The sequence below is a fragment of the Sediminibacterium soli genome (assembly GCF_009939225.1).
Lineage (GTDB): Bacteria > Bacteroidota > Bacteroidia > Chitinophagales > Chitinophagaceae > Sediminibacterium > Sediminibacterium soli.
The window spans coordinates 634,385-677,857 of the sequence record NZ_JAACJR010000003.1; the positions used below are offsets into that span (position 1 = coordinate 634,385).

Here is a 43,473-nt window from a genome sequence, read left to right on the forward strand (position 1 = left end):
AAATAGTATTATCGGCCACGTACCGGCAGGATTCAAAACTGAACAGCGAATCGCTCGCAAAAGATCCTTTCAATAAATTATATGCAAGAGGGGCAAGGGTACGGTTGTCGGCAGAACAGCTGCGCGACCAGTCGCTGGTGGTGAGCGGACTGTTCAATGAAAAAATGTTTGGTCCCGGTGTGTTCCCCTACCAGCCCGATGGTATCTGGTTGTCGCCCTGGAATGGCGCCACCTGGAAACAGAGTGCAAACGGCGATCAGTACCGCCGCGCCCTGTATACCTACTGGAAAAGAACCGCGCCCTATCCTTCCATGATCACTTTTGACGGCACCGCCCGTGAAGTTTGTTCTGCAAGAAGGATACGTACGAATACGCCTTTACAGTCGCTGACAACACTCAACGATTCTGCCTATACGGAGGCTGCGCAGCATTTTGCTTACCGCATGCAGCAATCGGGCGGCAAGGATGTGCGGTCACAGATCAAAAATGGCTACCGGCAGGCATTGTACCAGTCTATCAGCGATGAGAAGCTGGCTGTTTTTGAAAGACTGTATACTAACGCGTTTCGCAGGTATGCCGCGTCACCGAAAGATATGAAGCTGATGGCAGGCACCGATCCTGCAAAACAGACACCGCAAACAGCCGCATTGGTGGTGGTGGCGGGGGCAATGATGAACATGGATGAATTCATCACAAAAAATTAAGCATGGGCCGCAGCAGTAAAAAAATACAGGAAGAAGCCGTACACGCCAGCCTTTCACTGGTTACGCGCAGGCTTTTCTTCAAAGACTGTTTCCTGGGAATGGGTGGCATGGCATTGGGCTCTTTGCTGGGTGGCTGTAACTGGTCGGGTGCAGGCATGGCCGGCGCCTTCAATGCTGCCAATCCGCTTGCACCACATGCACCGCATTTTCCGGCCAGGGCAAAATCGGTGATCTATCTCCATATGGCCGGCGCACCGTCGCAGCTGGAGCTGTTCGATTTCAAACCCGATCTGGCCAAACTGGATGGCCTCGATTGCCCGCAGTCCTTGCTGGAAGGAAAAAAATTTGCTTTCATACGGGGCGTTCCCAAAATGATGGGGCCGCAGGCGCATTTTCAGCAGAGAGGCGAAAGCGGCGCCTGGGTTTCTGATCACCTGCCGCATTTTGCAACCGTTGCTGACGAAGTGAGTTTTCTCAAAGCCGTACAGACCGATCAGTTCAATCATGGTCCCGCCCAACTGCTGATGCATACAGGCGTACCCCGACTGGGAAGGCCGAGCATCGGTGCCTGGGCTACTTACGGACTGGGTTCCGAGAACAGCAATCTACCCGGTTTTGTGGTGCTTACATCGGGCGGAAAATTTCCGGATGCAGGCAAAAGCGTCTGGGGCAGCGGTTTTCTTCCCTCTGTTTACCAGGGAGTGCAATGCAGGAGCGAGGGCGACCCGGTTCTGTTCATCAAAGACCCCGCAGGCATGGACCGCGATCTGCGCAAAGCCAGCATCGACGCCATCAATGAAGCGAACAGACTGAGTTACGATGAATTCAAAGACCCCGAGATATTATCGCGTATCTCGCAATACGAAATGGCATACCGGATGCAGATATCCGTGCCCGAGGTAATGAACATTAACGACGAACCTGCCTATATACACGATATGTACGGCACGCAGCCCGGCAAAGCATGTTTTGCGAATAATGTACTGCTGGCGCGTAAGCTGGTGGAGAAAGGCGTTCGTTTTGTGCAGTTGTTCGACTGGGGCTGGGACAGTCATGGCACCGATGAGAACCTGGCGATCGATTATGGTTTTGTGAACAAATGCAGAAGCATCGACAAACCGGTTACCGCTTTGCTGCTCGACCTGAAACAGCGCGGCCTGCTTGATGAAACGCTGGTGGTATGGGGCGGCGAATTCGGTCGCACACCCATGCAGGAGAACCGCGATGGCAAACAGAACCCGTTTAAAGGAAGGGATCACCACACCGAAGCCTTCACCATCTGGATGGCAGGCGGCGGTGTTAAACGCGGAACCAGTTTTGGTGAAACAGATGAGATCGGTTATGCTGCGATCAGCGGAAAAACAAGTGCATTCGATATACAGGCAACGATCCTGAACCAGCTGGGATTTGATCATGAGAAACTTACCTATCAATTCCAGGGCAGACCGTTCCGTCTGACGGATGTAAATGGACGCGTGATCGACGAGATCATTGCCTGAGACCCCACTAAAACCAAAACGATCATTACCGCATGCGTATCGACAGAAGGGATTTTTTATCGCTTACATCCGGAGTGGCTGCCCTGGCTTTATCGCCTTTTGAGCAAATTGCGGCGCAGCAGCCGCCAACGCTGCCTGCCGCATTTTCCTTACAGGTAATGGCCACCAACTGGGGTTTTCCCGGTTCGATGGATGCTTTTTGTGAAAAGGCAAAACGTGCAGGCTACGATGGCATCGAAGTGTGGTGGCCGGCCGACAGCAAAGTTCAGCAGGAGCTGTTTGATGCATTGAAAAAACACGATCTGCAGGTGGGTTTTCTTGCAGGCGGATCGGATAAAGACACCGGCAGGCATTTTGACCAGTTCAGGCAAATGCTGGATGGAGCGGCATACCAGAAAATAAAAAGACCGTTGTATATTAACTGCCATTCGGGCCGCGATTATTTTTCTGCAACGGAGAACAGCAGGTTTATCGATTATACAGATAAAGTTTCGGCCGAAACCGGTATCGGTATCTATCATGAAACACATCGCGGCCGAATGCTGTTCGCCGCGCATGTGACCAGACAATTTTTACAGAAACACAGTTCGCTGCGACTTACCCTGGATATTTCTCATTGGTGTAATGTGCACGAGTCTTTGCTGCACGACCAGGAGGAAACAGTGCAGCTGGCATTGGCAAGGGTGGATCATATTCATACCCGGGTGGGGCATCCGGAAGGCCCGCAGGTAAATGATCCGCGCGCACCGGAATGGGAGAATGCGGTGAAAAGACATCTTTCGTGGTGGGATGCTGTGGTCAAACATAAAGCAGACAACGGTTCAAACCGGCTTACCATCCTCACAGAGTTCGGTCCGCCGGATTATATGCCAACCCTGCCCTATACCCGTCAGCCGCTTGGCGATCAATGGGCCATCAACGAGTACATGATGCAGTTTCTGCGTAAACGTTACCAGTCCGTATGAATACGCTGATCGGATCATTCGGGCCATTTCACCCGCTGCTGGTGCATTTGCCCATCGGGTTTCTTTTGCTGGCGATCATTTTCCAGTGGCTTGCGGCTATACAGAAATATGCGGCACTTGCACCAGCTATCCGCGTCTCGTACCTGCTGGGCGCAGTCAGTGCGGTGTTGTCCTGTATCAGCGGCTGGCTGTTGTCTTCCGGCGGAGAATACGATCCGCAGACAGTTTTCTTTCACCAGTGGTTTGGCATATCGCTGGCGGTAATTGCTTTTCTCGCCTATTTTCTCACGGCAAAAGCCAACGGGCTGCTGCAGCGGGTTGTTTCGCTGGTACTGCTGGTGCTGATGATCATCACGGGACATCTTGGCGGAACGCTGACGCATGGGGAAGGATTTTTAACCAAGTCGGTCCTGTCTGAATCGGGCGATACGGCGAGGAAAAGAAAAGCCATCGCCGATATCAACCAGGCTATTGTGTTCACGGATATTATACAGCCCATATTCGACGAAAAATGCGGCAGCTGTCACAGCGCAACCAAACAAAAAGGGGCTTTGCGACTGGATGCAGCCGACTGGATACTGAAAGGAGGAAAGCATGGAGCCGTATATACAGAGGGAAATGCCGACAGCAGCGAGCTATACAAACGCATGGTGCTGGATCGGCTGGAAGAAAAACATATGCCGCCCAAAGGCAAACCGCAGCTGACCGAACAGGAACTGCAGGTGATACACTGGTGGCTCAGCAGCCGGGCGGGTTTCAGCAAAAAAGTGAATGAAGTTCCCAGGGAAACAGCCATAGCTGCCGTATTGCATAAGTTTGAGGGAGCGCCGGACAAAACGGTTCATAAAAGCGATGTTCCCCCGGCAGAAGTGGAGCAAGCAGATCCGGCGGCCATCGATTCGTTAACGGCCAATGGCATTTCCGTTACGCCCGTTGCCATGAACAGTCATTACCTGCAGGTAAGTTTTGTCAGCCTCAGCAAGCCAGACGACAGACATATGCGTCTGCTCAAAAAGATCAGTAAACAAACCGTGTGGCTGAAACTGCCCGGCGCCCGGTTTACCCCGGAAGTATGGAAACTGCTGTCGGATTTTCGCTCGCTGACAAGACTCAGCGCAGAATATTCTTCCCTGAATGATGAAAGCATCACATCGCTTGCTCCGCTGCGGCTGCTGCATTACCTGAACCTGGTAGGTACGGATGTATCTGTAAAAGGATTGTCGCTGTTGAAAGATATGCCCGATCTTGACCATCTCTATCTCGGAAAAACAGCTGTCCAAACCGGGCAGCTGGCAGCACTGAAACAATGGTTCCCGCATGCCGTCATCGATTCCGGAAATTATACCCTGCCGTTCCTGGCAGCGGATACGCAATTGCTGAAAGCACCGGTGAAGAAAAAATAACACCGCTCAGTACACTTCCGCAAACCAATGGAAGTATCTCATGGCACCGGCATTCCCGTCAATCGGATCATTTATAAAATCTCCAGGAAGACTCGAAATCCTTTGGCAGTTTCTGGTTAGTGAGGATGGCACGGAGCATTTCAACCGGCATCGCGTTTTCTCTCAGGATCGCGTCGTGGTACTGGCGGTAGCTCATCTTGCCGCTGTCTACCAGTTCTTTCTTCAGGGCCCAGAACTGGAAGGCGCCGATCATATAGCCGATCTGGTATAACGGCGGATACTGTCCCGTAAAAGAGCGCCGCACTTCGCCCTCGGCAGTGGATCTCTCATGGCCTACCCGGTCAACAAGAAAGTCGATACATTGCTGCGGGGTCCATTCTCCCAGATGGTATTTCAGCGAGAAAATGATCCTTGCACAGCGGTGCATGCGCCAGAACAGCATACCGATCCTGTCTTCCGGTCCGCGGGGAAATTGCTGGTCCCAAAGTACAAACTCCCAGTAACAGGCATTGCCCTCTGTCCAGAAAGGTGTGGGAAAGTTGCGGTAGGTTTTATTCCGGTTGTTCATGTACCATTGAAGATGGTGCCCCGCCAGCAGTTCGTGATGCACCACCGCTCTTGAGAAATGCGGGTTGTTGCCGCGCATGCTCATCAGTTTTTCGTCTTCTTTCATGGTATTGGTGGGGTAGGCGATCAGCAATCCGCTGCCGCCAAGAAAAAACGGCGCAAACAGCTGCCGCTCCGGTGTCATCATATTCATGGTCCAGTCTTCGTCTGCCAAAGACGGCAGCGTTACCAGGTCTTTTTTTCTGATAAAATCAACCGACTGGTTATACAGCTCTATGATCATCTGCGGCTGCCGTCCTGCAGGAACAAATGTGTTCTTCACTTTTTCCTGTGCGGCTTTCCAGTTGTCGCCGAATCCCATTTCACGGCTGGCTTTCAGCAGTTCCTGGTCGCACCAGGCAAATTCCTTGTTGGCTATCTCAATCAGTTCCTCCGGTGTATAAGGGATCATTTCGAAACGCAGTTGCTGTATCAGTTCTTCCCTGCCGATGGGGTTGCCGATGATGCCGCTGCCATCGTCTTTCTGCGTGCCCGGTGACTTTCCTTTTGCCCGAAGTGCGTTGGCATATAGGTTCAGCGAGCTGTCGGCGCTTCTGTATGGGGTTGCCATCCACCAGGTAAACAACGGATCGTAGCCGTTGTAGAAATCGTACACGCTTTTGAGAGCGGTCTGCAGGCCTTTTATGGCATTGTAAGCGCGTTCTCCCAAAGCAGGCGTAAGCGTTTCCTGTTTTATCCGGGGTGTCAGCATGTTCACCTGCCGCTGTATGGAATTGAATTGTTCGGCCAGCAGGGGCGCATTCATTGCTGCGCCGCGGCGGCGCAGTTTTTCCACCGCATACAGACTGTCGGCAAAGGGTATCCATTTGCTGATCTGGCTGTATTCATTTTCCTCGAGATCCAGCAGGCGTAATTCGTTTGTCAGGTTGCGTTTAAAAAGGATATAATCCACCCGGCTGCCAACGGGTAATTTGTCGTAATCCATTTTGGCTAGCTGCGAGAGGTAATCCTCATGCATTTTTTTCAGCTTCATTCTCCGTTCAGGCGATTGCCCGATAAGGTAAAAACGGGTGATGCTGGTATTGTCTGCATTGTAATGCACCATCAGGTTATTTACCTCGCTGGTCTGGTCGTATAGCGAGGATTCCGTTTTCTGTGCAGCGGCAGACAGTGCCGCGAATGCGAGAAGGACAAGGATATACTTTCTCATAGAGCGTATGCAGTTGGTGGCGGTAATAAAGATAACGGAATTACAGGTTTGGATTCCGGGTGTAGTAAAATAGAAATTGCCACAGATTGCACAGATTTTCACAGTTTTTTCTGTGGTAATCTGTGCAATCTGTGGCAATATAATTTATTGATTAGCCCTTCAGCTCCCCAACCATATCACCCGGAATCACCCACTGGTCAAATTCTTCGGGTGTAAGGTATCCAAGCTCCACGGCCATTTCCTTCAGTGTACAGCCTTTTTTATGCGCTTTCTGTGCAATTTCCGCGGCTTTATAGTAGCCGATTTTCGTGTTCAGTGCAGTCACCAGCATCAGGCTGTTGTCCACATGCTTTTTGATATTGGCTTCGATGGGTGCGATACCCACGGCACATTTATCGTTGAAGCTGACACATCCGTCGCCGATCAGTCTTGCGCTGTGCAGGAAATTGTAGATCATCACCGGTTTGAACACATTCAGCTCAAAATGCCCGGTGGCGCCGCCGATATTGATGGCAACATCGTTACCCATCACCTGCGCGGCAATCATGGTCAGCGCCTCGCATTGCGTGGGGTTCACTTTGCCGGGCATTATAGACGAACCCGGCTCGTTATCCGGTATAAACAGTTCTCCGATGCCGCTTCTTGGTCCCGATGAAAGCATGCGTATATCGTTGGCGATTTTCATCAGGCTTACGGCAACCGTTTTCAGTGCGCCATGCGCTTCCACGATGGCATCATGCGCCGCCAGTGCTTCAAACTTATTTTCCGCCGTCACGAAGGGTAGCCCGGTGAGGTTGGCGATATGTTTGGCAACATTCACATCGTATCCTTTCGGCGTATTGATGCCGGTGCCCACTGCCGTTCCGCCCAAAGCAAGCTCGGTAAGATGGGAGAGGGTATGGTTGATGGCTTTCAGTCCATGGTCAAGCTGCGATACATAACCGCTGATCTCCTGTCCCAGGGTTAGCGGCGTTGCATCCATAAAATGCGTACGGCCGATCTTCACCACTTTCATGAACTCCCTGCTTTTCTGTGCAAGCGTATCCCTGAGTTTTTTGATGCCGGGTATGGTCACTTCCACCAGTATCCTGTAGGCCGCAATATGCATGGCTGTGGGGAAGGTGTCGTTGGATGACTGCGACTTGTTCACATCATCGTTGGGATGAAGGAATTTTTCCTTATCGGTAAGCGCGCCGCCTTTGATCACATGACCGCGGTAGGCCACCACTTCGTTCACATTCATATTGCTCTGGGTGCCCGAACCGGTTTGCCAAACCACAAGCGGAAACTGTCCCTCGAGTTTGCCGGCTAATATTTCGTCGCATACCTGCCCGATCAGTTCCGCTTTTTCCTTTGGCAGCACGCCTGCATCCTGGTTGGTGAGCGCCGCGGCTTTCTTCAGATAGGCAAAAGCCTGTATGATCTCTTTGGGCATTTTGTTGATGTCCTGCGCAATGCGGAAATTATCGATGCTGCGTTGTGTCTGTGCGCCCCAGTAAACATCTGAAGGAACCTGCACTTCACCCATGGTGTCTTTTTCAATACGGTATTCCATGATCCGGTATTAGTTGGTTGTTGAATAGATTTCGCCCGCAAAGGTACGGGCTGCGGCTCAAAGCGGGTATCGCAGAAAGGAAGAATTCGCCGCTCATCAGGACTATCCGGCTTTCAAAAGGAAAACTTCGTATTTTAACACACCCTCCTGTGCTCCTGTCATATTTTAATTACCTTAACCGCTCTAAAAAACGACTATGAAACTGATGAGATTCCTGTTCATCGCGCTCTTTGCCATGAGCGTGATTTGTGCCGATGCACAAAAAAAGTATGAATGGAAACAGGCCAGTTCGGCCGGGTACACATACAAATATGTGTCGAACGACCCTACCAGCGCCCGTTTCTATACGCTGAAGAACGGTCTGACCGTTATCCTTTCCCCTAATAAAAAAGAACCCCGCATAGCGGTACGCATACCGGTAAGGGCGGGCAGCAATACCGATCCGGCGGATCATACCGGCCTGGCGCATTACCTGGAGCACCTGCTGTTCAAGGGTACCGATAAATTCGGTACGCAGGACTTTGCAAAGGAGAAACCGCTGCTGGATAAGATCGATGCGCTGTATGAACAGTACAACTCAACCAAAGACGAAGCCAAACGGAAGGAAATATATAAGGAGATCGACAAAACATCGGGCGAAGCATCCAAATTCTCGATCGCCAACGAATACGATAACCTGATGGCGGCCATGGGTTCTCAGGGCACCAATGCGCATACCTGGGTGGAGGAAACGGTATATGAAGAAGATATTCCGTCCAATGCTGTCGACAAATTCCTTGCCGTTCAGGCAGAGCGTTTCCGCAACCCCATCTTCCGCATATTCCATACGGAACTGGAAGCGGTGTACGAAGAAAAGAACCGTACGCTGGATGAAGACAACTGGAAATTGCAGGAAGCTTCGCATTATTACCTGTTCCCCACCAGCAACTACGGACAGCAGAGTACGATAGGAACCATCGAACACCTGAAAAACCCTTCACTGAAAGCGATCAGGGATTACTATTACAAATATTATGTGCCCAACAATATGGCCATCGTTATGTCGGGTGATTTTGATCCTGATATGCTGATCAAAAAGATCGACGCCAGTTTCGCGTACATGAAATCCAAAACGGTGCAGGAATATAATCCTGCGGCAGAAAAGCCAATAGTCAGCCCCATTGTAAAAGATATCTACGGCCCCAGCGCGGAAAGACTGCAGTTATGCTACCGGGTGGGTGCGGCGGATTCTAAAGAGGCGCTGCTGGTAACGCTGGTATCCAGCATTCTCTCTAACGGCAAAGCGGGTTTGCTTGATCTGAATCTGAACAAGCAACAGAAAGTGCTGAGCGCGGGCGCCGGAAAAAGACAGTACAAAGACTACGGCGTGTTTGTCATCAACGCATCACCCAAACAGGGTCAAACGCTCGAAGAGGCAAAAGACCTGCTGATGGGACAGATCGCCATCCTGAAAAGCGGCAATTTTGATGAATCGCTGATTAAGGCGATCGTTGCCAATTACAAACTGTCTGAAATGCAGGCGCTGGAAAACAGCGGTACCAGGGTGGATGCCATCACCGACAGTTATATCAAAAACAAAGGCACCAAATGGAACGACGATGTGGCCGAGCTGGATGAGATGAGCAGGATCACCAAGCAGGAAGTGGTTGCCTTCGCCAATAAATTCTTTGGCGACAATTATGTGCTATTGTATAAAAGAAAAGGCGAAGACAAGAACATCGTAAAAGTGGACAAACCGTCCATTACGCCTGTGGAAACCAACGCAGGCAAACAATCGGTGTTCCTGAAATCGGTCAATGATATGCCGCTGACGCCGATGAAACCGGTTTGGCTGGATTACAGCAAAGATTTTCAGCGGGCAAAATCCGGCAATGCCGAAGTGATGTATGTACAGAACATACAGAATGCGCTGTTCCGTCTGTATTATAATTACGATATGGGTTCTTACAACAACAAATACCTGCCGCTTGCCTTGCAGTACCTGCAGTTCCTCGGAACCGATAAATATTCTGCGGAAGATATCACCAAGCAGTTCTATGGTCTTGCCTGCAGTTTCAGCGCCAATGCGGGAACCGAAACCATGAACCTTACCGTCAGCGGCCTGCAGGAGAATTTTACCAAAGCGGTTTCCCTTTTCGAAGACCTGCTGCGCAATTGCAAGACCGATGAAACCGCATTGGAAGGATTGAAAAACCGTCTTGCCCGTTCACGCGCCAATAACAAGCTGAACAAGAACGCGATCATGAGCGCGCTGAGAACCTATGGCACCTACGGCGCCAAAAATCCGTTTAACTACACACTTAGCGACGAAGAGCTGAAGAACCTGAAAGCAGAAGACCTGGTAGGTATACTGCATTCGCTGCCATCTTACCAGCATCGGGTTATTTATTACGGACCCACATCGCTGACTACATTCACCACTTCTCTGCAGGCATTGCACAAACAGCCGGCATCCTGGACGGCCACGCCTGCCGCTGTTAAATTTGATCGTACCGTACAAACCGCCAACCAGGTATTGTTTGCTGATTATAAAATGGTGCAGTCCGAGATATACTGGGTAAGAAACCTGGATCAGTACAACCCGGGCAAAGAAGCGGTAGTGTCTTTGTTCAACAACTATTTCGGAGCGGGCTCTATGGGCTCGGTTGTGTTTCAGACCATCCGTGAATCCAAGGCGCTGGCCTATTCCACTTTTGCGATATTGCAGACGCCCGCCAAGAAAGAGGATAACTTCGGGTTCATTGGTTATGTAGGCTGCCAGGCGGACAAGTTTCACCAGGCAATACCGGCGATGAATGAGTTACTCACCGATCTGCCCGAGGCGGAAAAAACATTCGACAACGCCAAGAAAAGTCTGTTGAAAGATTATGAAACAGAGCGTATCACCAAAGACGATATCGTATTCAATTTCCTGGCCAACCGCCGCAAAGGGGTGGACCACGATATCCTTAAAGACATTTATGCAAAAGCAGGCGGGTTAACTTTTGCAGACATCAAGAAACTGCATAACGAAGATCTGTCCAAAAAGCCCTACGTGTATTGCGTGGTTGCGTCCGAACAGAACCTGACCATGGATGATATGAAAAAGTACGGAGATGTGAAGAAGGTATCGCTGGAGGCATTGTTTGGTTATTAGTGCCAGCAAACGGGGATCGCGTACTAAATCAGAACGTCACTTCAAAGACTGAAGTGGCGTTCTGATTTTAAGAGGTGTTATCAAGAACATGGCCGGACTAATTCGAAAAATGTCAGAAGGCGGTATTTATAATTGACATATCCTTCGTTTAAGTTAGGGCGGTCGTTGGCAGATGGTTGTCATAGATACAAACGTTTGCGCAATTTTGACAGGGTCGAAGCCGTATTTACATGCAGTCGCTATCTTTAATCACAATCAGATACCATGAAAGAAAAAATACTGGGTTTGCTGCTGCTGATTTCGGCAGCCACATCCGCTCAGAAAGCAGAGAATGTGATCATCATCACAACCGATGGATTTCGCTGGCAGGAATTGTTTGGCGGAATGGATAAGGAGATCGCAGACAATAAACGATTTCACGAGGGCGACAGCGCCGCTATTTTTTCACGGTACTGGGCAGCAGATCCCGGGGAGCGCCGGAAAAAATTATTGCCTTTTTTCTGGAATACCATCGCACAGCATGGCCGTATCTATGGCAACAGAGAATACGGCAACGAAGTGAACGTTTCCAATCCTTACTGGTTTTCTTACCCTGGTTACAGCGAGATCATGTGCGGTTATGCGGATACCGCCATTAACTCGAACGATTATAAACCCAATCCCAATACCACATTGCCTGAGTTTCTGAACAGGCAGCCGGCGTATAAGCACAAAGTGGCAGCGTTTACCGCCTGGGAGGCGTTTAACCGCATACTGAATGAACAAAGAAGCGGCATACCCGTAGTGGCAGCCTACGATCATTCGGGCGGGGCCAACCCGACAGCCAACGAAAAACTGATCAATGCCATGTTGGACGATTCCTATAAAAAATGGGGTGGTGAGTGTTTTGATGTATTTACGCATTATGCGGCGATGGAATACCTGCAGACCAAAAAGCCGAAACTGCTGTATATCTCTTACGGTGAAACCGATGAATGGGCGCATGCAGGTGCGTACCGCTCCTACCTCGATGCTGCCCACCAGTTTGATGCATGGATTAAACAGATATGGGATTTTGTGCAATCAGACCCGCAATACCGGAACAAAACCACCCTGTTCATTACCACGGATCATGGCAGGGGAGATGTACAGAAGGAAAAATGGACCAGTCATGGCGCATCGGTTGAAGGTGCCAACCAGATCTGGTTTGCGGTAATGGGACCCAATACCCCTGCCGGCGGCGAGATAAAAGAAAAAGGGCTGTACTATCAAAAACAGTTCGCGCAAACCATAGCAAAACTATTGGGCACAACGTACAAAGCTTCCCATCCCGTGGCGGAAGCGATCGGGGAGTTGGTGAGGTAAGTGTGTGGATTCCGGATTAGTGGACGATGGATTATCGGATTATTTATGGAGGGATTCGATGAATCCGATAATCCATCGTCCACTAATCCGCTGATCCATCATCCGCTAATCCATCATCCTCACTCACCCCTGAACACGGCTTTTCTTTTTTCCAGGAATGCCGTGGTGCCTTCTTTCCTGTCGGCGGTGCCGAAGCATGCTCCGAAAGCGTGTACCTCTGTTTCATAACCATTCTTTGTTTCATCGAATACCGCGTTGGCGGCTTCTATGCATTTGCCTACGGCAATGGGTGCTTTGCCGTTGATCGTATCGAGGATGCCGATGGCTTTCGGCAGTAATTCTTCTGCGGTAACCACATGGTTTACCAGGCCATATTGCAGGGCAGTGGCCGCATCGATCATAGCCGCGCTCATCAGCAGTTCCATGGCCCGTCCTTTGCCCACCAGTTGTACCAGTCTCTGCGTACCGCCATAGCCGGGGATCAGTCCAAGGTTCACTTCCGGCTGGCCAAACCTGGCGTTATCGGATGCAATGCGGAAATGGCAGCTCATGGCCAGTTCGCATCCGCCGCCCAGGGCAAAACCATTTACGCAGGCCACTATCGGTTTGGGCGACCGCTCGATACGGAAAAAAGTATCCTGTCCGTTGCGCGCCAGATCCATCGCCTGCTCCTTGTCCAGATCGCCGAACTCGGCGATGTCCGCACCGGCCACAAAAGATTTTGGACCCGCTCCGGTGATGATGACGGATTTGATAGCAGCATTCCGGTACACTTCGTCCAGTGCGGCATTGAGATCCGCAAACACCTGTTTGTTGAGTGCATTGAGTTTATCGGGCCGGTTGATGGTTATGGTGAATATTCCTTTTTCCAGAGACGTAAGCAGGGTTGTATACATGGCAGATCGTTTGGTGCAAAGATAATAACAGGTGCCTGTATTGGTATTTTGTATCTTGAGAGTATGAATTACCTCGGTGTTATCATCTATACGGGTATTTTTGTATTCGCCATCGCCGGTGCATTCAAAGCCCGTACCCACCAGATGGATATTTTTGGCGGTGCGGTGATCGCATTTACCAGTGCATACGGTGGGGGTACCATCCGCGACCTGCTGATCGGCGCGCCGATCAACTGGATGAACGATTACCTCGCCCTGGCGCTGGTGATCGGCGCGGTGATCATCGTTTCTTTTTTCAAAGCCAATCCCCTCCGTTTCCGCCGCATCATTTTTTATACCGACGCCATCGGTCTGGGTATGTTCACAGCTGCAGGTATCGACCGCAGTTATGCATTCGGATTAAACGATGGTTTTGCCGTGGTAATGGGTGTGATCACCGCCTCTTTTGGCGGACTGGTGGCCGATGTACTTTGCAGGGAAATACCCGGTCTGTTGAAAAAAGGCGAGCTCTATGCCACCGCCAGTACGGTAGGCGGTATACTGTATGTGATACTCGATCATTATGATGTTGCACACAATCCCAACCTCATCATCTGCGTTCTGGTCGTAATGTCCATACGCATTTTCTCCAACAGGAAAAAGATCTACCTGCCTGAGGTTTGAGAGGGATGGGAGGATTAGCGGATTCCCGATTCGTGGATTCCCGATTCGTGGATTCACGGATTATCTCTGTTTCACATACGAATAATGCGTTAATGCGTAATCCGCCATAATCCGTTAATCCGGAATCCACTAATCCGCGAATTCCGAATCCGCATTCCGCATTCAAAAACTTCGATGATCCGCTACCCAGGCGGAGATATAGGAGGCCACTTCGCTGGTGGGGGTGCCGGGCGCAAAGAGTTTGCCCACGCCGAGTTCGTGCAATGATCGCATATCTTCTTCGGGAATAATGCCGCCGCCGGTCAGCAGCACATCGTGCATACCCTTTTCTTTCAGCAGCGCCATCACTTTGGGGAACACCGTCATATGCGCGCCGCTGAGAATACTGATGCCGATGGCGTCAACATCTTCCTGCAGGGCTGCATTGACAACCATTTCAGGGGTCTGGCGCAGACCGGTATAGATCACTTCCATCCCTGCATCGCGCAAAGCGGTGGCGATCACTTTTGCGCCGCGGTCATGGCCATCCAGCCCCACCTTGGCAACCAGTACACGAACGGGTCTTTTCATATCCATGCAATCAGGCTGTAAAAATAACGGAAATACGATTCCGAAAAGACCCGCCGTTACCGCAGACCAAACCGTTTTTTGTCGCGAAGTATGTTTTGCTCCGCAATGATCTTTACCGAATCATCGGGCTGGCTGTAAAGAACGATCTTACATCGGTATTCTCTTGCAAACGGGTTCGTCACCGAATCGAGTACCTCCCGTTTCTTCCAGTGCTGAAAAAAAGCATCGTCTGCATCGGGCAGTTCCTGGGTAACAAACAGGAAATGGGTGTAGTTGAACCGGTCCGGCATCCAGCATACATAGCTGGCGTTATCGCTGTATATCTCTGGCAGGCCCAGTTTCTTTCCATAAAACCCAAGTGCACCGGCCTCACCGTAATTGTCTCCGTAGACCATGGTTGTTGGTTTTACAGAATCGGGCAGTGTTTGGTAAATGCGTGCGGTTTTCGCGGCCATTTCCTTCCACCCAAGCATATCGGCAAAATCCTGCGGCAGGGAATGTTCTTTTTGGTCCTCCCATCTCAGCGCACCCGATCTGCCTATGGCAGAACGCGGGTACAGGACTGCCAGTTTTGCGGGCGACTGGTAAGGCAGTATCACCGGCAGGATGGCGTAAGTGATCGCCACCATGATTACGGGCAGTATCCATTTGAACCAGGAGCCATATTTTTCCCGGGCCCATGATGCAAACCATACGCCGCCAAATGCCATCAGCGTAGGGTAGATGGCAGCGGCATAATATCCCTTTCCGTTAAAAAACAACAGCAGCGACAGGATACCGATATAAATAATGCCGATAATGATATAGTCCCGGCCTTTTGGATGTAGGATGGTATAGCCCAGTCCGCCAAGCCAGATGACCAGTGCGGGAAATGCGATCAGTAACTGGTTTACCAGGAATTCCGCACGGCTGTTGTACTGCAGCTGCTGGCGCGTTAGCAGGTCCATATGGTGCAGTACCGGGAAATGATGTGTATACTGCCAGACAAGATTGGGCAGACAGATCAGCAGCCCGAGCAGCATGGCGAAATAGAAATGTTGGTTGACCAACCATTTTCTTTTGCGCGTAAGCACTACAGCAGCAAAGAATGAGATCATATAGAACGCTATCGAATATTTACCGAGTATGCCCAGGCCAAAACAGATGCCAAGCCAGTACAGGTATTTGCTTTTGTCTGTTTGTATCCAGCAGATGATCAGGTAGCTGGCCCAGGTCCAGAAAAGCACATCGAGAAAATTGGGCTGGAACAGGATATGCATACGCAGGAACCCCGAGCAGAGAAAAGCCAGGCAGGCCATGAACACCGCTGTGGTATTACCATTGAGTTGTAAAACGATCAGGCCAACCAGTGTCACTGTCAATGCGCCGGTAATACCACCCCACATATATACGGTGGCAACCGAGCCGCCCAGCAGCTTGCTGATGAATCCGAGGAAGGCCAGCAGCGGAGGCATTTCAATATAACCCCAGGCCGGGTGATCGGCATCGGCGAGGTAAAGAAACTCATCCCGGTGCAGTTCAAAATCGGGATGGATCAGAACAAAGGGAACCAATAGTTTGATCAGCGCGAATAAGGCGATGGTGTATTTCGCGGCAGCCGTTGGTTTCATGCTGGTGATTTCTGACAAGATAAACAGATGTGGTCAAAAAACTCCATCCGTTGCACCTGTGGCAACCAGGGGCACTGCAAAACCTGCGGAATCTCTATGCCAGTAATTTCAGTGTATGCTGGATGCGATGCACGGTTTCTTCTTTGCCGATGATGGCAGCGATATCAAAAACACCCGGACCAAATTTGCCTCCCACAAGCATGATCCTGAAGGGCAGCATCAGCTCGCCGGGTTTTAACTGGTTGGTGGCCGCCAGTTCCTTGAATTCCTTTTCAAGATCGGTGGCTTCCCATAGCGTGCTTAACTGCCAGGCACGGATCAGTTCGGTGAAGAAAAGGTTTTTGGTGCTGTCCCATTTGGGTTTGATCGCCGCACTGTCAATACTGTCCGGCGTTCTGAAAAAGAAGGATGTCTGCTGCACAAAATCGGTAAGAAAAGTGCAGCGGTCTTTTACCAGCTGCAGCACTTTTTCAAGAACTGCCTGGTCTTGTATGGTTATGCCGTTTTGCTCCAGCAGTAGTTGTACCTGTTGCCGGTAGTGGTCAACCGGTACTTTCCGGATCCATTCATGGTTGAACCATTTGGCTTTCTCAAAATCAAATTTGGCCCCTGCCCTGTGTACCCGTTCCATCGAGAATTTCTGTACCAGTTCTTCCAGGGTAAACAGTTCACTGTCGGTGCCATCGTTCCATCCCAGTAAGGCAAGCAGGTTAACAAATGCTTCCGGCAAAAAACCGCGTTCGCGGAAACCCACGGTTGTTTCGTTGGTACGGGGATCCGTCCAGTCCATCGCAAATACAGGAAACCCGAGCCTATCTCCATCGCGTTTGCTCAGTTTGCCATTGCCATCGGGTTTGAGGATAAGCGGAAGATGCGCCCATTGCGGCATATCCGTTTCCCAGCCAAGGTATTTCCAGAGCAGCAGGTGCACCGGTGCAGAGGGCAGCCATTCTTCCCCGCGAAATGCATGGCTGATCTTCATCAGGTAATCATCCACCACAACAGCCAGGTGATAGGTAGGCATGCCATCGGCTTTCAGCAATACCTTGTCATCGACCTGCGCGGTGTTGAACGAAACTTCTCCCCGGATCATATCGGTAAAACGCACGGTTTCCGATTCAGGCATTTTGATGCGGATCACATAAGGACCCTTCCGTTTGTCAGCCGTTTCGGCCTCGCTCAGGGTAAGCGAATTGCACATACCCGAACGGGTGGCATGGCTGTATTGAAAATTGGGAACCTGGGCTCTTTTTGTCTCCAGCTCTTCCGGTGTGTCAAACGCATAATAGGCAAAACCGTTTTTTACCAGTTGCTCGGCATACTGGCGGTAGTTTTCTTTTCTTTCGCTTTGGCGATAGGGAGCAAAAGGGCCGCCGTGTACCGGGCTTTCGTCGGGAACCAATCCGCACCAGGCAAGGGTATCGAAAATATATGCTTCGGCGCCGGGTACAAAACGATTCTGGTCGGTGTCTTCTATCCGCACAATAAAATCCCCGCCCTGCTGTTTGGCAAAAAGATAATTATACAATACCGTTCTAACCCCACCCAGGTGCAGTCCGCCCGTGGGCGAGGGCGCAAAACGCACACGTACTCTTTTGTTCATGTTGCAAAGAAAAGAAATACCGGGGTAATATCGACTACCGGACAGGGAACATCGAGCAGGGGAATATGGATGGCGGGGATCGATATTCCTTGTTCGATAGTCAATATTCGCTTCCTTTGTGCCATGTACCTCCTCACTTCACCCTGGTGGCTTCGGATGCTGTATCCATCGCTTGTATGGCGCATGCCGGGCAGGGAGAAAGTGATCTATCTTACGTTTGACGACGGCCCGCACGGGAAGGCCACGCCGTTTGTACTGGACCTGCTGGCACAGTACGGGGCAAAAGCGGTTTTTTTCTGTATCGGTAAAAATGTGGCGGCCAGGCCGGATATCTATGCGCGGATACAGTCGGACGGGCATTCGGTGGGCAATCATACCTATCACCACCTCAACGGATGGAGAACGGACGATAATGTGTATCTCGAGGATATCCGTAAAACCGCGGCGCTGGTTACCACGCCGCTTTTCAGACCGCCTTATGGAAGGATTAGGCGATCGCAGCTCAGAAAAATCGCTTCTTCGGAGTTATCGCTGAAAACCGTTATGTGGTCTGTGCTAAGCGGCGATTTTGATACCCGCATTACCGGCGAAGCCTGTTTGCAGAATGTACTGCGCAATACCCGCGCGGGGTCTGTTATCGTGTTTCATGACAGCGAAAAGGCCTGGGAGCGGCTTTCGTATGCATTACCCCGCATGCTGGCGCATTTTTCGGCACAGGGCTATACTTTCCGGGCCATCAACCCCTGATGCCATACCGTGCAGGAGAAAAATCGGGTAGTATCTTTGCAGTATGACACTGATCGATACACATGCGCATATGTACCTGGATAATTTCAAAAAAGACATCGCTGAGGTAATGGACCGTGCACAAAAAGAAGGTGTGCAGAAAATTTACCTGCCCGGTATCGACAGCTCGGAGATCGGTCATATGATGGCGCTGGAGCAGGCATACCCCGATACCTGTGTTTCGATGATGGGGCTGCATCCCTGTTATGTGAAGGAGAACTGGCAGGAAGAACTGGGAATTGTGGAGGCATGGCTGGGCAAAAGACAGTTTGCCGCGATAGGGGAGATCGGTCTTGATTTTTACTGGGATACAACTTTTGCCAGAGAACAGCACCAGGCCTTCCAAACCCAGCTGCAATGGGCGCTCGACAGAGACCTGCCGGTGGTGATACATACCCGAAACGCCATGCAGGAGGCCATCGATACCGTAAAACCCTTTGCTGATAAAGGACTGCGCGGTATTTTTCACTGTTTCAGCGGCCATGCACAGGATGCGGCCGCGATCAGTCAAATGGGTTTTTACCTGGGTATCGGCGGGGTGATCACCTATAAGAACGGCGGGTTACCCGAAGCCCTTTCGGCCATCGGCCTGGAACATATGGTGCTGGAGACAGATGCCCCTTATCTGACGCCGGTGCCGCACCGGGGAAAAAGGAACGAAAGCAGCTACCTGACCTATATTGCCGCAAGGCTGGCGGAAGTAAAAAACACCCCTTTAGCGGAGGTAGCGGCGATCACGACCGCCAACGCCCAAAAAATATTCGGATAGTAGCGCTGAAAAGCTATTTTTGCACTCCCCAAAAAGGGGAATAGGGAGGTGTCCGAGCGGTTGAAGGAGTTCCCACAGTACTGTGGGGAGAAAGTTTGTAAACGGTATAAAAGAATATAATAAACAGAGAGGTGTCCGAGTGGTTGAAGGAGCACGCCTGGAAAGTGTGTATACGGGAAACCGTATCGAGGGTTCGAATCCCTTCCTCTCTGCAAATTCCGCATTTGGCGGAATTTGTTATTTTATCCAGGTATTAACACTCTAATTAAATTGAGTCCGTCAATGCAATTTTGCCTGCTATGGGAATTGATGACAAGCATTTTTATGTTTACATATTACAGAGTATAAAAGATTTCTCCTATTACATAGGTCAATGTGATGACCTGGACAGAAGAATGTCAAAACATTTTGACGGACTTAGCAGGTATACAGCTTCCAAGCGTCCGTGGCGCTTGCGGTATTTTGAGGTCTATTACTCTCGAACAGATGCTCTAAAACGTGAGCGTCAAATCAAGTCGATGAAGTCAAGGAGGTACATTGAAAATTTACTGGTATCAAAATTTGGAATGTCTGATTGAGTGTCAACTGATCTTGCGCAATTATCATGGTAGAAGCCAGGATTGAAATTGCCAACGTAGTAAATAGTTTCATTTTTTATAGTCATTTGATATTATCACGGGCATCGCATGACACATAACTCTTAAAAGTACGCTATTTACTTTAAAACAGCCCTGCGTTCCAAAGTAATATCTATACGCTGTATATCGCGTTGAATGGTACAGGATCATTGCAATCTGATCTTGCAATCCGGGAATGATAACGTTTAATCGAGGACTGAATAGCTGTCATTAATACCCGTGTCGCGGGTAAAGATGCGTTGGCGGTCAGTCCAGATTTTCAGATATTGGTCTTTTAAATCATCGGACAAAAAAGAAGCCCTGATCAGGTCATTCACCTGCGCATTTTTAACGGAAAATTTTTTGAACACATTCTCCATCGCCTTTTCAGGGATCTGTAAGGCTTTTGCCAGGACCCGCAAGTCTGTTAATTTGATCTTGCGCTTTTTGCCGTTTAAGGTCATGCCCAACTCTTCCATATCCCTGGGATTGATGAGCTGTACATTGAGCAGGTCATATGCGGGGCTCAGTGCAATGCCTTCTTCCAGGTGCATCAGGGTAAAATTTTTCAGGTGCATATCATTATTACCGCACAGAAAAGAGAACAGTACCAGTTCAAAATAGCCGAGTGCATCCAGACCCGCATTGGTACAATACTGCCGTACGAGTTTGCCTGCTTTTTCGTAAGAGCTTTTATATTTATTCGCAGTCGGAAAACCTGCTACCTGGCAGAGATCCTCTTGGTGGATCTTTTTGCCTTTTTTTCGGTCGAAGCGCCTGGCGATATATACCAGGCTTCCATCTGAGGCGCGCAGCAAACAATGATCGCATACAGGTATACCGAACAATACTGCTATGTGCATGGTCAGATCTTCTGTTTCAGGCATGGACGCAAAAAGCCGGTGCTGGGGCTTTAATATATACTCGCCCCAGAGACCGACAATGGCCAGACGTATGTTCTGGTTCTTTTCGCCTTTCCGTACCTTTTCGAGTGTTACGGATAGCTTGGGCTGAACACCGGTAACGGCTATGCGTTCGTTGATGGTTCGGCTTGCCATTTCCTGCAGTAACGCATCGTTCAGTTCCACCGAGGGGACCTGTTCAGTTCCAAAGAACCGTTTTGCGCATGCGGGATGGTACTCCACCCTGTCTGCATCTTTGTAACAAAACCAGCAATTACCCATGGTCTTTATTTTTCCCGTCTGGTAAAACAGTTACCGCACCGATGGTGTCACGGCAGCCGGCCAGCAACAATTCAAACCGGTCATCTTCCCGCAATTTCCATTGGTCGATGGCGACCGTCAACAACCAACCTTCGGGTATCAAGCCATCAAAAAAAGCAAACAGCACTTTGTCTTCGTAGGGTTCGGCGCGCAAGGGCAGCGTCACGCTTACCGGCCTGGCAGCTTTACTGTCCAGGTATTCTTGTTCATAACGAAATTCATAACCGTTATCGGTCTGCGTGATCACGCCTGCCAAATACTCGTTATAGTATATCAGTCCGCGCTTATTCATGGGTTATTGGTTGAATGATTTTTTGGGGCAGCCACCAGTTCCATCCCAAAAAGGTCCAGCAGTTGGTTCACTTTGTCCATGCGCATCGATTGTTTACCCTGTTCGATCTCACGGACCAGCCGTAAGCCCAGACCAGATTTAACGGAGAGATCATGCTGTGTCATGCCCAGTTTTTTACGGCGCTCCTTGATGAGTTTGGATAATTGATTCATTATATACCCATTTGGGTATAAAAATAAGAAATCTATTTAAATTATACCTAAAAGGGTATAAATAATGGAATAAATGAATAAATTATACCAGATAGGGTATAAATCACACCACTCAACAGTGTCAAACTATATTTTCGGAAAGTCAGGGACGCGATGCCGTTGGATACTTCGATACCGCCATTGTTCAGCGGTTTTCTATGCCGATGGAATGCCATAGTAATCAAAAGCAGCTCAGGAGATCAGTGACAGGAGACAACAGCAACTTAATAAGAACTGGCTCGCTCCGTTTGCAAACATGATCGGGGGATAAACTGCCCATCCCGGTAAACGGATGGGGTCTTGTTACAATCCTCACGCTTAGACCCTGTTGCAGGGGAGATTTTTCACCTTTTTCCGGAAACTCCCTGTCTTTTCCTGTAACATTATCTTCAAACCGGCGATTAGCCTATTGTACAACGCTTTTACTAACTGTATTTGGAACTCCTGGAGACGATAACAACCGAAGAAATGGTGGATATGTGTAAGAACGGCGATCCCGCCGGCTTCACAGGACTGTATAACCGCTATGCTAAAGAGGTGTACAACAGTATTTACCGGTTGGTAGGACATACGGCTGAAGCAGAGGATGTTTTACAGGAGAGTTTTGTGGCGGCTTTCCAGGCGATTGGGGGTTACCAGCATACGGGAGGGTTCAGGGCATGGGTGAAGCGGATTGCCATCAACAAGTCTGTGTCCCTGCTCCGTAAGAAAAAAGTGCGTATGGTGGAACTTGAGCCGGCCGACGGCGTAAACGAAGAGGCGCCGATTGATGAGCACCGGTTCAGTTTCACCGTCGAAAAGATACAGCAGGCGCTTGAACAGTTGCCCGATCCGTACCGCAGGGTTTTTCAGTTGTATGTGATAGAGAACATACCCCAGGTGGAGATAGCCGAGATGCTGGGAATCGCCAATAACACGGTTCGGATACAGTACCACCGCGCCAAACAGAAAATATTGAACCTACTGAAAGAAAACGGATACCATGGATAATCAGCTCGAAAAATTCGTCCGCGATAATGCCGGTGCATTTGATACGCGCACGCCGGATCCGGCAGTGCTGGCGCGTATTCAGCAGCAGCTGGCAGGCGCCAGCGGTAAAAAACAGCGCGCGGTGCTGGTACCGATACGGGTGGTTCGGTTTGCCGCAGCATGTCTGGTTCTGCTGGCAGGCGCAGCCATTTTCTGGATCGCCCGCCAACCGGAACCCGCGGCCAAAGACATAGCCAGGGGGGCGGTGCCGTCAGATTCCAATATGACACCGTATCAGCAGCCGGTGGTAACAGACCAGCCGTCTGTGGTAAAAGAGCCGGCAACACTGGCAACAGTGCGTACACCGGCAGAAGAAAAAACGAACAACACATCCGTTATCGAGCGCAACCGGCAAATGATCTTCGCCAGGCTGCAGGATATGGATGCCCCCAGCCAGCGTATGATCGCAGCTTCGGAAGCCCTGAAACTGTCCGATATCGACCACGATATCATCGATGCACTGACAAAAACACTGAATAACGACCCCAATACCAATGTGCGGCTGGCTGCCCTGGAAGCGCTGGGTAAGTTTCAGCGGGAATCGTACGTAAAGAAGAAACTGGTTGAATCGCTGAAAAAACAGAGCGATCCCATGGTACAGATCGCATTGATCGATATGCTTACCACGCTGCGCGAAAGAAAAATACTGCAGCAGCTGGATAAGATGGTTAACGACACCAAAACCATGGATGCGGTAAAAGACCACGCGTATTCCAGCATATTCACGCTAAGATTGTAATGATAAACCAACATACACAAGGCAATGCGCACCATACTGGTTCATGCATGACAGTGCTGTGCAATGCCGCTTATCTGTAAACAAAACAAAAACAAAACGCAAATGAAAAAGTATCTGATAGTAACCATGGCAGCATTGTTCGCCATCACAGCCCTGCAGGCGCAGTTCAAACTCGCAAAATCAACCGGCAAGCTGGTCATACATCTCTCCTCTGTCCGCGTGGAAGGATATTCCGGCAGTGAGATCATCTTTACATCCGGCAGGCATGAAAAAGACGATGATGAAAGAGCCAAGGGGCTCCGACCGATCAACGGTTCCGGTCTTTCGGATAATACAGGCATAGGGATCAATGTAGCTGACAAGGGCAATACGGTGGAGGTTAACCAGGTGTCCAGCCGCGACGGTGAAGTGGTGATCAAAGTGCCGAAGTCAATGAGCGTTTCCTACACTTTTGATAAAGTGATGAATGCAGGAAAATCAGAATTCAAAGACCTTGATGGCGAGTTGGAAATATCCGTACAGCATAACAAAGTTTCGCTGGAGAACGTAACGGGTCCGCTTACTGTAAAATCCGTGTACGGTGGTGTGGAAGCCAGGTTCAAGGACAATATCAAAGGCCCGCTTTCGCTGGTATCCATTTATGGTTTTGTGGATGTGGCAGTGCCGGCAACCACCAAAGCCAATATCAGTATGAAAACCTCTTATGGCGAGCTGCTGGCCGCATCCGGGCTTAATATCGAACTGGAAAAAACAACCAGCGGCGATATGATACGCTACAGCAACAGCAATGTAAAAGGTAAACTCAACGGCGGGGGCACCGAGCTTACACTGCGCTCAGACTACGGAAAAATCTACCTGCGTAAGGCGGAATAATCATCAACACTAAATCAAATCGTATGAAAAAAATATGTTTGATCGCTGCCTGTATCCTGTCTGTGCAGGCCATGGCGCAGTCGGTGGTTTCCAAAACCTACCCGGTTAAAACGGGTGAATCGGTAAAACTGAAATTCGATTACCCCAAAATCGTACATGTTTCCACCTGGGATAAGAACGAAGTGGCTGTTACCGCAAAGGTGAACATCAACGACGGTGAAAACGACTCTGCATTTGTGCTGGAAGACAGCAAAGAGAACGGCGTGCTGTTTATCAAAAACAAGATCCGTGATATGGACAAACTGCCCCGCCGGTATACCCTGTACAAAGACGGTAAAAAGACCGTATTTCGCAGCAAGGACGATTTCCGGTCCTTCACCAGGCAGTCCGGCGGAGGAACCATGTCTTCGGAAGGTGTGGATATGGAAATCACCGTTGAGGTGAAAGTGCCGGCCAATACACGAACGGATATCAATTCTGTCTACGGCATCGTGGAGATCATTAATTTCAACGCACCGGCCAATATCGATGCAACCTATGGCGGTATTGACGCCACCGTGAATGAGTCGGCTACAGGCAAACTCAAAGCCACCACCAGTTATGGCCAGATATACAGCAACCTTGATCTGAAGATAACGGATAAGACACAGAAAGACTTTTTTACTTCCATCACCGCCGAACCTGGTAAAGGGCCTGAATATATTTTTAAGTCCACCTACGGAAAGATCTACCTGCGGAAACCCTGATTGTCATAATTTCTGTACTGTTTGGTATTCCCATTGCGGGGCAGGTATGCCCCGCTTTTTTTGCCGGTAACTCCATAAAACCACCGCGTATAAATACGCTATCCCAAACCCCGGAATCGGGTCATATTTGGGGATGACTAAATCCAGACTTCCCGTTATCTACGACGAAAAGACTATCCAGGATAAAGTATACATTATCCGTAACCAGAAAGTGATGCTGGATCTTCACCTGGCGGAAATCTATGAGGTGGAAACCCGGGCACTCAACCAGGCGGTCAAACGTAACCTTGACCGGTTTCCGGCAGATTTTATGTTCAAACTCACATTGACCGAATGGGCGGATATTTCATCATCACAATTTGTGATGATGAAATATCCGAAAACCGTACGGGCAGGTACCTTCCGCTCGCGTTTACGGAACATGGCGTAACCATGCTTGCGAGTATTTTAAAAAGCGCGAAAGCCAAAAAGATGAATATTGCCATCGTGCGCGCCTTCATTGCATACCGAAAAATGTTGCAGGACGGCCGTATTATGGAGCAGCTGCTTGCACTGAAACAGCGTATCGACGGCCACGATATGCAGCTTGAACAGATATACGAAGCCATCGAAAATTTACTGGATGGGCGCGCCGATAAAATGGCATGGCAGGACAGGGAAAAGATCGGTTTCCGCAAATAATGTGGAAGGATGTTTACACATATCGCACATCATGCGGGTAGGGTGGCAGGCCCGGTTTTGATGCTCTTCCTGAAAATCCTTTTTATGAAAACAGTTGAAACCGGTCTATTGCATGTGGAAAGTCCCGCATTTGAAAACAATGGTCCTATGCCCGAAAAATATACCTGCGACGGAAATAATACCAACCCCGCCATTCGTATTCACAACCTGCCTGAAGAAACTGCCTGTATTGCCATTATTATGGAAGACCCTGACGCGCCGGGCGGCATATTTGATCACTGGATCGAGTGGAATATTCCCCCGGCCGGTATTGCCGAAAACACAAACCCCGGCATCAGCGGCAGGAACAGCTCCGGTAAAACAGGATACCATGGACCCTGTCCTCCCAGCGGCACACACCGCTACTATTTTCATGTATACGCGCTGGATGCACCATTGGATATTCCCGGTCATTCGGACCGAAAAACGGTTGAGCAGGCCATGGAATCGCATATCCTGGCTGAGGGCACCTGTATGGGAACCTACCGGCATAAGGGCAGCGAATGATGTATAAACAAAAGGCCGTCTCGTTGGAGACGGCCCAGTTCCTTCATGTATAACTCTCTTCGCCGGTATTATCCGGATCAGATCATTTGGGTATATTTCTCAGGGAGAACCACCCCAGTATAAATGAAAGAACGTAGTGCCTATACTGGTTCCAAAACCGTGCCAGCACATATTCCCGACGGTATTCCGGCAGCCGTGTTTGCCTGCCGTATAAATATTTCCACACGAATTCTTTTCTTGCGCACCAAACCCGGGTACAATCTTCCTCTTTTCTGATCATACCTGTATGTCTATTATAATTATATGATCCCGTCTATGTTACCAAATTGTTACCTCATAGTAATGTGTTAACATTATTAATCGGCAGGTAACATTGCGGTAACAATTTGGTAACATAGCCCGGATACTTTCGCAGCATTAAAATTTCCGCTGTGAAGAAATTATACTGGATACTCTCTCTTTGTTTATTATCACTCACTGCTTTCTCTCAAAAAACCCGGATTATCGGTAAGGTTACCAATAATAGGAACGAAGCGCTTACCGGCGTAACTGTTAAGATCGGCGGCACTGCCAACGGATATGCAAGAAGCGATGTGGATGGCCGCTACGCTATTACAATACAACCCGGCAAAAAATACGAGATCAGTTTTTCATACGTAGGTTACAAAGACAAAACTGTCTCCGATATCTCGGTTGCCAGGGCTGGTGACGATGAAACCGTGGATGTGGTATTGGAAGAAGCCGGCAAACAGCTTGAGGCCGTAACGGTAAGAAGCTCGGCCCGTGCGGGTGCACGTGGCGAGACAGTGAATGCCATGATCTCTTTCCAGAAAAACACCAACACGGTTGCTTCCGTGGTTTCCGCAGAAGCCATCCGCCGTTCTCCTGATAAAAACACCGGCGAAGTACTGAAGCGTACACCGGGTGCAAGCATCCAGGAGGGTAAATTCCTGATCGTTCGCGGTCTGGCGGAAAGATACAACCTGGCCATGATCAACGGTATTCAGCTGGGCAGCACCGAACCCGACAGGAAAGCCTTCTCTTTTGATCAGATCCCTTCGAACATGATCGATAACATCGTTATCAATAAAGCGTTCGTTCCCGAATTGCCGGGCGAATGGGCCGGTGGTCTGATTCAGGTAAACACCCGGGATATTCCTTCCAAAAACTTTTTTAACCTGCAGGTGGGTACCGGCTTCAATACGCAAACCATCAACCGTGATTTCTATACCTACCAGGGAGGCAAAACAGACTGGCTGGGTATCGATGACGGTACGCGTTCTCTGCCTTCCGGTTATACCAACAAATCCACTTTCGACAACCTCAGCCCGCAGCAGAAAACAGCTATCGGAAAATCATTCCCCAGTATCTGGAATGCATCTGTTAACAACGGCCTGAACAGGCTTAACGGCCAGCTGCAGATGAGCGGCGGTTTTACTGCCGACCTGAAAGGCAACAACAGCAAACTGGGCGGTATTTTCGGTCTTACCTATAATAAATCGGGCCGCTACCTGAAAGCCACCAACAACGGCTTCAACTTTATCGGTAACGGTACTTTTACCCCTGATTTCAGCTTTAACGATGACCGTTACAGCACCGATATTCTCTGGGGTGCACTGGGTAACCTTACCTACCAGATCAATAACAACAACAAGATCTCCATCAAATCGCTGTTCAACATCAATGCATCGGATTATACCACGCTGCGTACGGGTGTGGAAGGAAACGGCAATGCCCTGCTCGACAGCGCCCGCGGGTATGAGCTCGGATTTGAACAGAACACTTTCTGGAACTCACAGCTGATGGGTGAGCACAATATCAAACCAAACGTACTTAAGTTCAGGTGGTACGGTTCTTTCAACCTGCTCGACGGGTATGTGCCCGATCAGCGCAGGATCTACTACCTGAAAAACAACTCGGCCGCTACCAATCCGTATGTGATGCTCATGTCGAACGTTTTATCGCAGAAAAGCGGTAACCGTTTCTACCAGAGCCTGAGCGATTATATTTATGCAGGTGGTGCCGACCTGTCGTATACTTTCGATGCCTTCGGTACCAAGCAAACGGTGAAAGGCGGGTATATGCTCCAGGTGAAAGACCGTTTGTTCGATGCCAAACCTTTCTCTATTTACCTTCCGAGAGACAATGTGGCTCTGCGCACATTGCCGCCCGACCAGGTATTTGCACCGGCTAATTTCGGCGACGGTTCCGCTACCAGCAATATGCTTGCTTTTGATGCGATCAAAGGAAGCCTGTACCGTTACCTCGCCAACACAATCCTGAATGCAGGTTACGTGCAGTTCGATAACCAGTTCGGCAATGCACTGCGTGTGATATGGGGTGTAAGGGTGGAGGATTACGATCAGCTGATCGGCAGCGTGCGTAAATCGGATCCGCGGCATGTAAACACCCGCGTAACAGATTTCCTGCCTGGATTGAATGCTACGGTAAAACTGAATAACCAGACCAACCTGCGTTTGTCTGCATCGCAAACCGTGGTGAGGCCTGAGTTCAGGGAACTGTCTACCTTCCAGTATTATGATTTTGAACTCAACGCGGCGGTACAGGGCTCTCCTGCACTGAAGCGTACCAAGATAACGAATGTAGACCTGCGTTATGAACTGTATCCCCGTTCGGGCGAAGTGTTTACGGTAGGCGCTTTCTTCAAGCATTTTGATAAGCCTATCGAAATGATCTACAACTTCGGCAGCGGTGGCGCGAGCGTATTCAATTTTGCCAACCCCGAAAGCGCAAATGCTTTTGGCCTGGAACTTGAATTCCGTAAAAAACTCGATTTTGCCTCAGCACTGAAAAATTTCACATTTGCGGCCAACGGTTCCTATATACGCAGCCGTGTGAAAGATGTGAACCTGTCGCTCGACAGGCCATTGCAGGGACAGTCGCCTTACCTGGTGAATCTCTCACTGATGTATGATCTCGAGCCAAAAGGTTTCAGCGCAACGGTGCTGTACAACCAGATCGGCCGTCGTGTAACTTTTGTGGGCAGCCTTGATCAGCCCGATATCTATGAGTCGTCAAGACCCGTACTGGATTTCCAGTTAACAAAAAAGTTCGCCAAGAACAAAGCGGAACTGCGCTTCAACGTACAGGATATCCTGAACCAGACCCTGTACTTCTACCAGAACCCCGATGGCAATACGGCACTTGACAAATCAAAAGATCCATATCGCCTGACCAGGAAATTCGGTACCACAATCGGCCTGACCCTTGGTTACAATTTCTGATAAAACGATAACGATAAGTAACAACAACAAATCAACTAACAAACAGATAAACCCAGTTATGAAAAAGTCAATCATTTTAATGGCCCTTGCTGCGGGTGTAGTGATCACCAGTTGCCGTAAGATTGAGGTAGACGGCAACGGTGGTACCAACAACGGTGGAACAAACCCGACAAACCCCACAACAGGTCAGACCATTACGCTGAAAGGAAGGATCGACAAGGATACGGTGCTGCGTAACGGTAACACCTATATCCTGAGCGGTCTTGTATACATGGTGAACAACGCTACAATGAAAGTGGAAGCGGGTGTTACCGTAAAAGGTGATTATACCGGCGCTAACGTAGCTGCCCTCATTATTACCCGTGGTGCCAAACTGGTTGCCGATGGTACACAGGATGCGCCGATCGTATTTACCAGCAATTCACCCGTTCCCCGCTCGGGCGACTGGGGCGGTATCGTTCTTTGCGGTAAGGCAAGTGTGAACTCAACTTTCACCGGTACAGGTGGCGGTGTGGGTACTATCCAGGTAGAAGGCGGTATCGATAACTCATTCGGTGATGGTATCGCCGGTGGCGGTGCTACTCCCAATGACGATGACAGCTCTGGTGTGCTGCGTTATGTGCGTATCGAATATGCAGGTTATGCTTACCAGCCCGATAAAGAGATCAACAGTCTTACAATGGCCGCTGTGGGTCGTAAAACCGTGATCGATTATGTTCAGGTTACCTATGCAAAAGACGACGCTTTCGAATGGTTCGGCGGCACGGTAAACTGCAGTCACCTGATCACTTATAAAACACAGGACGACGATTTTGACAGTGATAACGGATTCAGTGGGCGTGTACAGTTCGGTATTGCCATGCGCGATTCAGCTATCGCCGATATCTCAAGAAGCGAAGCGTTTGAAAGCGATAACGATCCCAACGGTTCAACCAATGCACCCCAGACCAGAGCGGTATTCAGCAACATGACCATCATTGGCCCACGTGCTACCCTGGCCAATACCGGTAACAGCCTGTTCCTGGGCGCTGCACAGGTTCGCCGTAACTCCGGTATCTCTATCTTCAATTCTATTATCATGGGCTGGCCTGCAGGTCTGATCATCGATGCGCGTAACGGACGCGGAGAAGAGCTGAACATTATGGATAGCACCGTTCGCTTCAAAAACAACGTGATCGCCGGTTGCGGCCCTGTAAGCGGAACAGACGCGGCGTCTTACCTGTACATTGCCTCTGCTGCGAATCCCAATCTCTGGAATTCAGACTCGGTGAAGAATCATTTCTCTAACACGGCTTTCAGCAATTTTGTACTGACAAATACTTCAGAAGTAAAACTGATCAGTCCGTTTAACTACTCCACACCCGACTTTATTCCTTTCGGTGGCAGCAACGGTTACCAGCCTGTACTGACCGGTGCAAGCTTTGCCGATCCCAAGCTGGCAGGTTTCAAGGTGGTTACTTTCCGCGGCGCCTGCGATGCAGCGGGTATCAATGCTTCCTGGTGGAAAGGCTGGACAAGGTTTGTGAATTCTTAATTTTCCCGGAACACACTGAATAGTTCAAAGAGAAAAAGTCAAAATTCAAAAGCATACCTTTTGAATTTTGACTTTTTCTTTTTGAACTTCGAGCCTACCAGTTATTAGCCTGGTCTTTGTTTATTCTTTCGGCTTCTCGGGGTTTGCGGGTTTGCCAGTTGGGGTCGTAAGAGACAAACCAGCTCAGCCACAGAATGCGGGAAAAACGCATCAGCACGGGCTGCAGCAGCAGCAACAGCAAAAAGGCAAATCCCATCCAGTAAAAGATACGGTTATCATCAACGGAGAATGTTACACCGATCAGCAGTTTCCAGGCAATAAAGCTGGCTACCAGTAAGCCAATGCTCAGCGCATAACTTACATAGCCGGTGCCGTAATAAAAACCCACTTCAATTTCTGTAGGCTGCCCGCAGGCCGGACAGGCATCATGCATCTTGACACTGTTCTTTGAATAGGCATGGTTACTCAGGAATATTTTTCCTTCGCGGCACCGGGGGCAACGGCTGGTGAGAACGGCGCCCAGGTAAGATCTTTTTCCAGGCATAAGATTGATTTTGCCCGCAAAGGTACTGATATAACCCGCGAAACTGTCAAAAGAGTCAATCCGTAATGGCGCTGTTGGAGACTTTTACATAAGTTTCCGAGTGCCCGGCATCAACCGCGTAGCAGCCCGAAATAAAACGCAGGCTGCCATCGGACAGATCGATAAATACCTTGGTGGCGCTCTGGTTGTTATCGTAAACAATGCGTTTGGTAAACAGTCCGGCGGGTATTACCAGGCAAACGCTCTGTTCAACGGTGGCATCGTCGGAGACAGTGTAGGTTCCTCTTTTTTTCAGCTGTCCGTTCTCAAACCGGGCGTATTCCGAAGCGGAAAACCGGATGGTTGCCCCGTTACCCGCGGGCAGATCCATGGGCTGTAGCATGGCGGAAGAAATACGCCGCAGCTCCCAGGTGCCGGTAAGCTTTCCGTCGCTTACAAAACCAGAGGTGTTGTCTTTGCTGCAGGAAGAAAACACAGCCATACCCGCCAGTGCCAGGATCGTGAATAAATGCTTCATGGGATTGTTTTGCTGACTGACACAGCATTACGCAAAAACGTTGCGGCGGCTTCGGGGGATACCTGTTTCAACGCGGTAACCCTTACTGTTCTCCCGCTTCCAGTATCCGCTCCATCCGCATACTCCTCGAGCCTTTGATCAGCACATGCGCGTTTGCCAATGCCTGCTGCCTGAACCATTTCCTGGCTTCATCGGCACTGCTGAAAAAAGTAAAACCATGTGCAATGGCCGTAAAATCGCCGCCAACCAGCACCACATCGGCCCATCGGTATTGTTTGATAAGATCCACAATGGCCTGGTGTTCCCGCAGGCTGTCGGGTCCCAGCTCCATCATGCCGCCGAGCATCAGGATTTTTTTGGCAGCGTGCAGCCTGGCGAAATTCTCGATGGCCAGCTTCATGCTCGAGGGATTGGCATTGTAGGCATCCAGCACAATATGGTTGGAGCCCTGTATCACCAGCTGCGATCTGCTGTTAGACGGGGTATAGCTTTCGATGGCGGTCCGTATGTTTTCTTCCGGCACGCCAAAATAGCTGCCCACGGCGATGGCGCAGAGTATGTTCGGCAGGTTGTAATCGCCCACCAGCCGGCTTTGCACCGGCAGCTGCCCGGCAAAGCCCTTTGTAATGGTAACGGACAGGAAGGGCTCGCTTTCGGCAATATTACCCTGTACCGATCCCTCGGCCGTTCCGTATCCGATCACTTCTTTTATTCCCGTTGTCATCTCGCGGAAATAGTCGTAGTCTGCAAACACAAAAGCGGTTCCGTTATGCGCACGCAGAAAATCGAATAGCTCGCCTTTGCCTTTTTTCACCCCGTCCACACCGCCAAAACCTTCCAGGTGCGCTTTGCCGATATTGGTGATGATACCGTGCGTGGGCTGTGTATACCGGCAATAACCCTCGATCTCTTTCTGGTGGTTGGCGCCCATTTCGATCACTGCCATCTGTGCGTCTTTCCGGATGCTTAATATGGTCAGCGGTACACCGATATGGTTGTTCAGGTTGCCCTGTGTTGTATAGGTAATGAAATGAGAAGCGAGTACGGATGAAACCAGTTCCTTGCTGGTGGTTTTACCATTGCTGCCGGTAATAGCAATAAAGGGAATATCGAACTGTTCGCGATGGTGTTTTGCAAGCTCCTGCAGGGCAAGCAAACCGTCTTCCACCACAATCAGCCGCGGGTCGTCGTTTATTTTCTCGTCAACCACCGCATAGGCCGCACCCTGCGCAAGCGCCTGCAAGGCAAACTGGTTGCCATTGAAATTAGGGCCCTTTAATGCAAAGAAGATATCGTCTTTTTTCAGCTTACGCGTATCCGTCTGCACGGAAGGGTGCTGTTCGTATAGCTTATAGAGTTCGGGTGTTGTCAAGAGGTTGAAATTTGGAATTGGGAAAATGAGAGATTGAAATTAGGGATTTATCCGGGGCCAATTTCCCCTTTTCCCAATTCCAAATTTCCAAAATAAAAAAACCACCCTCAAAGCGAGGATGGCTTTTTGCTGTATTTACCTTTTCCTTATCTCTTGTTTCTTCTCGCAGGGAAAAACGTTCCTGTTTTTCCTTTGCGGGACAGTGTTTCGGGAGCGCCATAGTGTGTCATTGCGCAACGGAAACCCAATGTGTTCGTGCTGAGGTCTTCTTCGAGGAAACGGCGTGTTCCGGGGCTGAGCCAGTAAGCACGGTCGTTCCAGCTGCCGCCTTTGTAAACCCTCGATTTGTCGGAGATCAGCGTAGTGGTGCCATAGCTATACAATACATTGCTGGAGGAGTCGCCATCCAGGTAGTTGGTAGCATAGGACTTCTGGTAGTTGCGCCTGCTGCGCAGGGTGGAATCGTCTTCAGGGATCATTTTGATACGACCCTTGTCATCCCGCAGGTTGCCCTGTCCGCCGCTCATATCCACCTTCTTGAATACGTTACCGCGGAACGGGTTAAAATCGTCTTCGCCTGCATTGGTAACCGGACGGTAAACATCGTTTACCCATTCGCTTACGTTGCCGCTCATATTATACAAACCAAAACCGTTGGGGATGAAAGAAGTCACTTCCGCAGGGATGGCAGCGTTATCGTTCAAACCACCGGCAACACCCATGTTGTCACCCGCGCCGCGTTTGAAGTTGGCCATCATAGCGCCCTGGAAAGAACTCTTTTTCGTATAACGGATATTGTCGAAACCATCGTTTTTCCAGGCATATATCTGTTTGTTGGAGATCAGCTCTTCGCCGCGGCCACTGCCTTTCTTGGGTTTGCGCTGCGGGTTCTGCATGATATAACCATAGGCGGCATATTCCCATTCCGCTTCCGTAGGCAGGCGGTAGTCGCCATACAGGATACCGTCTTCAAACTTAACCGTGGTACGGGGTCGGCCCTGCGCATCTTTCAGCGGGTTGCTTTTTGAAGTGGCTGTTTTACCAGGGGTTGCCTGGTACTCGCCCATCAGGTAAGCTTTTGAGTTGAAATTATCCTGCCCGGCACCATTGATCTCTTTTTTGATGGAAGTTTTCTTGTCGAGATACCCCTTGTTCATCAGTTCCATCTGGTTAACACGGTCGGTACGCCAGATACAGAAATCGGTGGCCTGTTTCCAGCTTACACCCACCACCGGGTAATAGTTATAGGAAGGATGACGGAAATAGTATTCAACATACGGTTCGTTGAACGCCAGCTCGCTTCTCCACACAAGTGTATCGGGTTTTGCCTGCTCCACAACGGAGTCCATACCGGCCTGGCCAAATACATTCTCCAGCCAGTACAGGTATTCACGGTAGTGAACGTTGGCCACTTCCGTTTTGTCGATAAAGAATGAGTTCACCGTTACGCGCCTGGGAATATTGTTCCAGTCGCCCATAACATCTTCCTGGGCCGCGCCCATGGTGAATGTACCGCCCTGCACAAAAACAAGACCCGGCGCTGTTTTGATATCCTTTGGTTGAGCAACGGCAAAATTGCCCTGGTCTTTATCGTTGTAGTTCCAGCCGGTGACAGAGGATTTTTCCTTTTTCTTTTTGATAAGACTGCAAGACGCCACAGAACCCGCAACGGCCATGAGCAGAACCAGGTTTCTACCGGTTTTTAATAACTGCATTGTCAATGGATTGAATTTTCGAAATGGTTTCTCTAAATAGGTACAGATGTGTCGATACGATTGGGTTTAGAGGCGTTGTTCTGCGAATATAGCTGTTTTCCCTTTATCCCGAAAAACGTCACTCTGTTACGAAAAGCCTAATTTTAGTTTGTGTTCTGTTGTCTGAAATCTGTTGTTGTTTAGGGTTGTTAAACCCGCTATCACCCTGACCCACAGACCATAAACCACCGACCATACGCCAAATATATGCATCCGCGGAAGTTGCCCCTTGTAGTGTTCCTGGTGATTTTGCTGTCAACAACGGCCCGGGCGCAACGGTCCTGGTTGCCCCATTCCGCACTGGCTTCGGGCAATTGGTACAAGATAGCGGTAACCGGTGAGGGGGTATACCGGATCGATGTTTCTTTTCTTAATTCATTGGGAATCAATACGTCCGGATTAAATTCGGCCAACCTGCGCCTGTTTGGCAACGGGGGCGCCATCTTGCCGGAGAGCAACGCCGCATCCCGTACCGATGACCTGTCCGAAAATGCGATAGAAGTGATGGATGGGGGCGACGGTCTTTTCAACGGGCAGGACTACCTTCTTTTTTATGCAGCCGGGCCGCATATCTGGCTCAAAGACAGTACCAGACAGGGTTTCAGGCACCGGAAAAACCTGTATTCGGATACCGCTTATTATTTTTTAACGACAGACGGGCAGGGAAAAAGGGTGCGTCCGCAGTCGTCACCCGCCAATGCCACCGTTACTGTGAGCAGTTTCGACGAGCGCTATTACCACGAAAACGAGCTCACCAATTTCTTGCACAGCGGCAAGGAATGGTATGGGGAGGAATTCAGCAATAATCCGGGAGGCACCCTCTCCCGCAGTTTTTCCGTCGACTGGCCCGGTTTGCAGGTAAACGAGCCGGTAAAGCTGGTAACCAGCCTGGCGGCCAGGTCGGTGGGCGGTGCCGGCAGTTTTTTGGTAAAGCTCAACAACCAGACAGCCCAATCGGTGGGTTTGCCATCGGTAACGGGTTATTACCTCGACCCGTATGCGCAAACACAGACAGCGGCATCGGGTGTATTGGCGGCCCAGTCAAAGCTCGATATCGGGATTACCTGGTCTTCGGCAGCCGCGGGTGCAAAGGGCTGGTTGAACTGGTTCGAGGTCTCCGGAAGAAGGGCGCTCGCAATCAACGGCACTGCCCCCTTGTTTTTCCGCGACTGGCGGTCGGTATCAGCGCAAACGGGTGTGTTCATCATAAACAATGCGTCCCCGGCCCTGGTTGTATGGGATATTACCCGGGCCGCGGAGCCGGAGAAAATGCAGACAACGGTATCGGGTACGCAGCTGCAATTTGCGAATGACCTGTCGAGGTTAAGGGAATACGCAGTGTTTACGCCGGCATCTTTGCCGCAGCCTGTGGCCATAGGAAAGATCGGTAACCAGGACCTGCACAACAGCGCAGCGGCGGACCTGCTGATCATAACCGGTAATGGGCTTGTTTCAGAAGCGCAGCGGCTTGCCGCATTTCACCGGCAGAAAAACAATTATTCGGTGGTAGTTGCCACAACCGAGCAGATCGCCAATGAATTCGGATCGGGTACCGCCGATCCTTCGGCGCTGCGCGATTTTGTAAAGATGTATTACGATAAGGCCACCCGCAGCGGAACCAAAAAAACAGCCTGGCTGCTGTTGTTCGGAACCGCATCCTATCAATACCGCCCGGGAGATCCGGCAAGCCGCTCCCTGGTGCCGGGATATGAAAGCGACCAGTCGCTCGACCCGCTGAACACCTATACCTCCGACGATTTCTTCGGCTTACTCGACGATAACGATGACATCACACGAAATGATCCGGCCATGCAGCTGGATATCGGTATCGGCAGGATACCCGCCAGAACCCTTGCCGAGGCAAAGACGATGGTTGATAAGATCATCCGCTATCATGCAAAACAAAGCCTGGGCGCCTGGAGAAACCAGGTGGTATATGTGGCAGACGATGGCGACCGGAACCTGCACCTGCAGGATGCGGAAAGCGTGTCGGCCACCGCTGCAACCGCCAACCCCGTGTACAACCCGTATAAGATCTACCTGGATGCATACCCTGTTGCAGCGGGCAGCGGAGGCGCGCGTTACCCCGCAGTGAACGATGCCATCGTAAGCCAGCTGTTCAATGGCGCATTGATCTTTAATTACAGCGGACACGGCAGCTACCAGCGGCTGGCTGAAGAAGCGGTGTTTACGCAAACGGAGCTGAACCGGCTGAACAATGCAGACAGATTACCTCTGTTCGTCACCGCCAGCTGTGATTTTGCCCCGCACGACGACCCGGCGCTCAACTCGCTCGGTTCTGGTGTACTGATGGGCGGTAGCAACGGCGCAATCGCTTTGCTCACCACCACCCGCGTGGTATTTGCCTACAGCAACCGCCAGATAAACGATAATTACCTGAAACTGGCCCTGCGACAGGGTGCGGATGGAAAATACCCGGCACTTGGCCAGTGCCTGCAGCAGGCCAAGAACCTGACCATGCAAACCACGGGAGATGTGATCAATAACCGCAAATTCACCCTGCTGGGCGACCCCGCCATGCAGCTGGGTTTTCCTGAATTAGGCCTGCGGCTCATGAAAATGAACGATCGGCCCATCGGCGGCACAGATACCCTGCAGGCAATGGGCAAATACCGGTTTGACGGCGAAGTGACAGATATATCCGGGAACAGGGTGCCCGGTTTTTCGGGGAGGCTGACGGCCACCGTATTCGACAAACCCCAGCAGGTAAAAACCCTGGGTAATGATGCCGCCAGTCCGGTTACCACGTTTACGCAGCAGGCAGGTATATTGTATAAAGGCGATGTAACGGTTACAGACGGAAAATTCCGCTTTGAGTTCATCATGCCCAAAGACATCAACTACCAGGTGGGTACAGGAAGGATCAGCCTGTATGCGGATGATGGCGTGCGTGCGGCCAATGGTGTTGACACTTCTTTCCGGGTAGGCGGCACCGGCAGCAGGTTTGTTGTTGACACAAAAGGTCCCGATATACAGGCATTCATCAACGATGACAGGTTCCGGGACGGCGGGCTGGCCAACGAGAATCCGGTGTTGCTGCTGAAGCTTTTTGATTCATCGGGTATCAGCATCTCGGGTTATGGCATCGGTCATGATATAACCGCGGTTATCGATGGCAATGAGCGAAATGTGCTGGTATTGAACCATTACTACACCGCCGATACGGACAGTTACCAATCGGGCCGCCTGAGCTACCAGCTTCCATTGCTGGAGGAGGGCCAGCATACCATCCGTATAAAGGCCTGGGATGTGGCAAACAATTCAAGCGAAGTGAGCATCCGTTTCTGGGTGGCGAGGCAGGAAAAGCTGCAGGTGAGCAATGTCCGCAATTTCCCCAACCCTTTTGCAGGGTCCACCACTTTCGGTTTTGAGCATAACCAGCCCAATACCGACCTGGATGTGTCGATTGGGATTTATACCGCCAGCGGTTCGCTGGTAAAACAGATCCGCCAGGTAGTTAACACCAGTGGAAGCCGCAATTGCGAGATAAATTGGGGGGGAGACAATACAGCGGGTGCAAAACTGCCAAAAGGTATTTATATTTACCGTGTTGCCGTAAAAGCGCGCGGACAGCAGCAGACCATAAGTGGCCAGTTGATCATTCTCTAAATCATCTGAATGAATTGATTTCTACCCGTTTACGAATTAAGAGTTTATTTTGCAAAAACCGGTTGGGATCGGGTGTGACAGGCGTTTATAAAAGATTTTCATAATCTTTTACACCCCGGCAAGCGGAAAGAGAAAAAATAGGCTCTTAATGTATCAATTGAAAAAATCAAAACTTTCTTGATGAGTTCATTAGTGAAAAGAACCGGGGTGGCGGTATTGGCCGCAGTACTTTCGGTGGTATCCGCAAATGCGCAGAGCCAGTCAGTCAATATCGTTTCAACCGCGGTGCCTTTTCTCCGTATTTCCCCCGATGCCCGTGCCGGCGGTATGGGCGATCTGGGCATAGCCACATCGGCCGATGGCAATGCGCCTTTCTGGAATATTGCCAAAATACCCACGGCAAAGAAAAAAACGACCATCGCGCTGAACTATACGCCCTGGTTAAAAGACCTGGGACTGAATGATGTATACCTGGCCAGCGCGGCTTTTGCGCACAAACTGGATGAACAGAGCGCCCTATCGTCTTCCCTCCGTTATTTCAGTCTCGGTAATATCCAGCTGACGGATTATTCCGGTAATGTGCTGAATACGGTAAAACCCAGCGAATTCAGTTTTGACGCGGGTTATACAAGGGTATTGAACCAGAAACTGAGCATCGGCGTAGCCCTGCGGTACATCAATTCGCGGCTGGTGGTGGGCGATGTGGGCACCGGCGTGGTGTACAAGGCGGGCAATGCGGTGGCGGGTGACATCTCATTATTTTACAACGGCATCAATGAGAGCGGGGATGGTTTTACCTGGGGAGTGGTAGCTTCCAACCTGGGAAGCAAGATCGGTTATACCAATGATTCGCGTAACAAGGATTTTATACCGGCCAACCTGGGTTTCGGTGCCGCCTACACAAAAACGCTTAGCGAAAACAACAAGCTGACTTTTGGTGTAGACCTGAACAAACTGCTGGTGCCCGCGGTGCCGGCGGCCACGGGTAACTATGCCAGGGACTCCGCCAACCTGGCCGACTACCGCGAGCGGGGCGTGATCTCCAGCTACCTGAAATCGTTCAACGACGGTTCGGGTATGCTCAATTCGATACAGGCATCGATAGGCGGCGAATACAACTATAACGACCAGTTCTTTTTCCGTGCCGGCTATTTCTACGAGCATGCCAGTCGCGGCAACCGCAAATTTTTCTCCCTGGGCGCCGGTTTTTCGATGGACCTGCTCAGTGTGAACCTGTCCTACCTGGTACCCTCCGGCAGCGGTGTAACCAGGAACCCCCTGTCGAATACCCTGCGTTTTGGCATCATATTCAACCTGGGACAGCCGGATTAGCGGGTAAAATCAAAAGTCAATCGCTAATCAGCAATCCGCGGTCGGCAATCGGTATTTGCCAATTGTCGCCCCCAATTCCTATTTTTGAATTTTTACTATTGAATTTCGATTTCCCATGGGCTTCCGCATCGGTTATGGCATTGATTATCACCAATTGGTCGAGGGGCGCGATCTGTTCATCGGCGGGGTAAAGATCCCGCACCACAAAGGTGCGCTGGGGCACAGTGATGCGGATGTATTGCTGCATGCCATCTGCGATGCCATGCTTGGGGCGCTGGCCTTGGGTGATATCGGGGTGCATTTCCCGGATACATCGGCGGAATTTAAGGATATTGACAGTAAGATCCTGCTGGCGCGTACGCAGGAATTGGTCAAAAAGGAAGGATATTCCATCGTAAACATCGATGCAACACTCTGCCTCGAAGCCCCCAAAATAAAGCCTTATGTGCCGCAGATGCAGGAAACGATCGCGGCTATCCTGGGGATAACCATGCGAGACATATCCATAAAGGCAACTACCATGGAAAGAATGGGGTTTGTGGGGAGAGAGGAGGGGTTGGTGGCGCATGCGGTTTGTTTGCTTGGGAAAAACACTAAGGATTGAGAGCTGCGACCGAACAGAATGCGGTTCCCATATTTGTAATCGGTTTCACTTCTATTATAGTAGACAACATCAAATAGCAGGGCGTCGGAGTGAAATGTCTCATAGTAATTAAAAGGTAGATTTAGAAATCCCAATCCCAGTCTGCCTATCAAAGCCTGTCTATAAATCAGTCAATCTTCCTAACCTAAACAGTTTTTTCAATATCTTGCAATCCTTTAACGGCTATTTATAACAAGTATTGAATGAAAAAGGCGCTTATTACAGGTATTACCGGGCAGGATGGAGCTTATCTTGCAGAGCTATTGCTAAATAAGGGATATGAAGTTCATGGTATTAAAAGAAGAAGTTCTCTTTTTAACACTGGAAGAATCGACCACTTATATGAAGATTCGCATGTACCTCATAGACATTTGACGCTCCATTATGGTGATCTTACAGATTCTACAAACCTGATACGTATTATCCAGGAAGTAAAACCGGACGAAATCTATAATCTTGCAGCCATGAGCCATGTGCATGTAAGTTTTGAGACGCCGGAATATACAGCCAATGCAGATGGTATTGGAACTTTGCGGATACTTGAAGCTGTTCGTTTACTTGGATTGACAAAGAAAACAAAAATATATCAAGCCTCCACATCTGAATTATATGGATTGGTACAGGCGGTACCACAAACCGAAACAACCCCTTTTTACCCCCGTTCGCCCTATGCGGTAGCTAAATTATATGCTTATTGGATAACGGTAAATTATCGCGAAGCCTATGATATGTTTGCCTGCAATGGTATTCTGTTTAATCATGAATCACCGCTTCGGGGTGAAACTTTTGTAACACGAAAAATTACCCGTGCCGTTGCAAAGATTGCTCTTGGTTTACAAGATACCGTATATCTTGGGAATCTTGATGCCAAACGCGACTGGGGACATGCAAAAGATTATGTAGAAGGGATGTGGCGGATTTTACAGCAGGATATACCTGAAGACTTTGTATTGGCTACCGGCATTACAACATCGATCCGCGAATTTGTAAAAATGGCTTTTGCCGAAGTCGGGATGGAACTTGCTTTTGAAGGTGAAGCTGGAGGCGAAATTGCAAAGGTGGTGACCTGTAGCAGCAAATACCAGATACCGGTCGGGCAGGTAGTGGTAAAAGTAGACCCACGTTATTATCGTCCAACGGAAGTGGATCTGTTAATCGGAGATCCTTCCAAAGCAAATAAAAAACTAGGGTGGGTTCCTAGCTACACACTAGCAGGGATGGTAGCAGAAATGGTAGCAAGCGATCTTACATTGTTTGCAAAGGAGGAGTTTTTGAAAAAGCATGGGTATGAGGTGAAGAATGAATTCGAATAGAGTGATAGCTGCTGGTCTTTAGTTGTTTATCAACAGTCATTGGTGCGACATTACATTGATTGACTCGCAGACGCTATCTAAAACCACACAAAAGCTAATAAAGTTGAGGCTGAACGTGTAAAATCCGGGATTCTGAAAACGAATCTACTAAGACCAAATCGAAGCGAAGATCCCAGAAGCCGCAGAAGCCAATAGCCAAAGACTAAAGACTTCGAAATGGAAAAACACGCAAAAATCTATATTGCCGGTCACCGTGGAATGGTGGGAAGTGCTATCGTTCGCAAACTGGAGAAGGAAGGGTATGTGAATTTACTTACTTGTACTTCACAGGAACTGGACCTGCGTTGTCAGAAATCTGTAAATGATTTTTTTGACAAAGAAAGGCCCGATTACGTTTTCCTTGCCGCTGGAAAAGTAGGCGGTATCGTCGCTAATAATACCCTTCGCGCAGAATTTATTTACGATAATCTGATGATTGAGGCGAATGTGATTCATGCAGCTTATCTCTATAAAGTTTCCAAACTTCTTTTTTTAGGGTCCTCTTGTATTTACCCAAAACTGGCGCCGCAGCCTTTAAAAGAGGAATACTTGCTGCAGGGGTATCTTGAAGAAACCAACCGACCTTATGCTGTTGCTAAAATAGCAGGTATTGAAATGTGCAATTCCTATCGCGATCAATACGGCTGCAATTTTATTGCTGCAATGCCTACGAATTTATATGGCCCCAACGATAATTATGATCCGGAAAAATCACATGTGCTTCCTGCATTGATCCGGAGGTGTATCACCGCAGTAAAGACCGGAGATAAAGAAGTGCTTATTTGGGGTACTGGCAGTCCCAAAAGAGAATTTTTGCATGTGGACGATCTGGCAGCAGCCTGTTTATTCCTGATGAATCATTTCGAAGAAAGAGGCTTCCTGAATATAGGAACAGGTGAAGATCTATCTATTATAGAGTTGGCCGAAATGGTAGGCAGAATTACCGGCTTCACCGGGAGAATTCGAACAGACCCATCCAAACCAGATGGTACACCCCGTAAATTAATGGATGTGACTAGACTTCACCAATTGGGTTGGAAAGCTTCTATCAGTTTAGAAGAAGGGATTAGGAGAGTGTATGAGGACGTAAAAGAGAGATTCGGACTTTAGCTATATATAAAACTTGGCAGTTGCTCCGCCTCTGTGGGGTTTGTAAAATGAACTGTGTCAAAGAATAACTTGATTATAGTTTAAAAGAGGCGGTGTCGGCTCCATCCACAGAGCAAGGCACCGCCTCTTTTTTACGGTGCGCTGTCAGAGATCTGTTTTCATT

The 43,473-nt window shown here is 49.7% G+C and carries 37 protein-coding genes and 1 tRNA gene (1 of these 38 running past the window's edge); 25 read left to right on the forward strand and 13 right to left on the reverse strand.

All coding sequences use genetic code 11. The features are described 5' to 3' along the window. The 4 genes in view from GWC94_RS02895 to GWC94_RS02910 are tightly spaced (at most 32 nt apart) and all read left to right on the forward strand, a layout consistent with a single transcriptional unit that may run on beyond the window. Positions 1–704, forward strand: the end of a protein-coding gene (locus tag GWC94_RS02895; protein WP_235918431.1) for a DUF1553 domain-containing protein. 2,056 nt of this gene lie to the left of the window's left edge; the window shows 704 of its 2,760 coding nt (coding positions 2,057–2,760); its start codon lies off the left edge, out of view; the stop codon is at positions 702–704. A 2-nt stretch (positions 705–706) separates the two neighbouring features. Then, positions 707–2,203 (forward strand): DUF1501 domain-containing protein, encoded by a 1,497-nt coding sequence (locus GWC94_RS02900; RefSeq protein WP_161833484.1) that lies wholly within the window; start codon positions 707–709, stop codon positions 2,201–2,203. Between the two features lie 32 nt (positions 2,204–2,235). After that, entirely contained in the window at positions 2,236–3,168 is a 933-nt protein-coding gene (locus GWC94_RS02905; RefSeq protein WP_161833485.1) for a sugar phosphate isomerase/epimerase family protein, read from the forward strand. After that, positions 3,165–4,571: a c-type cytochrome domain-containing protein gene (locus GWC94_RS02910; RefSeq protein ID WP_161833486.1), complete on the forward strand. Its 1,407-nt coding sequence runs from the start codon at positions 3,165–3,167 to the stop codon at positions 4,569–4,571. Before GWC94_RS02905 ends, GWC94_RS02910 begins: the two co-directional genes overlap by 4 nt. A 67-nt stretch (positions 4,572–4,638) precedes the next feature. Here the strand turns inward: GWC94_RS02910 and GWC94_RS02915 are convergent, their stop codons facing one another. Continuing rightward, positions 4,639–6,348 carry a DUF885 family protein gene (locus GWC94_RS02915; RefSeq protein WP_161833487.1) on the reverse strand — a complete coding sequence of 570 codons (1,710 nt, stop codon included), beginning with the start codon at positions 6,346–6,348 and terminating at the stop codon, positions 4,639–4,641. A gap of 151 nt (positions 6,349–6,499) precedes the next feature. After that, the gene (gene fumC / locus GWC94_RS02920; RefSeq protein ID WP_161833488.1) at positions 6,500–7,903 is read right to left on the reverse strand and encodes a class II fumarate hydratase; all 1,404 of its coding nucleotides are present in this window, start codon (positions 7,901–7,903) and stop codon (positions 6,500–6,502) included. A 196-nt stretch (positions 7,904–8,099) separates the two neighbouring features. On the opposite strand from fumC, the gene GWC94_RS02925 reads away from it, so the two are divergent. Both GWC94_RS02925 and GWC94_RS02930 read left to right on the forward strand, forming a co-directional pair. Next, complete coding sequence (locus tag GWC94_RS02925) at positions 8,100–11,039, forward strand: M16 family metallopeptidase (RefSeq protein WP_161833489.1); 2,940 nt, start codon at positions 8,100–8,102, stop codon at positions 11,037–11,039. A 264-nt stretch (positions 11,040–11,303) separates the two neighbouring features. Then, complete coding sequence (locus tag GWC94_RS02930) at positions 11,304–12,383, forward strand: alkaline phosphatase family protein (RefSeq protein WP_161833490.1); 1,080 nt, start codon at positions 11,304–11,306, stop codon at positions 12,381–12,383. A 119-nt stretch (positions 12,384–12,502) separates the two neighbouring features. Here GWC94_RS02930 and GWC94_RS02935 read toward each other — a convergent pair whose 3' ends face one another. After that, the gene (locus GWC94_RS02935) at positions 12,503–13,279 is read right to left on the reverse strand and encodes an enoyl-CoA hydratase/isomerase family protein (RefSeq protein ID WP_161833491.1); all 777 of its coding nucleotides are present in this window, start codon (positions 13,277–13,279) and stop codon (positions 12,503–12,505) included. A 63-nt stretch (positions 13,280–13,342) separates the two neighbouring features. On the opposite strand from GWC94_RS02935, the gene GWC94_RS02940 reads away from it, so the two are divergent. Then, positions 13,343–13,942 carry a trimeric intracellular cation channel family protein gene (locus tag GWC94_RS02940; protein ID WP_161833492.1) on the forward strand — a complete coding sequence of 200 codons (600 nt, stop codon included), beginning with the start codon at positions 13,343–13,345 and terminating at the stop codon, positions 13,940–13,942. Positions 13,943–14,104: 162 nt separating this feature from the next. On the opposite strand, the gene GWC94_RS02945 is transcribed toward GWC94_RS02940, so the two are convergent. The 3 genes from GWC94_RS02945 to gltX form a co-directional block, all read right to left on the reverse strand. Next, positions 14,105–14,518 (reverse strand): cobalamin B12-binding domain-containing protein, encoded by a 414-nt coding sequence (locus GWC94_RS02945; protein WP_202628615.1) that lies wholly within the window; start codon positions 14,516–14,518, stop codon positions 14,105–14,107. Positions 14,519–14,568: 50 nt separating this feature from the next. After that, positions 14,569–16,122 (reverse strand): glycosyltransferase family 39 protein, encoded by a 1,554-nt coding sequence (locus GWC94_RS02950; protein ID WP_161833493.1) that lies wholly within the window; start codon positions 16,120–16,122, stop codon positions 14,569–14,571. Positions 16,123–16,216: 94 nt separating this feature from the next. Further along, positions 16,217–17,725, reverse strand: a complete 1,509-nt coding sequence (gene gltX / locus GWC94_RS02955) for a glutamate--tRNA ligase (RefSeq protein ID WP_161833494.1) — start codon at positions 17,723–17,725, stop codon at positions 16,217–16,219. Positions 17,726–17,848: 123 nt separating this feature from the next. On the opposite strand from gltX, the gene GWC94_RS02960 reads away from it, so the two are divergent. The 4 genes from GWC94_RS02960 (at position 17,849) to GWC94_RS17065 (ending at position 19,858) form a co-directional block, all read left to right on the forward strand. After that, positions 17,849–18,472, forward strand: coding sequence for a polysaccharide deacetylase family protein (locus GWC94_RS02960; protein ID WP_161833495.1), 624 nt, complete (start codon positions 17,849–17,851; stop codon positions 18,470–18,472). Positions 18,473–18,515: 43 nt separating this feature from the next. After that, the gene (locus GWC94_RS02965; protein WP_202628616.1) at positions 18,516–19,280 is read left to right on the forward strand and encodes a TatD family hydrolase; all 765 of its coding nucleotides are present in this window, start codon (positions 18,516–18,518) and stop codon (positions 19,278–19,280) included. 125 nt (positions 19,281–19,405) lie between these two features. Then, positions 19,406–19,492: transfer RNA gene (locus GWC94_RS02970), tRNA-Ser, on the forward strand. An 87-nt stretch (positions 19,493–19,579) separates the two neighbouring features. Beyond that, positions 19,580–19,858 (forward strand): GIY-YIG nuclease family protein, encoded by a 279-nt coding sequence (locus tag GWC94_RS17065; RefSeq protein WP_161833496.1) that lies wholly within the window; start codon positions 19,580–19,582, stop codon positions 19,856–19,858. Between the two features lie 245 nt (positions 19,859–20,103). Here GWC94_RS17065 and GWC94_RS02980 read toward each other — a convergent pair whose 3' ends face one another. Genes GWC94_RS02980 through GWC94_RS02990 form a run of 3 tightly spaced genes read right to left on the reverse strand, consistent with a single transcriptional unit; the run spans position 20,104 to position 21,624 of the window. After that, positions 20,104–21,081 carry a HipA domain-containing protein gene (locus GWC94_RS02980; RefSeq protein ID WP_161833497.1) on the reverse strand — a complete coding sequence of 326 codons (978 nt, stop codon included), beginning with the start codon at positions 21,079–21,081 and terminating at the stop codon, positions 20,104–20,106. Continuing rightward, positions 21,074–21,412, reverse strand: coding sequence for a HipA N-terminal domain-containing protein (locus GWC94_RS02985; protein ID WP_161833498.1), 339 nt, complete (start codon positions 21,410–21,412; stop codon positions 21,074–21,076). Before GWC94_RS02985 ends, GWC94_RS02980 begins: the two co-directional genes overlap by 8 nt. Next, on the reverse strand, positions 21,409–21,624 hold the full coding sequence (locus tag GWC94_RS02990; RefSeq protein WP_161833499.1) for a helix-turn-helix transcriptional regulator: 216 nt from the start codon (positions 21,622–21,624) through the stop codon (positions 21,409–21,411). The genes GWC94_RS02985 and GWC94_RS02990 overlap by 4 nt, the downstream gene beginning before the upstream one ends. A gap of 474 nt (positions 21,625–22,098) precedes the next feature. On the opposite strand from GWC94_RS02990, the gene GWC94_RS02995 reads away from it, so the two are divergent. The 9 genes from GWC94_RS02995 (at position 22,099) to GWC94_RS03030 (ending at position 31,056) form a co-directional block, all read left to right on the forward strand. After that, positions 22,099–22,653, forward strand: a complete 555-nt coding sequence (locus GWC94_RS02995; RefSeq protein WP_161833500.1) for an RNA polymerase sigma factor — start codon at positions 22,099–22,101, stop codon at positions 22,651–22,653. Further along, positions 22,646–23,431, forward strand: coding sequence for a HEAT repeat domain-containing protein (locus GWC94_RS03000; RefSeq protein WP_161833501.1), 786 nt, complete (start codon positions 22,646–22,648; stop codon positions 23,429–23,431). The genes GWC94_RS02995 and GWC94_RS03000 overlap by 8 nt, the downstream gene beginning before the upstream one ends. Before the next feature lie 102 nt (positions 23,432–23,533). Continuing rightward, on the forward strand, positions 23,534–24,304 hold the full coding sequence (locus GWC94_RS03005; protein WP_161833502.1) for a DUF4097 family beta strand repeat-containing protein: 771 nt from the start codon (positions 23,534–23,536) through the stop codon (positions 24,302–24,304). A gap of 23 nt (positions 24,305–24,327) precedes the next feature. Next, the gene (locus tag GWC94_RS03010) at positions 24,328–25,050 is read left to right on the forward strand and encodes a hypothetical protein (RefSeq protein ID WP_161833503.1); all 723 of its coding nucleotides are present in this window, start codon (positions 24,328–24,330) and stop codon (positions 25,048–25,050) included. Positions 25,051–25,183: 133 nt separating this feature from the next. Beyond that, the gene (locus tag GWC94_RS16770; protein ID WP_235918432.1) at positions 25,184–25,480 is read left to right on the forward strand and encodes an ORF6N domain-containing protein; all 297 of its coding nucleotides are present in this window, start codon (positions 25,184–25,186) and stop codon (positions 25,478–25,480) included. Between the two features lie 41 nt (positions 25,481–25,521). Then, positions 25,522–25,731: a hypothetical protein gene (locus tag GWC94_RS16775; RefSeq protein WP_235918433.1), complete on the forward strand. Its 210-nt coding sequence runs from the start codon at positions 25,522–25,524 to the stop codon at positions 25,729–25,731. An 84-nt stretch (positions 25,732–25,815) separates the two neighbouring features. After that, entirely contained in the window at positions 25,816–26,277 is a 462-nt protein-coding gene (locus GWC94_RS03020; RefSeq protein WP_161833504.1) for a YbhB/YbcL family Raf kinase inhibitor-like protein, read from the forward strand. 431 nt (positions 26,278–26,708) lie between these two features. Next, positions 26,709–29,522, forward strand: coding sequence for a TonB-dependent receptor (locus GWC94_RS03025; RefSeq protein ID WP_161833505.1), 2,814 nt, complete (start codon positions 26,709–26,711; stop codon positions 29,520–29,522). 58 nt (positions 29,523–29,580) lie between these two features. Further along, positions 29,581–31,056, forward strand: a complete 1,476-nt coding sequence (locus tag GWC94_RS03030) for a hypothetical protein (protein ID WP_161833506.1) — start codon at positions 29,581–29,583, stop codon at positions 31,054–31,056. Positions 31,057–31,150: 94 nt separating this feature from the next. Here GWC94_RS03030 and GWC94_RS03035 read toward each other — a convergent pair whose 3' ends face one another. The 4 genes from GWC94_RS03035 to GWC94_RS03050 form a co-directional block, all read right to left on the reverse strand. Further along, entirely contained in the window at positions 31,151–31,600 is a 450-nt protein-coding gene (locus GWC94_RS03035; protein WP_161833507.1) for a DUF983 domain-containing protein, read from the reverse strand. A gap of 55 nt (positions 31,601–31,655) precedes the next feature. Beyond that, entirely contained in the window at positions 31,656–32,117 is a 462-nt protein-coding gene (locus tag GWC94_RS03040) for a hypothetical protein (protein WP_161833508.1), read from the reverse strand. Between the two features lie 82 nt (positions 32,118–32,199). Then, positions 32,200–33,489, reverse strand: coding sequence for a UDP-N-acetylmuramoyl-tripeptide--D-alanyl-D-alanine ligase (locus GWC94_RS03045; protein ID WP_161833509.1), 1,290 nt, complete (start codon positions 33,487–33,489; stop codon positions 32,200–32,202). A 146-nt stretch (positions 33,490–33,635) separates the two neighbouring features. Continuing rightward, the gene (locus GWC94_RS03050) at positions 33,636–35,204 is read right to left on the reverse strand and encodes an SUMF1/EgtB/PvdO family nonheme iron enzyme (protein WP_161833510.1); all 1,569 of its coding nucleotides are present in this window, start codon (positions 35,202–35,204) and stop codon (positions 33,636–33,638) included. Between the two features lie 324 nt (positions 35,205–35,528). Between GWC94_RS03050 and porU the strand changes: the two genes are divergently transcribed. The 5 genes from porU (at position 35,529) to GWC94_RS03075 (ending at position 43,310) form a co-directional block, all read left to right on the forward strand. Continuing rightward, positions 35,529–38,873 (forward strand): type IX secretion system sortase PorU, encoded by a 3,345-nt coding sequence (gene porU / locus GWC94_RS03055; protein WP_161833511.1) that lies wholly within the window; start codon positions 35,529–35,531, stop codon positions 38,871–38,873. A 180-nt stretch (positions 38,874–39,053) separates the two neighbouring features. After that, entirely contained in the window at positions 39,054–40,205 is a 1,152-nt protein-coding gene (gene porV / locus GWC94_RS03060) for a type IX secretion system outer membrane channel protein PorV (RefSeq protein WP_161833512.1), read from the forward strand. 115 nt (positions 40,206–40,320) lie between these two features. Next, entirely contained in the window at positions 40,321–40,809 is a 489-nt protein-coding gene (ispF, locus tag GWC94_RS03065; protein WP_161833513.1) for a 2-C-methyl-D-erythritol 2,4-cyclodiphosphate synthase, read from the forward strand. A 242-nt stretch (positions 40,810–41,051) separates the two neighbouring features. Then, positions 41,052–42,161 (forward strand): GDP-mannose 4,6-dehydratase, encoded by a 1,110-nt coding sequence (gmd, locus tag GWC94_RS03070; protein ID WP_161833514.1) that lies wholly within the window; start codon positions 41,052–41,054, stop codon positions 42,159–42,161. Positions 42,162–42,377: 216 nt separating this feature from the next. Continuing rightward, positions 42,378–43,310, forward strand: coding sequence for a GDP-L-fucose synthase family protein (locus GWC94_RS03075; RefSeq protein WP_161833515.1), 933 nt, complete (start codon positions 42,378–42,380; stop codon positions 43,308–43,310). Positions 43,311–43,473: the final 163 nt, after the last annotated feature.

What these genes read in the sequence shown, in the direction of transcription:
- GWC94_RS02900 (WP_161833484.1), top strand. Translation starts at nt 707, where the DNA reads ATGGGCCGCAGCAGTAAAAAAATACAGGAAGAAGCCGTACACGCCAGC.
- GWC94_RS02905 (WP_161833485.1), top strand. Translation starts at nt 2,236, where the DNA reads ATGCGTATCGACAGAAGGGATTTTTTATCGCTTACATCCGGAGTGGCT.
- GWC94_RS02910 (WP_161833486.1), top strand. Translation starts at nt 3,165, where the DNA reads ATGAATACGCTGATCGGATCATTCGGGCCATTTCACCCGCTGCTGGTG.
- GWC94_RS02915 (WP_161833487.1), bottom strand. Translation starts at nt 6,348, where the DNA reads ATGAGAAAGTATATCCTTGTCCTTCTCGCATTCGCGGCACTGTCTGCC.
- fumC (WP_161833488.1), bottom strand. Translation starts at nt 7,903, where the DNA reads ATGGAATACCGTATTGAAAAAGACACCATGGGTGAAGTGCAGGTTCCT.
- GWC94_RS02925 (WP_161833489.1), top strand. Translation starts at nt 8,100, where the DNA reads ATGAAACTGATGAGATTCCTGTTCATCGCGCTCTTTGCCATGAGCGTG.
- GWC94_RS02930 (WP_161833490.1), top strand. Translation starts at nt 11,304, where the DNA reads ATGAAAGAAAAAATACTGGGTTTGCTGCTGCTGATTTCGGCAGCCACA.
- GWC94_RS02935 (WP_161833491.1), bottom strand. Translation starts at nt 13,279, where the DNA reads ATGTATACAACCCTGCTTACGTCTCTGGAAAAAGGAATATTCACCATA.
- GWC94_RS02940 (WP_161833492.1), top strand. Translation starts at nt 13,343, where the DNA reads ATGAATTACCTCGGTGTTATCATCTATACGGGTATTTTTGTATTCGCC.
- GWC94_RS02945 (WP_202628615.1), bottom strand. Translation starts at nt 14,518, where the DNA reads ATGGATATGAAAAGACCCGTTCGTGTACTGGTTGCCAAGGTGGGGCTG.
- GWC94_RS02950 (WP_161833493.1), bottom strand. Translation starts at nt 16,122, where the DNA reads ATGAAACCAACGGCTGCCGCGAAATACACCATCGCCTTATTCGCGCTG.
- gltX (WP_161833494.1), bottom strand. Translation starts at nt 17,725, where the DNA reads ATGAACAAAAGAGTACGTGTGCGTTTTGCGCCCTCGCCCACGGGCGGA.
- GWC94_RS02960 (WP_161833495.1), top strand. Translation starts at nt 17,849, where the DNA reads ATGTACCTCCTCACTTCACCCTGGTGGCTTCGGATGCTGTATCCATCG.
- GWC94_RS02965 (WP_202628616.1), top strand. Translation starts at nt 18,516, where the DNA reads ATGACACTGATCGATACACATGCGCATATGTACCTGGATAATTTCAAA.
- GWC94_RS17065 (WP_161833496.1), top strand. Translation starts at nt 19,580, where the DNA reads ATGGGAATTGATGACAAGCATTTTTATGTTTACATATTACAGAGTATA.
- GWC94_RS02980 (WP_161833497.1), bottom strand. Translation starts at nt 21,081, where the DNA reads ATGGGTAATTGCTGGTTTTGTTACAAAGATGCAGACAGGGTGGAGTAC.
- GWC94_RS02985 (WP_161833498.1), bottom strand. Translation starts at nt 21,412, where the DNA reads ATGAATAAGCGCGGACTGATATACTATAACGAGTATTTGGCAGGCGTG.
- GWC94_RS02990 (WP_161833499.1), bottom strand. Translation starts at nt 21,624, where the DNA reads ATGAATCAATTATCCAAACTCATCAAGGAGCGCCGTAAAAAACTGGGC.
- GWC94_RS03000 (WP_161833501.1), top strand. Translation starts at nt 22,646, where the DNA reads ATGGATAATCAGCTCGAAAAATTCGTCCGCGATAATGCCGGTGCATTT.
- GWC94_RS03005 (WP_161833502.1), top strand. Translation starts at nt 23,534, where the DNA reads ATGAAAAAGTATCTGATAGTAACCATGGCAGCATTGTTCGCCATCACA.
- GWC94_RS03010 (WP_161833503.1), top strand. Translation starts at nt 24,328, where the DNA reads ATGAAAAAAATATGTTTGATCGCTGCCTGTATCCTGTCTGTGCAGGCC.
- GWC94_RS16770 (WP_235918432.1), top strand. Translation starts at nt 25,184, where the DNA reads ATGACTAAATCCAGACTTCCCGTTATCTACGACGAAAAGACTATCCAG.
- GWC94_RS16775 (WP_235918433.1), top strand. Translation starts at nt 25,522, where the DNA reads ATGAATATTGCCATCGTGCGCGCCTTCATTGCATACCGAAAAATGTTG.
- GWC94_RS03020 (WP_161833504.1), top strand. Translation starts at nt 25,816, where the DNA reads ATGAAAACAGTTGAAACCGGTCTATTGCATGTGGAAAGTCCCGCATTT.
- GWC94_RS03030 (WP_161833506.1), top strand. Translation starts at nt 29,581, where the DNA reads ATGAAAAAGTCAATCATTTTAATGGCCCTTGCTGCGGGTGTAGTGATC.
- GWC94_RS03035 (WP_161833507.1), bottom strand. Translation starts at nt 31,600, where the DNA reads ATGCCTGGAAAAAGATCTTACCTGGGCGCCGTTCTCACCAGCCGTTGC.
- GWC94_RS03040 (WP_161833508.1), bottom strand. Translation starts at nt 32,117, where the DNA reads ATGAAGCATTTATTCACGATCCTGGCACTGGCGGGTATGGCTGTGTTT.
- GWC94_RS03050 (WP_161833510.1), bottom strand. Translation starts at nt 35,204, where the DNA reads ATGCAGTTATTAAAAACCGGTAGAAACCTGGTTCTGCTCATGGCCGTT.
- porV (WP_161833512.1), top strand. Translation starts at nt 39,054, where the DNA reads ATGAGTTCATTAGTGAAAAGAACCGGGGTGGCGGTATTGGCCGCAGTA.
- ispF (WP_161833513.1), top strand. Translation starts at nt 40,321, where the DNA reads ATGGGCTTCCGCATCGGTTATGGCATTGATTATCACCAATTGGTCGAG.
- gmd (WP_161833514.1), top strand. Translation starts at nt 41,052, where the DNA reads ATGAAAAAGGCGCTTATTACAGGTATTACCGGGCAGGATGGAGCTTAT.
- GWC94_RS03075 (WP_161833515.1), top strand. Translation starts at nt 42,378, where the DNA reads ATGGAAAAACACGCAAAAATCTATATTGCCGGTCACCGTGGAATGGTG.